Source organism: Methylobacterium sp. Leaf117, assembly GCF_001422985.1.
Taxonomy (GTDB): Bacteria; Pseudomonadota; Alphaproteobacteria; order Rhizobiales; family Beijerinckiaceae; genus Methylobacterium.
Window position 1 is genome coordinate 899,372 of sequence record NZ_LMNL01000034.1, and the last position, 57,671, is coordinate 957,042.

Annotated in this window: 45 protein-coding genes (1 of these 45 cut by a window edge); 31 read left to right on the plus strand and 14 right to left on the minus strand. The window is 69.6% G+C overall.

The window, feature by feature from the left end:
- The first annotated feature begins 149 nt into the window (after window positions 1-149).
- Together ASF57_RS18765 and phbB are read left to right on the plus strand one after the other, a co-directional pair.
- Window positions 150-1,331 (plus strand): acetyl-CoA C-acetyltransferase, encoded by a 1,182-nt coding sequence (locus ASF57_RS18765; protein ID WP_056187861.1) that lies wholly within the window; start codon window positions 150-152, stop codon window positions 1,329-1,331.
- Window positions 1,332-1,518: 187 nt separating this feature from the next.
- Window positions 1,519-2,247: an acetoacetyl-CoA reductase gene (phbB, locus tag ASF57_RS18770; RefSeq protein WP_056485848.1), complete on the plus strand. Its 729-nt coding sequence runs from the start codon at window positions 1,519-1,521 to the stop codon at window positions 2,245-2,247.
- 108 nt (window positions 2,248-2,355) lie between these two features.
- Here the strand turns inward: phbB and ASF57_RS18775 are convergent, their stop codons facing one another.
- From ASF57_RS18775 to ASF57_RS18790, 4 genes are all read right to left on the minus strand, one after another.
- On the minus strand, window positions 2,356-2,916 hold the full coding sequence (locus ASF57_RS18775) for a c-type cytochrome, methanol metabolism-related (protein WP_056485851.1): 561 nt from the start codon (window positions 2,914-2,916) through the stop codon (window positions 2,356-2,358).
- 79 nt (window positions 2,917-2,995) lie between these two features.
- A complete protein-coding gene (locus ASF57_RS18780) occupies window positions 2,996-3,496 on the minus strand; it encodes a cupin domain-containing protein (RefSeq protein ID WP_056486218.1) in 501 nt (166 codons plus the stop codon).
- Between the two features lie 22 nt (window positions 3,497-3,518).
- Window positions 3,519-4,313: a hypothetical protein gene (locus tag ASF57_RS18785; protein ID WP_156376220.1), complete on the minus strand. Its 795-nt coding sequence runs from the start codon at window positions 4,311-4,313 to the stop codon at window positions 3,519-3,521.
- Window positions 4,313-4,624 (minus strand): hypothetical protein, encoded by a 312-nt coding sequence (locus ASF57_RS18790; RefSeq protein WP_056485854.1) that lies wholly within the window; start codon window positions 4,622-4,624, stop codon window positions 4,313-4,315. The genes ASF57_RS18785 and ASF57_RS18790 overlap by 1 nt, the downstream gene beginning before the upstream one ends.
- 336 nt (window positions 4,625-4,960) lie before the next feature.
- On the opposite strand from ASF57_RS18790, the gene ASF57_RS18795 reads away from it, so the two are divergent.
- From ASF57_RS18795 to ASF57_RS18810, 4 genes are all read left to right on the plus strand, one after another.
- A complete protein-coding gene (locus tag ASF57_RS18795; RefSeq protein ID WP_082504128.1) occupies window positions 4,961-7,900 on the plus strand; it encodes a phosphoenolpyruvate carboxylase in 2,940 nt (979 codons plus the stop codon).
- Between the two features lie 235 nt (window positions 7,901-8,135).
- The gene (gene raiA / locus ASF57_RS18800; protein ID WP_056187877.1) at window positions 8,136-8,750 is read left to right on the plus strand and encodes a ribosome-associated translation inhibitor RaiA; all 615 of its coding nucleotides are present in this window, start codon (window positions 8,136-8,138) and stop codon (window positions 8,748-8,750) included.
- Window positions 8,751-8,868: 118 nt separating this feature from the next.
- Complete coding sequence (gene ptsN, locus ASF57_RS18805; protein WP_056187880.1) at window positions 8,869-9,336, plus strand: PTS IIA-like nitrogen regulatory protein PtsN; 468 nt, start codon at window positions 8,869-8,871, stop codon at window positions 9,334-9,336.
- Window positions 9,333-9,680, plus strand: a complete 348-nt coding sequence (locus ASF57_RS18810) for a hypothetical protein (protein ID WP_244477004.1) — start codon at window positions 9,333-9,335, stop codon at window positions 9,678-9,680. The genes ptsN and ASF57_RS18810 overlap by 4 nt, the downstream gene beginning before the upstream one ends.
- A gap of 102 nt (window positions 9,681-9,782) precedes the next feature.
- Here the strand turns inward: ASF57_RS18810 and ASF57_RS18815 are convergent, their stop codons facing one another.
- From ASF57_RS18815 to ftsE, 3 genes are all read right to left on the minus strand, one after another.
- Window positions 9,783-10,586, minus strand: a complete 804-nt coding sequence (locus ASF57_RS18815; RefSeq protein ID WP_244477005.1) for a YdcF family protein — start codon at window positions 10,584-10,586, stop codon at window positions 9,783-9,785.
- A 167-nt stretch (window positions 10,587-10,753) separates the two neighbouring features.
- On the minus strand, window positions 10,754-11,770 hold the full coding sequence (locus ASF57_RS18820) for an ABC transporter permease (RefSeq protein WP_244477006.1): 1,017 nt from the start codon (window positions 11,768-11,770) through the stop codon (window positions 10,754-10,756).
- A gap of 51 nt (window positions 11,771-11,821) precedes the next feature.
- Window positions 11,822-12,520 (minus strand): cell division ATP-binding protein FtsE, encoded by a 699-nt coding sequence (gene ftsE, locus ASF57_RS18825; RefSeq protein WP_200935890.1) that lies wholly within the window; start codon window positions 12,518-12,520, stop codon window positions 11,822-11,824.
- Between the two features lie 153 nt (window positions 12,521-12,673).
- On the opposite strand from ftsE, the gene ASF57_RS18830 reads away from it, so the two are divergent.
- From ASF57_RS18830 to ASF57_RS25960, 5 genes are all read left to right on the plus strand, one after another.
- On the plus strand, window positions 12,674-13,567 hold the full coding sequence (locus ASF57_RS18830; protein WP_082504129.1) for a zinc-ribbon domain-containing protein: 894 nt from the start codon (window positions 12,674-12,676) through the stop codon (window positions 13,565-13,567).
- Window positions 13,568-13,579: 12 nt separating this feature from the next.
- On the plus strand, window positions 13,580-14,149 hold the full coding sequence (hpt, locus tag ASF57_RS18835) for a hypoxanthine phosphoribosyltransferase (RefSeq protein WP_056485856.1): 570 nt from the start codon (window positions 13,580-13,582) through the stop codon (window positions 14,147-14,149).
- A gap of 137 nt (window positions 14,150-14,286) precedes the next feature.
- The gene (locus ASF57_RS18840) at window positions 14,287-14,652 is read left to right on the plus strand and encodes a response regulator (protein WP_056187890.1); all 366 of its coding nucleotides are present in this window, start codon (window positions 14,287-14,289) and stop codon (window positions 14,650-14,652) included.
- A 38-nt stretch (window positions 14,653-14,690) separates the two neighbouring features.
- Window positions 14,691-15,758 carry a cysteine synthase A gene (locus tag ASF57_RS18845; RefSeq protein ID WP_056485859.1) on the plus strand — a complete coding sequence of 356 codons (1,068 nt, stop codon included), beginning with the start codon at window positions 14,691-14,693 and terminating at the stop codon, window positions 15,756-15,758.
- 131 nt (window positions 15,759-15,889) lie between these two features.
- Window positions 15,890-16,045, plus strand: a complete 156-nt coding sequence (locus tag ASF57_RS25960) for a DUF3309 domain-containing protein (RefSeq protein ID WP_156376221.1) — start codon at window positions 15,890-15,892, stop codon at window positions 16,043-16,045.
- 9 nt (window positions 16,046-16,054) lie between these two features.
- Here ASF57_RS25960 and ASF57_RS18850 read toward each other — a convergent pair whose 3' ends face one another.
- Complete coding sequence (locus tag ASF57_RS18850; RefSeq protein WP_244477007.1) at window positions 16,055-17,485, minus strand: serine protease; 1,431 nt, start codon at window positions 17,483-17,485, stop codon at window positions 16,055-16,057.
- A 147-nt stretch (window positions 17,486-17,632) separates the two neighbouring features.
- Between ASF57_RS18850 and ASF57_RS18855 the strand changes: the two genes are divergently transcribed.
- The 4 genes from ASF57_RS18855 to ASF57_RS18870 all read left to right on the plus strand — a co-directional run bounded on the left by ASF57_RS18855 (window position 17,633) and on the right by ASF57_RS18870 (window position 28,650).
- Window positions 17,633-23,014, plus strand: a complete 5,382-nt coding sequence (locus ASF57_RS18855; RefSeq protein WP_082504131.1) for an alpha-2-macroglobulin — start codon at window positions 17,633-17,635, stop codon at window positions 23,012-23,014.
- 139 nt (window positions 23,015-23,153) lie between these two features.
- A complete protein-coding gene (gene pbpC / locus ASF57_RS18860; protein ID WP_200935896.1) occupies window positions 23,154-25,268 on the plus strand; it encodes a penicillin-binding protein 1C in 2,115 nt (704 codons plus the stop codon).
- Window positions 25,269-25,374: 106 nt separating this feature from the next.
- A complete protein-coding gene (locus ASF57_RS18865) occupies window positions 25,375-27,282 on the plus strand; it encodes a KUP/HAK/KT family potassium transporter (RefSeq protein ID WP_056486234.1) in 1,908 nt (635 codons plus the stop codon).
- Window positions 27,283-27,486: 204 nt separating this feature from the next.
- Window positions 27,487-28,650: a histidine kinase dimerization/phosphoacceptor domain -containing protein gene (locus tag ASF57_RS18870; RefSeq protein ID WP_056486237.1), complete on the plus strand. Its 1,164-nt coding sequence runs from the start codon at window positions 27,487-27,489 to the stop codon at window positions 28,648-28,650.
- Window positions 28,651-28,678: 28 nt separating this feature from the next.
- Here the strand turns inward: ASF57_RS18870 and ASF57_RS18875 are convergent, their stop codons facing one another.
- Both ASF57_RS18875 and ASF57_RS18880 read right to left on the minus strand, forming a co-directional pair.
- The gene (locus ASF57_RS18875; protein WP_056485865.1) at window positions 28,679-30,223 is read right to left on the minus strand and encodes a sodium:proton antiporter; all 1,545 of its coding nucleotides are present in this window, start codon (window positions 30,221-30,223) and stop codon (window positions 28,679-28,681) included.
- A 66-nt stretch (window positions 30,224-30,289) separates the two neighbouring features.
- Window positions 30,290-30,799: an OsmC family protein gene (locus ASF57_RS18880; RefSeq protein ID WP_056187905.1), complete on the minus strand. Its 510-nt coding sequence runs from the start codon at window positions 30,797-30,799 to the stop codon at window positions 30,290-30,292.
- Between the two features lie 227 nt (window positions 30,800-31,026).
- On the opposite strand from ASF57_RS18880, the gene ASF57_RS18885 reads away from it, so the two are divergent.
- The 3 genes from ASF57_RS18885 (at window position 31,027) to ASF57_RS18895 (ending at window position 35,549) form a co-directional block, all read left to right on the plus strand.
- Entirely contained in the window at window positions 31,027-31,902 is an 876-nt protein-coding gene (locus ASF57_RS18885; RefSeq protein WP_244477008.1) for a cell envelope integrity EipB family protein, read from the plus strand.
- Between the two features lie 243 nt (window positions 31,903-32,145).
- Window positions 32,146-32,721 (plus strand): PilZ domain-containing protein, encoded by a 576-nt coding sequence (locus ASF57_RS18890; RefSeq protein ID WP_056187908.1) that lies wholly within the window; start codon window positions 32,146-32,148, stop codon window positions 32,719-32,721.
- Between the two features lie 473 nt (window positions 32,722-33,194).
- Window positions 33,195-35,549, plus strand: a complete 2,355-nt coding sequence (locus ASF57_RS18895) for an EAL domain-containing protein (RefSeq protein WP_056485872.1) — start codon at window positions 33,195-33,197, stop codon at window positions 35,547-35,549.
- A 22-nt stretch (window positions 35,550-35,571) separates the two neighbouring features.
- Here the strand turns inward: ASF57_RS18895 and ASF57_RS18900 are convergent, their stop codons facing one another.
- Window positions 35,572-36,876, minus strand: a complete 1,305-nt coding sequence (locus ASF57_RS18900; protein ID WP_056187915.1) for an NAD(P)/FAD-dependent oxidoreductase — start codon at window positions 36,874-36,876, stop codon at window positions 35,572-35,574.
- 206 nt (window positions 36,877-37,082) lie between these two features.
- Here ASF57_RS18900 and ASF57_RS18905 point away from each other — a divergent pair, with 206 nt between their 5' ends.
- The 4 genes from ASF57_RS18905 (at window position 37,083) to ASF57_RS18920 (ending at window position 42,706) form a co-directional block, all read left to right on the plus strand.
- Window positions 37,083-37,799, plus strand: a complete 717-nt coding sequence (locus tag ASF57_RS18905; protein ID WP_056485875.1) for a sulfate transporter family protein — start codon at window positions 37,083-37,085, stop codon at window positions 37,797-37,799.
- A 242-nt stretch (window positions 37,800-38,041) separates the two neighbouring features.
- Window positions 38,042-39,181 (plus strand): complex I NDUFA9 subunit family protein, encoded by a 1,140-nt coding sequence (locus ASF57_RS18910; protein ID WP_056485878.1) that lies wholly within the window; start codon window positions 38,042-38,044, stop codon window positions 39,179-39,181.
- A 57-nt stretch (window positions 39,182-39,238) separates the two neighbouring features.
- Window positions 39,239-40,621, plus strand: coding sequence for a glutamate--tRNA ligase (gene gltX, locus ASF57_RS18915; RefSeq protein WP_056485882.1), 1,383 nt, complete (start codon window positions 39,239-39,241; stop codon window positions 40,619-40,621).
- Window positions 40,622-40,783: 162 nt separating this feature from the next.
- Window positions 40,784-42,706 carry an ABC transporter ATP-binding protein/permease gene (locus ASF57_RS18920; RefSeq protein ID WP_056485885.1) on the plus strand — a complete coding sequence of 641 codons (1,923 nt, stop codon included), beginning with the start codon at window positions 40,784-40,786 and terminating at the stop codon, window positions 42,704-42,706.
- A 24-nt stretch (window positions 42,707-42,730) separates the two neighbouring features.
- On the opposite strand, the gene ASF57_RS18925 is transcribed toward ASF57_RS18920, so the two are convergent.
- Window positions 42,731-44,311: a LysM peptidoglycan-binding domain-containing protein gene (locus ASF57_RS18925; protein ID WP_056187929.1), complete on the minus strand. Its 1,581-nt coding sequence runs from the start codon at window positions 44,309-44,311 to the stop codon at window positions 42,731-42,733.
- A gap of 221 nt (window positions 44,312-44,532) precedes the next feature.
- Here ASF57_RS18925 and ASF57_RS18930 point away from each other — a divergent pair, with 221 nt between their 5' ends.
- Window positions 44,533-45,135 carry a TIGR00730 family Rossman fold protein gene (locus ASF57_RS18930; protein WP_056187932.1) on the plus strand — a complete coding sequence of 201 codons (603 nt, stop codon included), beginning with the start codon at window positions 44,533-44,535 and terminating at the stop codon, window positions 45,133-45,135.
- 42 nt (window positions 45,136-45,177) lie between these two features.
- On the opposite strand, the gene cysS is transcribed toward ASF57_RS18930, so the two are convergent.
- Window positions 45,178-46,557 (minus strand): cysteine--tRNA ligase, encoded by a 1,380-nt coding sequence (gene cysS, locus ASF57_RS18935; protein ID WP_056187935.1) that lies wholly within the window; start codon window positions 46,555-46,557, stop codon window positions 45,178-45,180.
- 322 nt (window positions 46,558-46,879) lie between these two features.
- Between cysS and ASF57_RS18940 the strand changes: the two genes are divergently transcribed.
- Window positions 46,880-47,221 (plus strand): hypothetical protein, encoded by a 342-nt coding sequence (locus ASF57_RS18940; RefSeq protein WP_056187938.1) that lies wholly within the window; start codon window positions 46,880-46,882, stop codon window positions 47,219-47,221.
- 66 nt (window positions 47,222-47,287) lie between these two features.
- Here ASF57_RS18940 and ASF57_RS18945 read toward each other — a convergent pair whose 3' ends face one another.
- The gene (locus ASF57_RS18945) at window positions 47,288-47,806 is read right to left on the minus strand and encodes a CreA family protein (RefSeq protein WP_056485888.1); all 519 of its coding nucleotides are present in this window, start codon (window positions 47,804-47,806) and stop codon (window positions 47,288-47,290) included.
- Between the two features lie 161 nt (window positions 47,807-47,967).
- On the opposite strand from ASF57_RS18945, the gene ASF57_RS18950 reads away from it, so the two are divergent.
- The 7 genes from ASF57_RS18950 to ASF57_RS18980 form a co-directional block, all read left to right on the plus strand.
- Window positions 47,968-48,990 (plus strand): DUF2865 domain-containing protein, encoded by a 1,023-nt coding sequence (locus ASF57_RS18950; protein ID WP_082504170.1) that lies wholly within the window; start codon window positions 47,968-47,970, stop codon window positions 48,988-48,990.
- Between the two features lie 1,367 nt (window positions 48,991-50,357).
- A complete protein-coding gene (locus ASF57_RS27390; RefSeq protein WP_348528136.1) occupies window positions 50,358-51,299 on the plus strand; it encodes an OmpA family protein in 942 nt (313 codons plus the stop codon).
- A 242-nt stretch (window positions 51,300-51,541) separates the two neighbouring features.
- Complete coding sequence (locus ASF57_RS18960; RefSeq protein ID WP_056485897.1) at window positions 51,542-53,212, plus strand: methyl-accepting chemotaxis protein; 1,671 nt, start codon at window positions 51,542-51,544, stop codon at window positions 53,210-53,212.
- Window positions 53,213-53,703: 491 nt separating this feature from the next.
- Window positions 53,704-55,353: a methyl-accepting chemotaxis protein gene (locus ASF57_RS18965; RefSeq protein WP_244477025.1), complete on the plus strand. Its 1,650-nt coding sequence runs from the start codon at window positions 53,704-53,706 to the stop codon at window positions 55,351-55,353.
- Window positions 55,354-55,507: 154 nt separating this feature from the next.
- Entirely contained in the window at window positions 55,508-56,722 is a 1,215-nt protein-coding gene (locus ASF57_RS18970; RefSeq protein WP_056485903.1) for an MFS transporter, read from the plus strand.
- A 179-nt stretch (window positions 56,723-56,901) separates the two neighbouring features.
- A complete protein-coding gene (locus tag ASF57_RS18975; RefSeq protein ID WP_056187959.1) occupies window positions 56,902-57,612 on the plus strand; it encodes a phosphatidylserine decarboxylase in 711 nt (236 codons plus the stop codon).
- A gap of 8 nt (window positions 57,613-57,620) precedes the next feature.
- Window positions 57,621-57,671: the beginning of a phosphatidylcholine/phosphatidylserine synthase gene (locus tag ASF57_RS18980; RefSeq protein ID WP_056485905.1), read on the plus strand. 822 nt of this gene lie beyond the right edge of the window; the window shows 51 of its 873 coding nt (coding positions 1-51); its start codon is at window positions 57,621-57,623; its stop codon lies off the right edge, out of view.

The window sequence follows — 57,671 nt, forward strand, 5'->3', positions numbered from 1 at the left end:
TCGCTGTTACGGTAGGCCCCTGAAACAACTCCTGGATGCCTTGACTTCGCGAGGTCGACGGCTTTCATCCGAGGGAACGGCACAAAGGCGCCCACGCTCAACCCAGGAGCGTCAAGGGAGCGCCTGGCCGGGATGAGGAGAACGTCACCATGGCAGCAGAAGATATCGTCATCGTCGGCGCGGCACGCACCGCCGTCGGTTCGTTCGGCGGGGCGTTCAACACCGTGCCGGCACATGACCTCGGCGCCGTGGCGATCAAGGCCGCCCTCGAGCGCGCCGGCGTGCCGGCCGACGACGTGGACGAAGTGATCTTCGGCCAGGTGCTCACCGCCGGTGCCGGACAGAACCCGGCCCGTCAGGCGGCCATCAAGGCCGGCATCCCCGAGAAGGCTACCGCCTGGGGCGTCAATCAGGTCTGCGGTTCGGGCCTGCGCACGGTCGCCATCGGCATGCAGCAGATCGCCAACGGCGACGCCACCGTGATCGTGGCCGGCGGTCAGGAATCGATGTCGCTCTCGCCCCACGCGCAGTACCTGCGCGGCGGTCAGAAGATGGGCGACGTCAAGCTCATCGACACGATGATCAAGGACGGCCTCTGGGACGCCTTCAACGGCTACCACATGGGCCAGACCGCCGAGAACGTGGCCCAGGCCTTCCAGCTCACCCGCGAGCAGCAGGACCAGTTCGCCACCGCCTCGCAGAACAAGGCCGAAGCCGCCCGCAAGGAGGGCCGCTTCAAGGAGGAGATCGTTCCCGTGACGGTGCCGGGCCGCAAGGGCGACGTCATCGTCGACACCGACGAGTACATCCGCGACGGCGCCACCCTGGAGGCCATGGCCAAGCTCAAGCCGGCCTTCACCAAGGACGGGACCGTCACCGCCGCCAACGCCTCCGGCCTCAATGACGGCGCCGCCGCCATCGTGCTGATGTCGGCAGCGGAAGCCGAGCGCCGGGGCATCAAGCCGCTGGCCCGCATCGTCTCCTGGGCCACCGCCGGCGTCGACCCCAAGGTGATGGGCACCGGCCCGATCCCGGCCTCGCGCAAGGCTCTGGACAAGGCTGGCTGGAAGCCCTCCGACCTCGACCTGATCGAGGCCAACGAGGCGTTCGCCGCCCAGGCGCTCGCGGTGAACAAGGACATGGGCTGGGACACCGACAAGGTGAACGTCAATGGCGGCGCCATCGCCATCGGCCATCCGATCGGCGCATCCGGTGCCCGCGTCCTCGTCACCCTTCTGCACGAGCTGAAGCGCCGCGATGCCAAGAAGGGCCTCGCCACCCTCTGCATCGGCGGCGGCATGGGCGTCGCCATGTGCATCGAGCGCGTTTGAATCGATCTCCTGCGGCGGTGGTCCGGAGCGGGTGATCCAGTTTTCTTGACACCGCCGCAAATTTAAATCGGTCGCGCGACGGCCGGAACGCCAGCTAAAGCCGCGCTCGACCCACTTCGATCGTCACGCCCCGGTCGCAGGACGTTCGGTTTCGACCCAAAAAATCTTAAAATCTCTGGAGGAAATCATGGCTCAGGAACGCGTTGCACTCGTCACGGGCGGCACGCGCGGCATCGGCGCCGCCATTTCGCAGGGCCTGAAGGCAAAGGGCTACAAGGTTGCGGCCAATTACGGCGGCAACGACGAGGCCGCCAACGCCTTCAAGGCCGAGACCGGAATCCCGGTGTTCAAGTTCGATGTGGGTGATGCCGCCGCCTGTGAGGCGGGCATCAAGGCGGTCGAGGCCGAGGTCGGCCCGATCGACATCCTCGTGAACAACGCCGGCATCACCCGGGACGGTGCCTTCCACAAGATGACTTTCGACAAGTGGCAGGCGGTCATCAAGACCAACCTCGACTCGATGTTCACCTGCACGCGGCCCGTCATCGAGGGCATGCGCGCCCGCAACTTCGGCCGCATCATTCTGATCTCGTCGATCAACGGCCAGAAGGGCCAGGCCGGCCAGACCAACTACTCCGCCGCCAAGGCCGGTGTGATCGGCTTCGCCAAGGCGCTGGCCCAGGAGAGTGCCTCGAAGGGCATCACCGTCAACGTGATCGCACCGGGCTATATCGCCACCGACATGGTGATGGCGGTGCCGGAGGACATCCGCAACAAGATCATCGCGACGATCCCGGTCGGCCGCCTCGGCGAGGCCGAGGAGATCGCCCGCGCGGTGGAATATCTCGCGGCCGAGGATTCGGGTTTCATCACCGGCTCGACCCTGACGATCAACGGCGCCCAGTACATCGCCTGATCTCGAAACACAGCGAGGGCGGCCCGCGTCGCCCCCGCTGCGGCGGGAAGGGTTCCTGTGGGTCGACGCAGCTCAATCCCGAGACGCGCCCCGATCCATGGACACGCCTCAGCCCATGCAGGCGTCCTCGCGCTTCCTGAATGATTCGGATTTCGGTTCGTGCTCGGCAGGACGGCCGCGACCGATGACGCCGTCCGCCCGTGCCCGCAGGTAGACGTAGATGTCGTCGATGTAGCACATCACGTTCCGGTTATCCCCGAAGGCCGGCATCACCAGTTGCTGCGCAGAATTGACGTCCTTCTTGCCACCCGCGACGATGCCCACGAAGGTCGCGTAATCGTCGCGCTTCAGGGCCTCGACCAGGGATGGTGCATAGGTCGAACCTGCGCCGTCGGGACCGTGGCAGACGATGCAATTCGCATTGTATCGCACGTAACCGGACATGGCCGGCCAATCGACCATCTTGCCACCCTCGGTGACGTGGTAGGTCGGCGTGCCGTCCTTGTCCGTATAGCTCCCGTCGTCAACCTTGGCCGGCTGAGTCGGACCCTCGCTCTTCACGGACGAAGGGGCGGCGGACGGCGTCGGGTCTGCCCACGCGCCCGTGGTCCCGAGCAGAAGCAGGGCCGACGCGAGCGACGCGGCGACAGGGGGAGCGGGGCGACGCATCGGGAGATTCCTGGGTTGCAACCGGAGCCCTGAAAGCGCCTTATAACGCGCCCTGGCAAGGGCCATCGGCACAAAATTGCTACTTCTCGTTGAGGAAGTCGCGAGTGGCTCCAAGTCGAGGCGTTGGACGCCAATCCGGCGGCGCCATCTCGAAGCCGGCGAAGTCGAAGGCCGGGGAGACCGTGCAACCGACCAGCGTCCAGGCACCCAGACTGGTGGCGGTCTGCCAATGGCCCGCCGGAACCACGATCTGCGGCTGCTGGCCTCGGGCGAGGTCCGGACCGAGATAGGCCGCCGCCGCATCGTGCCCGTTGGGGCTGACCGTGAGCACGAGCGGAGCGCCCGCGTGCCAGTGCCAGATCTCGGCCGCGTCCACCCGATGCCACTCGGACACCTCACCGAGATCCAGAAGGTAGTAGATCGCGCTGCCGACCGAGCGCCCCTCGATCGTCCGGGGATCGCGAAACGTCTCACGATAGTGGCCACCCTCCGGATGCGGAGCGAGCCCGAGGCGCGCGATCACTTCGGCGGCGGTCGGCCCCTGTCCGTTTCCGCCTTGTCCCCGTATCCCCGCACCCATCGGCATCGTCCTGAACACAGCCTCACTCGATGGCTCCCTGCGGCAGGCTGAGGCCGGGGGGCGCCTTGGCGCCGGCATTGCCGCCGGCATCCCTGGCCACCTTGGGCCGGGGCTTCTTCGCGGGTTTGCCGGCCCCGTCCTTCGTCGCGACGGGTGGGCTTTTCACGGCGGGCGCCGTGCCGCATTCGCGGAAACCGAGTTGCGCCAGGCTCTGGCCGGCCTCGGAGACGATATTCAGCGTATCCGGCAGCGGTACCGGCGTGGCGTCCCATTGGACCGGGGCACCCAGCAGCGCGCCCAGAGCCACCGGGCTTCCGCCCCGCCGCAGGGCGAACAGGTCGGGGCCATAGGCCGTGGCGGCCTTGCCGGCGATGACCACCTCGAGCACCCGCGTTGACTCGGGCGTGAGCGGACGCAGCGGGTTCTCGACCACGATGGTCCCCGTCCGGGTGACCCAGACGGCGAAGTCCTTCGGCCCTTCGTAGAGGGCCGCCTTGGTTTCGCACAGCACGGTCAGGCCGGGAAGATTGGCCGCCGGCGTCGGCACAGCACTCGAAGCCGAAGCCGGTTCCCGAGTCGGCTCCTGAGCGGGCGGCGCGGCCGGAACGACTTCGGCGGCCGGTTTGGGCACCGGTTTCGCAGCCGGCTTGCGAGGCGGGGACCGCTTCTTCGGCGCCGCCGCCGGCGGTGCCTCGGTTTCGGGCGCCCCGTTCGGTTCCTGTGCGCGCGTCGGTCCCGCCGTCAGCACGACGGCCACCGTCAGCAGGACGGCCGCCGGCGGAAGGACCGCCCAACGGCGCGTGCGGAAGCACACCATCAGCGAAGCTCGCGATCTCGAAGAGAAGTCTGGGGCGACGGCAATGGTCCTGGTGAATCGGGGGCCAGCGTCGGAGGGGAGGGCGTCTTCACGGCCTCGACCTCGAGGATGGTCGCGGTGCGATCGATGGGACTGGCGCGCGGCGGCTCCAGGGCGCGGATCAGCAGGTCCGCGCCATCCGCTTCGTCCAGCAGATCTTCCTCCCGCGCCATGCGCAGTTCGGGCCGGCGCGCGCGCGCCAGCTGCGCGGCCACGAGGCACCCGGAGAACAGCAGGGCGGCCAGGGCCCCCAGGATCAGGAGTGTTTCCATACCGGGTCCAGCGTTAGCCCAGGACGCGACGCGTTGCACCCTTCCGGAGCCCGCTCTTGTTCCGGAGACCCCGCGACAGCCAAGCTCGCACGCACGATCGGCTTGCCCCGGAACAGTCCTTGCGTCGCCCGCACTGATGTCAGAAAGCAGTGCCTCCCGTCCGGCCCCGCGCGCCCAGATCGGTGCCCGCAGGCACCCAGTGTTCGAGGGCGGCAACCGGGTTCGCGGCTTCCGTCGACCTGTCGACGTGGCCGTGGATCCCTCGACGTTCCGACGCTCGCGTTGTCCCAGTGCCGTATGACGCTCTCGCCCGCCCCCGAACCGCAAGGTCGATCGATGCGCCCGCATGACCTCCATCCGGCCGATGCCGCCACCGAATCCGGCCTCGCATCGCGGCGGGGCGAAGGCCTGGAACAGGATCTTCCTCTGGAGCAGGAGCTTTTGAGGCTGATCGAGGAATCGCGCGAGCAGGCGGCGGAGGATCCGTTCCGCAACCCCGTGCTCGCCGTGACGCTGGCGATCACCCGCCGCTTCGATCGGGGCGAGATCGGCGAGGACGATCTCGACGCGTTGTTCCCGCTGCTGCGGGCGCAATCCCTGGCGTCCCGGGCCGAGCGTCTGCGCGCCTATGTCGGCCTCGACCGGGATGCCACCGCCGCATCCGACACCCGCATGGCCGCCCGTCTCGTGGCGGCGGTGCCGCAGCGGCAGGGAGATTTCGAGAGCTTCCGGGATCTCGTCGGACGCACCGGCTTCGCCGTGGTGTTCACCGCCCATCCGACCTTCGGCATGCCACGCGCCGTCGCGGCCCTGATCGCCCAGGCCGCCAGCGAGGTCGAGGGACCGGCCCGCGCGGCGCTGGTGGCGCGTGCGGCAGACCACTCCACCCGGCCCGATCCCAAGATCAGCCTCGACGACGAGTTCGAGCAGGCCTGCGTCGCGGCCAACCACGGACGCACCGCCCTCGACGGCTTCAACGCTGCCCTGCTGGACGCGGCCCGCGCGCGCTGGCCCGACCGCTGGACCGAACTGGTCCCGAAACCCTTCGCCATCGCGAGCTGGGTCGGCTGCGACACGGACGGGCGCACCGATATCGGCTGGTGGGATACGGTGCGCTACCGCCTCGAATCGAAGCGGATGCAGCTCGACAGGGTGATGCGCGACCTGCCCCAGGTTCCCGCGACCCGGGTGGTGCGCGACCTGACGGGCGGCGCGCTCGCCGCCGTGAACCGCCAGCTCGCGGTGGCGCCGCGCCTCGGCACGAAGCCGTCCCTCGAGGCGGTCCACCGCTTCGCCCTCGCGCTGATCATCGAGCGTGAGCGGGCACAGACCGATTCCGGCGCCATCCTGGCCGGACTGGCTGGAGCCATCGGCGGCCTCGACTCCGACGCCGACAAGCGCAGCGTCGCCCTCCTGCGCTCCGGCATCGCCACCCATGGGCTCTCGAACGCCCTGCCGCATTTCCGGCTCAATGCCAGCCAGATCCACAACGCGGTGCGCCGCGTGACCGACCTCGAGGGCGAGCCGACAGACGCGGCGCAGCGCCGTTCACATCTCGCCAGCATCCACGCGCTCCTCAACGACGTACAGGCGGTGGACGTGGATTTCGGGGCGCTGGCCGCCGAGCGCGCCTCGGCCGCCCGCCTGATGATGACGATCACCCAGATCCTCAAGCACGTGGACGGCTCGCATCCCGTGCGTTTCCTCATCGCCGAGACCGAGACGGGCTACACCCTCCTGGCCGCCCTCTGGCTCGCGCGGCACTACGGCATCGCCGACAAGGTCGAGATCACGCCGCTGTTCGAGACGGCCAGTGCCCTGGAACAGGGCGTCCGCGTTCTCGACGATGCCCTGCGCAACCCGCACTGGCGCCAGTACCTCAAGCGTATCGGGCGCCTTACCGTCCAGTTCGGCTACTCGGATTCCGGGCGCTATGTCGGCCAGCTCGCCGCCAGCTTCTGGATCGAGCGCCTGCGCCTGCGCATCACCGAATTGATGGTTCAGAACGACCTCACCGGGGTCGAACTCGCGATCTTCGACACCCATGGCGAATCGATCGGCCGAGGCGCTCACCCGACCTCCCTGCGCGATCGCCTCGCCTATCTGGCCCCCGAGGATGCGCGCCGGCGCAACCGGAACGCGAGCATCCGGGTGCGCCTCGAATCGAGCTTCCAGGGCTCGGACGGCTACCTGATGTTCGGCACCCTGCCGTTGGCCCAGGCGACGGTCGAGCGCATTGCCGAGCACGTCTTCGCCTTCGATGTCGCCGACGACGACAGCTTCGCCGACTACGTCCTGTCCGACCCGGCGAGCGGGGCGGACGAGACCGACGACCCGATCTACGCCGAGCCGGATTTCGCCGCCGAGTTCTTCACCGTGGTGCGCCAGGACATGGAGGCGCTGGTGGACGATGCGGGCTACGCCGCCCTGCTCGGCACCTTCGGCCCGAGCCTCCTCGACCGCACCGGTTCGCGGCCCGTCGCCCGCCAGACCGATGGCGGCGGCCCGACCATGATCACCCACCCGCGTCAGATGCGGGCGATCCCCAACAACGCGATCCTGCAGCAACTCGGCTTCCTGGCCAATTCGCTGCACGGGGTCGGCCGTGCGGCCGGTCGGACGCCGGACCTGTTCCGCGACATGCGGCGGGATTCCGTGCGCTTCTCCCGGGCCTTCCGCATGGTCCAGCACGCCGCCAGCGTTTCCGATCTCGATGTGCTGCGCGCCTATATCGACACCCTCGATCCGGCGGTGTGGCTGGAGCGTGCCCGGCGTACGCAGCGCGACGGACGGCGCGAGGAACTCGTCGTCATCGCCAACGCCCTCGACCGTCTGCGTCTGGCGCCCGACCTGCGCCACCTGTTCGGCCAACTCACCTGCGACTGGCTCAGCCTGCAGGTCGCGGCTCCCGACCTCGGGCGGATGTCGGCCCGCCTGACCCTGCTGCATGCGATCCGGCTCGCGCTGATCCACCGGATCTGGTTCCTGGCGGTGCATATCCCCGGCTTCCGCCCCCAATCGGGGATCAGCCGCGAGGCCCTGATCGAGCGCTTCCTGCGCCTCGATATCGATGGCTGCCTGACGCTGCTCGAGGACATCTTCCCGATCACACCGGACCCGACGCTGGGCCTCAATTTCGGCGAGCCTGCCGGCCCGCGCGACGTCGGAACCTACGAGACCGAGCACAGGACGCTGTTCGAGCCGATCCGGCGCAGCTTCCAGCGGGTGCGGGAGATCTCGGGCATGATCCAGCACGAGGTCGGGGCCTTCGGATAGGGCGCGGCCTCCGCAACCAGCCACGCCTGCACGCGGGGTGGGAGCCGACCCGGCTTGCTGCCCCGTTCCAACCCGTCTCCCGAGGACGCGCATCCCGAAGCCGAGGCGCCTCGATGACGGATCGACCGCCGACGATCGATCCGGGGCCGGCCCCGCGTTGACTTCTCCAGGCGAGGCTCCTTAACTCATGAGGCTCCTCAACCAGAGCGCGTCCACAACGAAAATCGGAGGGATCATGGGGGCATTGCGCGTGACGGGCCACGGCCTGGACCTTGGCGAAGCCCTGCGGGGGCGTGTCGAGGAGCGAATGGCTGCCACACTCGCGAAATACCTCGACAGCCATATGAGCGAGACCTGTTCGGGGCACGTCACCCTTCGGCGGGATGGGACCTCCTACCGCACCGACTGCGTGCTCCACCTCGTCTCGGGCCTGACCCTGGAAGCGTCCGGCGCGGCGCATGACGCCCATGCCAGCTTCGATCAGACGGCCGATCGGCTCGAGAAGCGTCTGCGTCGCTACAAGCACAAGCTCAAGGATCACGGCGCGGCCGCCCATGACGGTGCGACAGTGCAGGCGGCCTATGCGGTTTTCGCCGCACCCAGCGAGGCCGATGCGGTCGATCTCGACGAGGACGACCTGACGGATGGCGAGGCGGCACACCCGCCCGTGGTCGCCGAGAGCACCAAGACCCTGAAGCGCCACTCGGTAAGCGAGGCGGTCACTGCCCTCGACCTCACGGGCGCTCCGGTCATCGTGTTCGTTCACGCTGGCACCGGACGCATCAACGTCGTATACCGCCGCACTGACGGGGCTATCGGCTGGGTCGATCCGGCCGAGGCGGCGTCGTAGGCGCGGGGCGGGAACAGAGCCCGAACCCGCTCGATTGAGTCTCAGGGCCGCCCGGGCGGCCCGACCTTTCATGGAGTGGCGGCCGGGTCGGCTGCCGCCGACGGGGCGACGGTCCTTCATGCCAGTACTGGAATTCCTGTCTCCGGATTCCGTGGTGCCGTCCCTGCGTGTCCGCGCCAAGAAGTCGATGCTGCAGGAGCTGAGCGCCCATGCGGTGCGTCAGCTTCCGGCTTTGGACGAGCGGGAGGTGTTCGAGACCCTGCTGCAGCGTGAGCGCCTCGGCTCCACCGGTATCGGCGACGGCGTCGCCATCCCGCACGGCAAGCTTCCTGGCCTCGACCGCTTGTTCGGTCTCGTCGCCCGCCTCGAGAAGCCGGTGGATTTCGATGCTCTCGACGGTCAGCCCGTCGATATCGCCTTCCTGCTCCTGGCTCCCGAGGGGGCTGGCGCCGATCATCTCAAGGCTCTGGCGCAGGTCGCCCGGCTGCTGCGCGAACCCGGAATCCTGGAGCGCATCCGTGCCGCCCGGGATGCCAGCGCGCTCTACGCCCTCCTGACCCACACCTCGACCTCGCAGGCCGCATGAACATGCGCCTCGTACCGGGCTTCGTTTCCCTGGCCGTCGTTCTCGGACTCGCGGCCGGTCCCGTCGCCGCGGAGCCGCGCGGCGCGACCGACACCGCGTGTGCCCGTGACGTTCTCGTGGCGAGCTCGATGCAGCGCCAGGCGATCGACCAGCTCGAGCAGGCCGGCAGCGAGGCCGCCGACCAGTGTCGCGTCTGGCGCCGGCACGTGGAGACCATGCGCCGGGTGGCGAGCGTCTACGGCCGCTGTCTCTCGGGGGCCGAGCGTACGGAACGCCTCGCCCAGGTCCAGACCTCGGAGAAGGAGTTTTCGGGTCTGATCCGCAGCCAGTGCAAGGGACTGTGAAGGCCGGGACTGTAAAGGCTGAGACTGTGAAGGCTGGGACTGTGAAGGCCGGGACTGCCGCGTCCAGCCTCGCATTCGTCTTCCGACCGGGCTTCCGCCGGCCTATTGCTGCCCGCGCAGCAACAGGGGCTCCGCGACCATCTTGATCGGCTTGCCGCGCCCGATGAGGATGGCGGCCCGCGAGCGCTCAGGATCATGCTCGAAGCGGGTCCGAACCCAGGCCACGAGGAACTTCAGGTACTCCGAGGCCAGGAGCTTGGCCGAGGAGGGATGCGACCACCAGCGGTCGGGCTCAAAGCCTTCCGCGATCACCGGATAGGGTACGACGCGGTCGGCACCCATGAGCGCATGGTCGAGTTCCACCATGGTGCGGGGCATGTGGTAGTTCGAGGTCACCACCGTGACGGTGCTGAAGCGGTGCTGGCGCATCCAGCGCCGGGTCTCGATCGCGTTGCCGATGGTGTTGCGCGCCCGATAGTCGAGGTCGACGCAGCACTCGATCCAGTGGCGCTGGCTTGGGTTGAGCCGGGCGATCTCGTCGCGGCTCGTGCGCTCGTTGACGCCGGTGATGAGGAGGCGCCGCCCGTAGCCGTTGGCCAGAAGGTCGATGGCGTCACCGATGCGCTGAGCGCCGCCCGTCAGGGCCACGATGCCGTCGGCCCGTCCCTCCGGTACGCGCTCGTCGCGCTCCAGACAGGCCACGAAGGCCAGAAAGCCGCAGAACAGGGCCACTCCGCCCAGGCTGGCGGTGCCCAGGGCGGCCTTGGCGGTCCGGCTGAATCCAGCGTGCGCAGGCGCGCCGGCTTCCGGGAGCCGAGGCGGCGTCCGCCCCGGCGCGCGGGATGCGACGTCGGTCCAGGCCCATCCGAAAGCCTCGGGGGGCTTCATGGTGCCGCTGGCTGACATCCGCCTCGTCATGCCCCATAGGTAGCCCCGATTGGGGCGTTCACGAGGCAAGCATCTCCGCCTGGAAAGGTTCACGAAGGGTTAACGGGATCGGGCGGGCATGAGACAGCCAGGCGCCCGCTGTTTGCGAATGTGTGAATCGGGTCCGGCGCTTGCGGCCAAACTTCCTACGCCAGGAATCGCCGCACCGTGAGGCGCGAGACGATGCCGGTGACCACCGACGCGATCACGCCGATCAGGAGCACGCTGGCATAGCCGCGCCAGCCGATGTGGAAGGCTCCGAACAGGGCCTCGATCTCCTCGCCGGCAGGACCCGAGCGCCAGTTGCGTGACACCAGGCCGGCCAGGGCAAAGGCCGCGATGGCCGCACCCGATCCGATGATGCCGCCGCGCAGCCCGAGTCCGAAGAACCGGCGCTGGAAGGCGCGGGCGATGAAGTCGTCGTTGGCGCCGACGAAGTGCAGCACCTCCACCACCTCCCGGTTGCCCGCCATCGCGCCGCGCGTCGCGAAGACCACGGCGAGGCCGGTCGCCACCAGCACCAGCACGACGATGCCGATGCCCACGCCCACGAAGGTGTTGGCCGCCGTGGAGAGCCGGCGCAGCCACAGGGCATGATCGTCCAGGCTTGCGACGCCGGGCAGCGCCTCGGTGAGGGAACTCCGCAGGGGCTTCAGGTCCGGAGCCGTTTCGGCCAGCTTCAGCGTGACGAGGCGCGGGACCGGCAGATCCGAGAGGTCGAGGCCGCTGCCGAGCCAGGGCTCGAGCAGGCGCTCGGCCTCCCCCTTCGAGAAGACCCGCACGGCGGCGATGCCCGGGGTGGCCTTCGCCAGGGCCTCGGCACGGGCGACGTCCGCGTCGATGTCGCGCCCGGGGCTCGGACGCACCTGGATCGTCACCTCCTGGGCGACCGTGCCCTGCCACTGGACAGCGCTCGACGCCACGATCTCGGCGGCACCCGCGCAGAGGGCTGCCAGGAAGGTCAGGATGGCGATCACGGCGGCCAAGGCCCGGCTCGCGGCTGAATCCGTCGGAACCAGGGGGGCGTTCCGGCGCAGGGTCGCGGGCAGGGGCGCGGCCCGCGAATCCGGAGGTGCCGGCGGTTTCACCGGCGGCCGGTCCCCGGTGCGGCCAGGAATCGTCGCCGCCTGGGGGGCGGAGGGTATGCCGGGATCACCCATCATGTTTCGCCCCGTCTCGCCCGATCCGCATCACCCGACCTCCTTGACCCGACGTCATGCCTCGACCGTCAGGCGCCCGTCCCCCAGGACGAAGCGCCGGGCATCGACGAGGTCCATCAGGGCGAAGTCGTGGGTGGCGATGAGCACGGAGGTGCCCAGCCGGTTCAGTTCGATGAACAGGCGCAGCAGGCGCCGGCCGAGGCCTGGGTCGACGTTGCCGGTGGGCTCGTCGGCCAGCAGCAGTTCGGGCCGGGCGATGAGCGCGCGGGCGATGGCGGCGCGCTGCTTCTCCCCGCCCGAGAGCAGGGGCGGCAGCACGTGCATGCGCTCGCCGAGGCCAACCCAGCGCAGCAACTCGACGACCTCGGCCCGGTAGCTCGTCTCCGAGCGGCCCTGGACGCGCAGGGGCAGGGCCACATTCTCGTAGGTGGTGAGGTGGTCGAGCAGGCGGAAATCCTGGAACACCACGCCCATGCGCCGGCGGAGACCGGTCAGCGCCTCGCTGGAGATGCCGCTGACCTCCTCGCCGAACACCGAGACGAGGCCGCGCGTGGGCCGCACCGACAGGAGGATCAGGCGCAGGAGCGTGGTTTTGCCCGCGCCCGACGGCCCCGTGAGGAACTGGAACGAGCGCGGCGCGATCTGGAAGCTGACATCGCTCAGCACCTCCGGTCCGAGGCCGTAGCGCATGCCGACGCTCTCGAACTGGACCACCGGCTCCTCGGCTCCCGAGAGAAGCGACTGCGTGTTCACCCGATCCGCCACGATCCCCCCATGATCGATCCCCGTGCGCTTCGGTTCAAAGGCCGCTCGCTTCACGGACGGTTAACCGTGTTGGCCGAGAACCGTTTGAGTCTTTTTGCCCCTGGCGGCAACTGCCATCGAGATGCGAGGCGCCGGGATACCATGCTGATCGTCTGCCCGTCCTGTTCCAGTGCGTATGAGATCGACGCGGATCGCGTCGGGCCGGACGGGCGTTCGGTGCGCTGTGCGGCCTGCCGCGAGACCTGGTTCATCTCTCCCGAGGACGTCTCCGCCGCTCTGGAAGCCGAGATGACGGCGGCCATGATGGCTGCGTCCGATCTCGGCCCCGACGCGGCGCAGAGCCGCGCCACGGCTCAGGCCGACCTTGATTCCTGGGAATCGGCTCTGGGAGCGGAGCCCGAGCCCGTCTCGGTTCCGCCGGAAGAGGCGCGCTCCCGCGGCAAGGTCAAAGCGGCTGCGCCGAAGCGGGCCGGCTCGAGGCTGGCCTCGCCTGGTGCCGCCCTCGGCCTCGCGGTGGTGGTTGGGTTGGGGCTCGCCGTGGTGGGGCGCGCCACCGTCGTCCGGGCCATGCCGCAGAGTGCGGGTCTCTATGCCCGCGTCGGGTTTCCGGTCAATCTGCGCGGCATCGCGTTTCGCGACGTCGTCGCATTTCAGAACCCCGGCCACAGCCCTGGCGACGGCGCCCAGGGCCAACTCGTGGTCGAGGGTGACCTCGTCGGCATCGCCGCCGAAGCCGAGGTCCCGTCGATCGAGGTCGAGGTCCGTGACGGGCGCGACCAGCCGCTCTATCGCTGGCGCATCGCCCCGCCGCGCCCGGTGCTGGAGCGGAGCGAGACCGCCCGCTTTCGCGCGAGCCTCTCGGCACCCCCGGCCCAGGGCCGCTCGGTCCGCGTCCACTTCGCCGCCGCCGAGTCTGAGGGCGCCAAGTCCGGGGGCACCGAAACCGGGGCTGTCGGGACCGGCGCTACTGTCCCCGGCGTCGCTGTCTCTACCGAGCCGATGGCGAAGACCGGTGCCAGCGCGCCGAGCCCGTGATAAGGAGCGCGCATGACCAGTCCTTCCCGACGCGTCCGCGTCCTCTTCGACGAAACCGCCATCGCCCGGCGCACCGAGGAACTCGCGGCCGCCATCGCCGCCGCCAACCCTGAGAATCTCCTCGTGGTGGCGGTGCTCAAGGGCAGCTTCATGTTCGCCGCCGATCTCCTGCGCGCCTTGCACCGGGTCGGGCTGGAGCCGCAGGCGGAGTTCGTGCACCTGTCGAGCTACCGCACCGCCACGGTCTCCTCGGGCCAGGTCGAGATCCTGCGCGACGTCGAGAGCGAGGTACGTGGGCGCGACGTGCTGCTCGTCGACGACATTCTCGAATCCGGGCGCACCATCGTGTTCGCCAAGGACCTGCTGATGGCGCGCGGCGCCAAGCGGGTGCTGACCGCCGTGCTGCTGGAGAAGCCGGGCAAGCGCGCCGTGACCATCGATGCCGATTTCGTCGGCTTCACCTGTCCGGACGTCTTCGTCGTCGGCTACGGCATGGACGTCGCCCACGCCTACCGCCAATTGCCCTTCGTCGGGCTCGTCGACTACGACAGTCGCGAGCCCGACCTGTTCGGCGGGATGTGAGGCGCCGCGCACGCGCTCACGGTGAAACTGAAACAATTTAGCTCTTAAAGCTTTCGCTGTGTCCACGCGTCCCTTGACAGGGCGCGTCGGCCCTTGCGTGACTGACGGCCCGGACCTGAGAGAGACATAGACGCGCGATGGCCCGCATCCTCCTGGTGGATGACGAAGAGACGGTACGGGGTTTCCTCAAGCGGGGCCTCGAGATCGACGGCCATGCCGTTGTCACGGCCTCCGACGGCAGCGACGGACTCGATCGGCTGACCGAGGCGGACGGCGCGTTCGACCTTATGCTCACTGACATCCGCATGCCGCTGATGGATGGCATCGCCCTGGCCCTGGCCGCCAAGCGCGACTTTCCCGACCTGACCATCCTGCTGATGACCGGCTTTGCCGACCAGCGCGAGCGTGCGCGCGGGCTCGACGCCATCGTGACCGACGTGCTCACGAAGCCATTCTCCCTGGCCGACCTGCGCTCCACGGTGAACCGGGCGCTGGCCGCCTGAGACGCATCGGGTCCGCCTTCTTCCTCGGAGTCCCGTGCATGGCCCTGCAGTCCGACCGTTCCTCGCCCGACATCCTCTCGGCCATCGGTGCCACACCGCTGATTCGCCTCGCGCGCGCCTCCGACGAGACCGGATGCACCATCCTGGGCAAGGCCGAATTCCTCAATCCCGGCCTGTCGGTGAAGGATCGGGCAGCGCTCTCGATCGTGCGTGATGCCGAGGCACGAGGGCTCATCCGCCCGGGTGGAACCATCGTGGAGGGCACGGCCGGGAACACCGGCATCGGCCTGGCGCTGGTTGCCGCGGTGCGTGGCTACCGCACGGTCATCGTGATTCCCGAGACGCAATCGGCCGAGAAGAAGGAGACGCTGCGCCTCGCGGGTGCCCGTCTCGTCGAGGTGCCGGCGGTGCCGTTCGCGAACCCGAACAACTACGTCCATGCCGCACGCAGGCTGGCCGAGCGCTTGGCCGAGACCGAACCGGGCGGCGCTTTCTTCGCCGATCAGTTCGACAACCTCGCCAACCGGCAGGCCCACGTGGAGACGACGGGTCCGGAGATTCTCGCGGCGACCGGCGGCTCCGTTGACGGCTTCATCTGTGCGGCCGGCACCGGCGGTACCCTTGCGGGAACCGCGCAGGCCCTGCGCGCGGCCAAGGCCACGGGGAGCGGCATGCCGGGTGTGCGGATCGGTCTTGCCGATCCGGAGGGTTCTGCCCTCTACGCCCACTACACCACCGGCACCCTCAAGGCCGAGGGCTCCTCGATCACGGAGGGGATCGGCCAGGGCCGAATCACCCGCAATCTCGAAGGCTTCACGCCGGACCTGTGCTTCCGCATCCCCGACGGCGAGGCCCTCGACATCGTCTTCCGGCTGATGCGGGAGGAGGGCCTGAGTCTTGGCGGATCGTCGGGCATCAACGTCGCCGGGGCGATCCGGATGGCCCGGGCGCTCGGGCCGGGCCACACCATCGTGACGATCCTGTGCGACGGCGCCGCACGCTACGCCTCCAAGCTGTTCAATCCCGCTTTTCTGGCCGAGCGCGGTCTTCCGGTCCCGGATTGGCTGAGCGCTTCATCCGCTCCGCTCCCGGATTGGCAGGCCTGACTTCCACGCCGGCAAAAAACCGTGCGTTTCGAGGAATATGCCGCTGTGCGCGTTGAACGGAATCGCTACGGCGACGTTTGTACGGTCAAGCTCAAGCAATTCCGGTTGGGCGCGTGACGGAGTTCCCATCCATGACCCTGACCACCATTCTGCTTATCGTCCTGATCCTGATCGTTCTCGGCGGCGGCAACTTCCTCGGCGGCGGCGCTTACCGTGGACCGAGCTTCGGACTCGGCGGTCTGCTCATCATCATCTTGATCGTGCTGCTCGTGACCGGGCGACTCTGAGAATCCCGCTCACGGCTGGCACGTGATGGCCACCATCGCGCCCGCCAGGGCCGCGACGGCTTCGCCAAGCGTGCCGGCCGCCTTCGGCGCCGGTTCGGTCCGCACCCCCGCGGCGCCGAGGAAGGTCGCGAGCGCGTCGCCCCGCACGAGCCCGTAGCTTGCAGGCGGCATGATTCCGGCGATGAGGCGCGGCTGTTTCGGAACCGTCGCGACGAGCCCCGTGAGCGTGCCCGCACGATCCAGGACCGGCGCGCCCCCGGCGCCGGGCTGCAACGGCGCGGAGATCCGGCCGCCGCCCGGCCCGGAGTGGCCCGGGGCCACCAGGACGCCCCCCTCGGCATCGACCACCAGCGCCACCAACCCTTCACCGTCGGCGATGGCACCCGTGTGCACGCTCGGAGCGAGCGCCGCCCGCCCGGGGAGCGGACCCGTTTCCAGAATCATGAGATCGGCCGCGCCGCCGGGGCTCGGCCGCGTCGGCAGGCCCGCGATCATCGGCGCCCCGCAACCCTCCAGCGCCGCCGCGCTGGTGAGCACCCGTCCGGGCGCCACGACGAGGCCCGTCGCGGCCGGAACCCGCTGGCTGCCCAGCACGGGGGGCGGGCTGGGTGACGCAACGACCGCCTCGGCCGGAGCCGGTGCCGAGGCGGGAGCCGCATCCGCGAAGGGCACGAAGCTGTTGGCGATGGCGATGGAGAGGCGATCGACCTCCCCGGACAGGGCCTTGTCGTAGCCCAGAGTGAAGCCGCGCAGGCCCGCTTCGCCGGCGGCATAACGGATGTAGGATCTGCCGGTCCCGGTTTCGGCGGTCACCACCAGGAAGTCGGGCCGCAGGAGCTTGTAGGTGATCCGCCGGTCCGCACTCGGCGCAGTGATGCGGGCGAAGACCGCTTCCAGCCCGGTCTCGCCGGCCGGGTAGGACTTCGTCTCCAGCGTGATGCGCCAGTCGGCACTCTGCCAGCGGGTGCCCCCGGATTGCGGCGTCCGCTTCGGCAGGATGCGCTCGGGCACGCCGAGCACGACGCCGCTGACGGGATCCGACTTCACGACGAAGCGGACGGCCGCGCGCGCCGCAGCCCCCTCCTTGAGCAGGGCGGCGCGTCCGGTCGCATCCGGCAATCCGGTCCCGCCGCTCCGCTTCGCGTAGGCCAGGAACGCCTCGTAGCTGCGCCGCCCGAACGTGCCGTTGACCACGCTGTTGTAGTCGCCGGTCCAGACCAGCGCGTCCTGCAGACCCTTGCGCTCGGCCTCCGGCAGAGCCTCGAACGCGGTCCGCGCCGCCTCGAAGGCGGGATCGGGCGCGGGCGCGCTCGGCTTCACCCGGGCGGGCGCCGGGGCCGGCGGCGTCTGAGCCAGAGCCATCTGGACGGAGGCCAGGGCTGCCGTCAGGGTCATCACCCATCCGGTTCCGTCCCGGATGGTCGGATCGCGTCGCATCATGGCCGGGTCGCGTCTTCCCGATGAGAACCCATCCGGTGTGGCAGAGGCCGCGCTCGAATTCCAGGCCGTTGCGGCCGATGCGCGAAGTGCTACGGTTCCGCCCGGGACCGGTGCGACGTACCGGCCTCCGGCGAACGGGGTGGAAACATGGCGGGATCATCCGGATACGGGCGCTCGCCCCGATCTGTGGTCGGGATCTCGGGCCTCGTGCCGGTGCTTGCCCTTGCCGGGCTGCTGGCGCTGCCCGCCCAGGCTCAAGTCCAGGTGCAAGTCCCTGGTCAAGGGCAGGGATCGACGGCGCGCACCGCAGCCAAGGTCCTTCCCCGGGCTCCGCTGGCCAAGGGTTTTCAGCGCGACGACCTCGCCAGCGACGGCGTCCGCCTCGAATCGACCCTGACGAGCGAGGCAGGATATCCCCGGCCGGACACCAAGTCCGCGGTGAAGGCCCGCACTGAGGGCGAGACCCTGATCGAGGCCGAGAAGCCGGCGGAGGCCCTGAAGCCTCTCGCGCGCGCGGTGGCCCTCGAACCTGGTGAATCGGCAAATTGGCTCACCTATGCGCGCGCCGCGAGCGCGGTCGGCAACGACGAGCGGACCGGTGACTACGCGAGCCGCCTGCGCCTGCGCCGCAACGCGCGGGCCGCCGCCTACCAGGGCTACCTGCGGGCGAGCAGCGCGGCGGCCGAAGCCGAGGCGCTCGCGACCCTCGGCGAGGTTTACGCCGCCGAATCGGAGTGGCGCCCATCGCTCGAGGCCTACCGTGCCAGCCTGGCGCTCGCCGACGCCGCGGAGGTGCGCGAGATCTACGAGGGCCTTCGCGTCGAGCACGGCTTCCGCATCCTCAACTACACCGTCGATTCGGATGCGGCCGCGCCGCGGGTCTGCTTCCAGTTCTCGGAAGGCTTGGCGCCAAAGACCGACTTCACACCCTTCATCGCCGTCTCGGGCGCGGCCAACGCCGCCGTCACCGGCACCGGCCAGCAGGTCTGCGTCGATGGGCTCAAGCACGGCGAGCGCTATGCCTTCGTGGTGCGCTCCGGGCTCCCTTCCAGCGTTGGAGAGACCCTGCTCAAGGCCGCTGATTACGAGGTTTATGTCCGGGACCGCTCGCCTCAGGTCCGCTTCACCGGACGCAACTACGTCCTGCCCCGCACCGGTCAGGCCGGCGTGCCCCTGGTCTCGGTCAACGCGGCCAAGATCGACGTGGAGGTGCTGCGGGTCGGCGACCGGGGGCTGCTGCCGTCGTTGCGGGCCGAGGACTTCCTGTCGCAACTCAACGGGGCCACGGCGCGGACCATCGCCGACCAGAAGGGCCAGCGCGTCTGGAAAGGCGTCCTCGAGACGGCCAAGGCGGAGCTGAACCAGGAGGCCGTCACCGCTTTCCCGGTGCTGCAGGCGGTCGGCAAGCTGGAACCCGGCATCTACATCATGCTGGCCCAGCCCGCTGGCACCACGGCGTCCAACGACGAGGAGGGCGGCTACGAGCAGCAGGCGACACAATGGTTCGTGGTCTCGGATCTCGGACTCACTGCCTTCAAGGGCCGCGACGGCGTCCACGTCTTTGCCCGCTCGCTGGCCTCGGCCGACGTGGTGGCCGGCGCCGAAATCCGGCTGGTGGCACGCAACAACGAGGTCCTGGCGGTCGCCAAGACCGACCGGCAGGGGCACGTCGCCTTCGCGCCAGGCCTCGCGCGCGGGGAGGGCGGGATCAGCCCGGGCCTCGTGGTGGCGCAGATCGGCGACGATTACGGCTTCCTCGACCTCAACCAGTCGGCCTTCGACCTCACGGATCGCGGCGTGAAGGGACGCCCGCAGCCCGGCGCCGTCGAGGCCTATGTGTTTCCCGAGCGCGGGGTCTATCGCTCGGGCGAGACCGTGAACCTCACCGGTCTTCTGCGCGACGCGCAGGGAGCCGCCGTGCCGGAAATTCCGCTCACGCTGGTGATCAGGCGTCCCGATGGCGTCGAGTACCGGCGCGCCCAGGTGGCGGATGCGGGCCTGGGCGGCCGCGCCCTGGCGCTGCCCCTCCTGGCCGGCGCGCAGCACGGCACCTGGCGGGTCGCGGCCTATACCGACCCCAAGGCGCCGGCCATCGGGGAGGCGAGCTTCCTGGTGGAGGATTATGTCCCCGAACGCCTCGACGTGACGCTGTCGAGTGCGACGCCCACCCTGACCAGGGGCGCCCCCGCCACCATCGACGTAGCGGCGCGCTACCTCTACGGCGCCCCGGGCACCGGGCTGGAGGTCTCCGGCACCGTTCTGGTCCAGCAGGCGGCGACCAGCGGGATCAAGGGCCTGGAGGGCTTCTCGGTCGGCCTCGACGACGAGCGCGTGGAGGCCTCCTCGGCCGAGATCGATGCCCGTGCCACCACCGATGCAGCCGGCAAGGCCCGGCTGGTGGTGCCGGTCCAGGCCCTGGCCGCCCCGCGCCCCGTGGAGGCGAGAATCACCTTGCAGGTCGGTGAGCCGGGCGGCCGGGCCCTCAGCCGTAGCCTGACCCTGCCGATCCTGCCTGACGCGCCGGTGCTTGCCATTCGGAAGGGCTTCTCCGGCGACCTGACCGAGGGCGGCGTCGCCGGGTTCGACGTGGTCATGGCCGCTCCCGACGGGCAGCGCCTGACGCAGAAAAACGTGGCCTGGACGCTCCAGCGCGTCGAGAAGAGCTATCAATGGTACCGCGAGGGCGGGCGCTGGTCCTTCGAGCCGGTGACCAGCACCCGCCGCGTCGCCGATGGCCGCCTCGACCTCATCCCCGACGCGCCGGGCCGCGTCAGCGCCACGGTGAGCTACGGCACCTACCGGCTGGAGGCGAGCGTCCCCGGCCGGCCCGCCGCCACCGCGAGCGTGACCTTCACGGTGGGCTGGAGCGGGGGCGAGACGGCGGATGTGCCGGACCTCCTCGATCTGCGCCTCGACAAGGCGGCCTATGCCACCGGCGAGACGCTCCACGCCCGCCTGCAACCGACGTTCAGGGGACAGGCGACCCTCGCCGTCGTCAGCGACAAGCTGCACGCGCTCCTCACCGTCGACGTGCCGGCTGCCGGCACCACCGTGGACATTCCCGTCAAGGCGGAATGGGGGTCCGGCGCCTACCTCGTCGCCACCGCCTACCGGCCCCTCGACCAGGCGGCCAAGCGCCTGCCGGGCCGGGCGCTCGGCGTCGCGTGGTTCGGGGTCGACCGGGACAGCCGCACCCTCGGCGTCACCCTCGAGGCACCGGCGAAGGTGCGCCCGTGCGAGACCCTGACCCTGCCGATCCGGCTCGCAGGCCTGAACGCCGGCGAGGAGGCCCGGGTCACCGTGGCCCTCGTCGATGTCGGCATCCTCAATCTCACCCGCTACGAGGCGCCCAACCCGTTCGGCTACTTCTTCGGCCAGAAGGCTCTCGGCCCCGAGATCCGCGACCTCTACGGATACCTCATCGACGGCATGCAGGGGACGCTCGGCGCCATCCGCTTCGGCGGCGACGGGGCTGCGGCCGAACTCGCCGATGCTCCTCCGACCCAGGCGCCGCTGGCGCTCTATTCCGGGCCCCTCACGGTCGGCCCCGACGGCCGCGCCAGCGTCAGCTTCCCCCTGCCGGCCTTCAACGGCACAGGCCGGGTGATGGTGACCGCCTGGAGCCGGACCAAGGTGGGTGCCGCCCAGGCCGACGTGATCATCCGCGATCCCGTGGTCGTCACCGGCACCCTGCCGCGCTTCCTCAATGTCGGCGACCGCTCGCGCTTCCACGTCGCCATCGACAACGTCGAAGGGCAGGCCGGCGACTACACCGTCGACCTCGACCTGACCGGCTCCGTGCTGGTCGGTGCCGAGGCCATGCACAAGACCCTGCGGCTGGAGGCGGGCGCCAAGGGCTTCCTGGTGATCCCCATCACCGCCGCCGGACCGGGCCCATCGCGGATCGACCTCACGCTCTCCGGTCCCGGCCTGCCCGCCGGCGTCGGCCAGAGCTTTGCCCTGACCATCGGTCCCGGCACGGGGGCGCTCGCCCGCCGCTCCGTGCAGGTTCTCGAACCCGGCGCGTCCCTGCGCATCTCCGACGAACTCCTCGCCGACATCCTGCCCGGCACCGGGACGGTCTCGCTCTCCGCCTCGAACCTCGCCGGCATCGACGTGCCGGCCCTGCTCCAGGCGCTCGACCGCTATCCCTACGGCTGCTCCGAGCAGACCGTCAGCCGGGCGATGCCGCTGCTCTACGTCAACCGCCTCGCGGCTCAAGATCCGCTCGGTCAGGATCAACTCGGCCTCGACAAGGCCGACGAGCGCGTGCGCCAGGCGATCGAGCGCGTGCTGTCCCGCCAAAACGCGGCCGGTGATTTCGGCCTGTGGTCCACGGATGGCGCCAGCGACACCTGGCTCAACGCCTACGTCACCGACTTCCTGACCCGGGCCCGGGAGCGCGGTTTCGCCGTGCCCCAGATCGCCTTCGCCAGCGCCCTCGACCGTCTGCGCAACGCGGTCGCCAACACCACTGAGGTCGGGGACGGCGGCATGGACATCGCTTATGCGGCCTACGTGCTGGCGCGCAACGGCCGCCCGGTGATGGGCGACCTGCGCTACCTCGCCGACACCAAGCTGGCCGCGTTCGCGACCCCCCTGGCGCGCGGACAGATCGCGGCGGCCCTGGCATTGCTGGGCGATCGGGGCCGGGCCACCAAAGCCTTCGCTTCGGCGATGGCCGGCTTCCGCGAGACGGCGTCCACGATTTCGGCCTACCGGCCGGATTACGGCTCGCGCCTGCGCGACAGCGCCGGTCTGCTGGCGCTGGCCGCCGAGACGGGCTTCGCTCGCGACAGCGTCCAGCCGCTCGGTGCCATCATCTCGGCCGAGCGGGCGACCGGACGACCGACCAGCACGCAGGAGGATGCCTGGATGGTGCTGGCCGCCGAGGGCTTGAGCGCGGACTCGGACAACCTCCGCTTCACCCTGGACGGCAAGCCGGCGAGCGGTGCCCTGGCGCGCAGCTACCGCGCCGCCGCCCTGGAGGGAAAGCCCGTCACCCTCGTCAATGCGGGCACCCAGGCGGTGCAGGCGGTGATCGGCGTCAGCGGAAATCCGATCGCACCGGAAGTGGCCGAGGCGCGGGGTTACACCATCGAGCGGCGCTACCACCGCCTCGACGGGTCCCTGGTGGATCTCGCGCAGGGAATTCACCAGAACGACCGCCTCGTGGTGGTGCTCACCGTGACCGAGGCCAAAGCCAGCGCCGGACGCCTCCTCCTGGTCGACCGGCTGCCCGCCGGCCTGGAGATCGACAACCCGAAGCTCCTCGATGCCGACGCCCTCACCGGTCTCGCCTTCGCCAAGTCGGATGTGGCTCCGGTCCACACCGAGTTCCGCGACGACCGCTTCGTGGCCGCCTACGAGCGGACTTCCGAGCAATCGGCTTTCTTCCGGGTCGCCTACACCGTGCGGGCGGTCTCGCCCGGCACCTACGTCCACCCCGTCGCCACCATCGAGGACATGTACCGGCCGGAGCGCTTCGGGCGCACCGGGTTCGGTTCGATGACGGTGAGCACGAAGTAGGGCTGTGCGAAGTCCGTCTGTCCCGAAGGCCCGCATCGACCCTTCCCCCTCTGCGGGGAGAGGTCACCCTCGAGGCGGGTCGAGAGAGGGGAGCGCCGGATCGGGCGAGGTCGCTCCCTCTTCCGCAAGCTCCGCAGACATCCTCCCCCGCAGAGGGGGGAGGGGACTTCTGATCGTCGCGCTCGGGGCATGTGCGGTCATCGCCCTCTGTGCGATCGCTTTCTGGCGCTTCATCGAAACCCTCCCGCCCCTCGACCTGACGCAGGCCGAGCTCCGCTCCACGGTGGTGCTCGACCGGGAGGGACGCCTGCTGCGCCCCTTCGCCACCGCCGATGGGCGCTGGCGCCTGCCGGTCACGGCACCCCAGATCGATCCGCGCTACCTCGCCATGCTCACCGCCTACGAGGACCGGCGCTTCGCCTCGCATCCCGGCATCGATCCGGCCGCCACGCTCCGGGCGGCATGGCAATGGGTCACGGCGGGGCGCATCGTCTCGGGAGGCTCGACCCTGTCGATGCAGGTGGCCCGCCTCGTCGAGCCGCGTTCCGAGCGATCGCTTCGCGCCAAGCTGCGCCAGATGGTGCGGGCGGTTCAGCTGGAGCGGCGCTTCGGCAAGGACGGGGTGCTCGATCTCTACTTGGCGCTCGCCCCCTATGGCGGTCCGGTCGAGGGCCTGCGGGCGGCGAGCCTGGCGTATTTCGGGCGCGAGCCGGCGCGGCTGTCCTTCGCCGAAAGCGCGCTCCTCGTTGCCCTGCCGCAGGCGCCGGAGGCGCGACGGCCGGACCGCTTTCCCCAGGCGGCCCGACGTGCCCGCGACCGGGTCCTCGCCATCGCGGCGGCGCAGGGCGTGATCACGGCGGCGGAGGCGCAGGCCGCCCGCGCCGAGCCGGTGCCGGCCTCGCGAAAATCCTTTCCGATGCTGGCGGCCCACGCGGCCGAGGCGGCGCATGCCGCCGATCCGGCGGCGCGGGTCCTCCGCCTCACTCTGGACGGACGCCTTCAGGCCAGCCTGGAAACCCTGGCGACCGAGCGCGCCGCAGCCGTCGGGCCGGGAATCTCGGCGGCGATCCTGGCCCTCGACAACCGCACCGGCGCGGTGCTGGCCCAGGTCGGCAGCCCCGGCTACCTCGACGCCAGCCGGTCCGGCGCCATCGACATGACCGGCGCGATCCGCTCGCCGGGGTCGGCTCTCAAGCCCTTCATCTACGCACTCGCCTTCGAGACGGGACTTGCTCACCCGGAAACCCAGCTGGACGACCGCCCGGTGCGCTTCACCGGCTACGCCCCCGAGAACTTCGATCTCGGCTACCAGGGCACCGTGACGGCGCGGCGCGCCCTCCAGCTCTCCCTGAACGTACCGGCGGTGGATCTGCTGGAGGTAGTCGGTCCGGCCCGCTTCATCGCGCGGCTGCGGGCGGCGGGCGCCCGCATCGAGCTGCCCCGCGACACCGCGCCGGGCCTGCCGGTGGCGCTCGGCGGCCTCGGCATCACGCTCACAGACCTCGCCCGCCTGTTCTCCGGCCTCGCCCGGCAGGGACTGGTGCCGAACCTAACCCGTCGCCTCGGCGAAGCGCCGGTCGAGGTGACGGCCGAAGCCCGCATCACGGAAGGCGTCGCCGCCTGGTACGTCGCCGACAGCCTGCGGGGGGCGCCGCCGCCCGAGAACGCTCTCCCGAACTGGATCGCCTACAAGACCGGCACCTCCTACGGCTACCGCGACGCCCTGGCGGTGGGCTTCGACCGGCGCGTGACCATCGCGGTCTGGGTTGGACGGCCCGACGGCAACGCCGTGCCGGGCCTCGTCGGCCGGGTGGCGGCGGCCCCCATCCTGTTCGACGCCTTCGCGCGCTTCGGCGGTGAACCCGACCCGGTGCCGATGCCGCGCGAGGCGCTGGTGACCACCACCGCCGGCCTGCCGCCGCCCCTGCGTCACATCCGGCGCGACATTCCCAAGACCCTGTCGGCCGCGTGGGGCGCCACCCTCAAGATCGCCTACCCGCCGGACGGCGCCCGCATCGATCTCGGCCTGTCGGAGCCGGATCCCGTTCCGTTCGCGAGTCCCGACCAGAAAGCCAGCCTCGCCCTGAAGGCGCTCGGCGGCGTGCCGCCCCTGACCTGGATGGTCGACGGCCTGCCGGTGGCGGGCGGCCCCCGGCGCCAATCGGCTTGGGAGCCGGAGGGGGCGGGCTTCGCGCGGATCTCGGTGATGGATGCCACGGGTGCGAGCGACAGCGTGATGGTGCGGATCGAGTGACGCGCCCGTCCCCACTTCAAGCCGGAGACCGATCGGGCCCCTGGTCGTACGGAAACCTGCCCCTACCTGCGAGCGACGGCGCGAACCTTCGCCGTTGTCGGAGACCATGCCCGTGGCCCACGAGGAATCCCCGACGGGACGACCGGCCCTGCGCCCGGCGGTGATGCTGGGGGCGCTCGGCATCGTCTACGGGGATATCGGCACGTCTCCCCTCTACGCCTTCAAGGAGGCGGTCCGTGCCGCGAGTGCCGGGGCGCCCCCGACCCCGATCGCGGTGACGGGGGCCGTCTCGCTGATTCTGTGGTCGCTGATCCTCATCGTGTCGATCAAGTACGCGGTTCTGATCCTGCGCGCCGACAATCGCGGCGAGGGCGGCATCGTCGCCATGCTGGCGCTGCTCGGAGCCCGGAACGCCAAGCCCGGCTCCTGGGCCGGTGTGCTCCTGGTGGTCGGCCTCATCGGCGCGGCGCTGCTCTACGGCGACGGCGCGATCACGCCCGCGATCTCGGTGCTCAGCGCGGTGGAGGGCCTCAAGGTCGAGGCGCCGGCCCTGTCGCGCTTCGTCGTGCCGATCACGGTTCTGATCCTGGTCGGCCTGTTCCTGGTCCAGAGCCGGGGCGTGGCCTTCATCGGGCGCATCTTCGGGCCGGTGATGCTCGTGTGGTTTGTCGTGCTGGCGCTGCTGGGTCTGGGGGGCATCTGGCACGCGCCGCAGATTCTGGCCGCGCTCAACCCTTTGAAGGCCGTCGAGTTCCTGACGCATGCGGGCTGGCACGTCAGCTTCGCCATGCTGGGTGCCGCCTTCCTGGCCGTCACCGGCGGCGAGGCGATGTATGCCGATCTCGGGCATTTCGGAGCCGGCCCGATCCGCGCCTCCTGGTTCGGCCTCGTTCTGCCGGCCCTCGTGATCCATTATTTCGGGCAGGGTGCGCTCCTGCTCGTCGAGCCCGACGCCATCGAGAACCCGTTCTATCGTCTGAGCCCGGACTGGGCGCATTACCCGCTGATCGGCCTCGCGACCCTGGCGACCGTGATCGCCTCGCAATCGATCATCTCGGGGGCCTTCTCGCTGACCCAGCAATCGATCCAGCTCGGCTTCCTGCCGCCGATGCGGGTGGTCCACACCGCCCGGCTCGAGCGCGGGCAGATCTACGTACCGATGGTGAACTGGCTGCTGGCCGCCGCCACCCTGAGCGCTGTCCTGATCTTCGGCTCGTCGGATGCGCTCGCCGGGGCCTACGGCATCGCGGTGGCCTCCCTGATGGCGATCACCACGCTGCTGGCCGCTCTCGTCGCCCTGAAATGGGGCTACAACCCCGTGGCGGTCCTGGCGGTGAACGGGTTCTTCTTCGCCATCGACCTTGTGTTCCTCGGCGCCAACAGCGTGAAGCTGTTCGAGGGCGGCTGGTTTCCCCTCATGCTGGCCGGGCTCGTGGCGTTCCTGATGCTGACTTGGCGCAAGGGCAACCAGCTCGTCGAGGCCGCGCGGGTCGCGCTGCGCCAGCCCGAGGCCGAGTTCCTGGAACAGCTCCGGCGCGACCCGCCGATCGTGCTGCCGGGCAATGCCGCCTTCCTGTCCTCGGCCACAAGCGCCATCCCGCTGCATCTGTCCCGCTTCGTCGCCCGCAGTCACGCCCTGCACAAGCGCGTCCTCATCGTCACCGCCCGTTACGAGGAGGAGCCTACGGTGGCCCGCGACCGGCGCGCCGAGGTCATCGCGATCACGCCCGACATCACCCGGGTGATCCTGCGCTACGGCTTCATGGAGGACGCCTCGGTTCCCGACGGCCTGCGCTGCGCGGTCGAGTCGAAGCGCCTGCCGCCCGAGTGTATCGACGACCTGACGATCTTCATCGGCCACGAGACCATCATCCCGAAGAGCGACCAGCGCGGCATGGCGACCTGGCGCGAGGAAATCTATGCCTTCCTGCTGCGCAACGCCGAGCGCACGGGGGCGCATTTCTGCGTGCCGACCCGCCAACTCGTGGAGGTCGGCACCGAGATCGAAATCTGAGTGGCGTTCGGTTGAGCCCAGCGGCGCGGGGTATCAACTCTGCGTCGGGACTTGCTGCATGCCCTTGCGGGCCTCAGGCGGTGTGTCGCACAAGGGGGCGACCAACCTGACCGTGCCGAACCCGAGAAGCGTATCATTGCGATGACCGAGCCGGCGAAGACCGCCCTGGCGGAGACCGATCTGGCAAGTGCGGATTCGGCAGGTATGGATTCGGCAGGTGCGGATCTGGCGCCCAAGGCCCTGGCGTTCCGGTTGCGGCAGCAGGCGATTCTCTCCGATTTCGGCGTGGAGGCCCTGCGCGCCACGGAATTGCTGCCGCTGCTCCAGCGCGCCACCGAACTCTGCGCCGAGGGGATGGAGGCGCAGTTCTGCAAGGCCCTGGAATACAAGCCGCATCAGGATTGCCTCCTCGTCTGCGCCGGAATCGGCTGGGCGGCGGATGCGGTCGGCACCACCATCATCGGGGCGGATCTCGCCTCGCCCGCGGGCTACGCCCTCAAGACGGGCCGTCCCGTGATCTCGAACCACCTCGAGAACGAAACCCGCTTCCGCACTCCGAAGCTGATGGCCGACCACGGCATCCGCCGGGCCATCAACGTGCTGATCGCCAACCGCGACGGCAATTACGGTGTGCTGGAGGTGGACGACACCCGCGAGGGCCAGTTCGAGGAGGCGGACATCGCCTTCATGCAGGGCTTCGCCAACCTCGTCGGCGGTGCCATCGAGCGCCAGCGGGCCGAGGCGCGGCTGAAGGCGGCCCTGGAGCGGCAGGAGCTGCTGTCCCGCGAGATGAGCCACCGGGTCAAGAACAGCCTCGCGGTGGTGGCGGGTTTCCTCGGGCTCCAGGCCCGCGGCTCCGACAATGCCGACGTGAAGAACGCCCTGGCCGATGCCCGGACCCGCGTCGAGGCGGTAGCCCAGGTCCACGATCAGCTCTGGCGCCAGCCGAGCCTGGAGGCGATCGACGTCGCGGGCTTCCTCGAAGCGCTCTGCGCCAAGCTGCAGGAGAGCGCCCCGCGCCATCGCCTGGTCTGTCGCGCCGCCCGGATCAACATTCCCGCCGATCTCGCGATCCCGCTCGGGCTCTTCGTCAATGAGCTCGTCACGAACGCGATCAAGTATGCCTACCCGGATGGCGAGGGCGAGATTCGGGTAGAGGCCCGGCCCGACGCGGCCGGCACCCTGATCCTCGCCGTCGAGGACGACGGCGCCGGGCTGCCGGAGGGGTTCGATCCGGCGGCCGCGCGCAGCGCCAGCCTCGGCATGCGCATCATCAACAGTCTGGCCCGCCAGCTGGGTGGCACCCTCGCGGTCGCCCCCGACGTGCAGGGCGCGCATTTCTCCCTCCGGATGGCGCCCCTGGCCTGAGCTTGCCGCGGGAAATCGGTCTTGGGTTTCAGGTCTCGGCCCTGGGCGTCGCGTTCAGCTCGGCCCAGTCGAACTCCTCCTCCAGCACATAATAGGCGTCGTCGCCGATCTCGCCGGTGCGGCGCAGGGCCAGAACCCGGTCGCGGGCGGCCTCGATGGCGCGGCGTCGGGCGGCATCGGCCGGCAGGGCTTCGGCGGCGAAGCCCGTATCGCGCGCCTCGGCCTGCTCCAGCGCGATGCGGAACTCCTCGCACAGAGCCCGCGAGGGCGCATCCTCCGCATCCTCCAGGGTCTTCAGGGCGGCCCGGAAGGCCTCCGTGCGGCCGTGCCCGACCTCGCGGCCGACGGGATCGTTGTCCTCGAGCCCGAGGCGGCCGAGCAGGAGACGCAGGGTCAGGCCCTGGATCGTCAGGGTGCCGATGATCACGCAGAAGGCGGTCAGCACGATCAGGTCGCGATAGGGGAAGGCCGGCGCGCCCTCGGGCAGGGCCAGCGCCGTCGCGATGGTGACGATGCCGCGCATGCCCGCCCAGGACACGGCGATCCCGGCCGAGAGGCCGCGGTCGCGGGTCTCGGCCTCGTCGGCACCGAGACGGGCGAGATGGGCCGCTGGCAGGACCCAGGCCAGGCGGACAACCACAACCGTGAGGAACACCGCCGCACCGACCAGGGCATAGGAGATCTGCTGCGCCCGGGTCAGGCGTTCGAGGATCGGCCCGATCTGCAGTCCGATCAGCACGAAGGCGAGGACGTTGAGCACGAACACGGCCGTGTCCCAGACCGCGTACGAGACGATGCGGGTGCGCGGCGGGGTGCGGCCGGGCGCGATCCGGGCGGCCGTGATCGCGAAGGTGACCACCGTGAGCACGCCGGAGAGATGGAAGGCCTCCGCGCCCATCCAGATCGCGAAGGCGGCCACGAATTGCAGCACGATGATGCTCGGCGTGTCGGCAACCGGGCGCATGGCGGCACTGTAGATCAGCGCCAGCACCGGGCCGATGACGAGGCTGCCGAGGATCTCGCCGATGAGGATCGGCACCGTCTCCGTCAGCGAGAAGCTGCCGGTGACGGCCGCCATGACGCCGAGCCGGTAGATCAGCAGCGAGCCGGCGTCGTTGAGCAGGCTCTCGCCGCGCAGGATCGTGGTGAGGCGGTGCGGCAGGGAGACCTGGCGCAGCACCGAGAGAGCCGCCACCGCGTCCGGCGGCGCCACCACCGCGCCGAGCACGATGCAGGCGGCCCAGGGCATGTCGGGCACAAGCCCCTTCACCACCACGGCCACGGCCGCCGTCGTCGCCACCACGGCTCCGAAGGCGAGGCCGGCGATCGGCCGCCAGTGGGTGCGCAGGTCCCGGACCGACGTGTCGTAGCCGGCATCCAGCAGGACGGGAGCGAGGAACAGGGCCAAAGCCAGTTCCGGATCGAGCACGAGGTTCGGCACCGCCGGAACGAAGGCGAGGCCAATTCCGCCGAGTGCCAGGAACACCGGGTAGGGGGCACCCAGCCGGCGGGCGAGGCCCGCCAGGAGCACGGCGCCGAACAGGACGCCGACGATCCACTCGAAAATCATCATACTGTGGGGAACACATCATTACGGCGCCGGGATCACGCATCCGGGCACGAAAACGTCACGCGCGGCTCAGCCCTGCGCGAGGACCACCGCCAGATCCGGCTTGTGGTTCAGGGTCTGGAACACGACGCAGTAGCGCTCGGTCAGCTTGAGCAACTGGTCGAGTTTGTCCTGGGGGGCGTCGGTGTCGAGGGCGAAGGCGAGCCGGATCGCCCGGAAGCCCACGGGCGCCTCCCGGTCGACCCCCAGGGTGCCGCGGAAGTCGAGGTCGCCCTCGGCGCTGACGGTGCCGGATCGAAGCTCCACGCCGATCGCGGTGGCCACCGCCTTCAGGGTGACGCCGGCGCAGGCCACCAGCGCCTCCAGCAGCATGTCCCCGGAGCAGAGTTCGGCGCCGGAACCGCCGGTGGCCGGGTGCAGGCCCGCCACCGCGAGGGCGCGTCCGGTCTCGACCTTGCAGGCGATCGACGTATCGTCGAGGCTGCCGCGGGCGCGCAGGGTGACGACGGCGGAACCGGGGGCGTTGCGGTAGCGGTCCTTGATCGGGGCCTGGAGCGAGCGCAGGGTATCGGCGTCCATGGGCGTATCCTCTCTCCCGTCCGGTGTTTCTCCCGTCCGGTGTTGGTTCCGTCCCGGATGCGCGTCGGGCTCCGGGGTTCTTCTTCACCGGGGATAGGTAGGGCGCGCGTTGCGGCGCGGCGAATGCAGCGGTGCCCGAACGAACCTCGCTCGCGCGGGCGGGATGCCCTATCTCAGGGGCTCCGGCGGGTGTCCGCACCCCCGGCCCGACCCTGTCAGGAGAGTTCATGCGTCGTTCCAGCGTGAGTGCAGAAGCCGTGATGGCGCGCGTCGCGAGTCCCGGTCTCGCGGCCGGCCTTGTCCTGTTCGCCACTGCGGCGGGGGCCGCCTCGCCGATCACCCTCGCCAATCACCGCGCCGTCTACGATCTCTCGCTCGCCGAGAGCAGCGGCACCCGGGCGGTGGAGAGCGCGCGCGGGCGCATCGTCATCGAATTCACCGGTGATGCCTGCAAGGGCTACACGATGCAGACCCGGCAGGTGACGGTGCTGGAGAGCGGCGAGACCGGCAGCCGGACCTCCGATCTGCGCAACACCACCTTCGAGAGCGGGGATGGCCACAGCTACCGCTTCAAGACCAGCACGGTGCTCAACGGAACGCCGGGCCAGACCGTGGATGGCACCGCTGAATCGACGCCTGACAGCCTGAAGGTGAAGCTCAAGGAACCCAAGCGCGACCAGTTCCAGGACTCCGGCGAGGTCCTGTTTCCCACGTTGCACATGCGCCGTCTGATCCAGGCCGGGCGCGACGGGCAGACCACCGTCTCGGTCAAGGTCTTCGACGGCTCCGATGACGGGCGCAAGGTCTACGACACCCTCGCGGTCATCGGCCGGCCGGGTCTGGCCCCGGCGGCCACCGACAAGGCGGCGGAGCGCGACAAGCCGCTCAAGGACGGTCCCATGGCAGCCCTGCCCCACTGGCCCGTGACCCTGAGCTATTATGTTCCGGGCCAGGGCGAGCGCACGCCGATCTACGTCCTCAACTTCGATCTCTACGAGAACGGTGTCAGTGGCGCGCTGCGCCTCAACTATGGCGAGTTCGCCGTGGTCGGAGACCTGACGCGCCTCGACACCCTGCCGTCCAGCACCGATTGCCAGCGCTGAGGCGGGGCGGATCGTCCGGTAGAGCCCGTCTCCAGGGTGCGGGCCAACGCTTGCGGAGCAAGGCTCGTAGGCGAAGGGTCGCGGGTCGCCTGCTCTTGCACCGGTTCGCGCTTGGCCCGCGGGGCTGCCGCGACGGTCCTGATTTCCTCTGCAAGAAACCGTTATTCCGTCAAATTCTCAGCGTTGCCGTAAAGGTTTATCGGATGGCGGGTGTCTTAGTGATCCTGCAACCGCAGGACGGTCATGGGCGAAGCTATCACATCATCATCGACACGTCTGATCCTGCCCGCCCTCTGTTGGAACCGTCAGCGCTCGGATTTTTACGCGGTCACGGCCGACGTGTCGGTGCTCGGCCTGCGTTTTCGCTCCTCGGTCGTGCCGGATCCGGGTGAAACCCTGTCGTGCAGCATTCGCCACGCGGGCTCCCTCGAAGCCCAGGTCATCGAATGCGGCAAGGAGCACTTCGTGACCCGGGTGCTCCGGGCCGAGGCACCGCTCCCGGTTATCGTTCGACGGCTTCTTGAGCTCGCCGCCGACCAGAACGGTGACGACGTGCCCCAGCGCGCGCATCCGCGTTTCGTGCCCGATCATCCGGACATCCTCGTGACCATGGCGTGCGGCACGCAGATCCCCGGTCGCCTGATCAACGTCTCGGCCTCGGGCGCTGCCGTGAGGATCGACGTTCCCCTGGAGCCGGGCACGCAGATCACGCTCGGCCGGACGCCTGCGACGGTCGCCCGCTGCTTCGGAGAGGGCATCGGTGCGGCGTTCCTGCAGCCGCTGCCGGCAGCGGAACTCGGCCCCCATATCCTGCTGTGAGCGAGGATGGTCCTGGCTGGGACTGTCGAAGGCCTCTGTGCTGAACCAAATCAGTTCTCATCTAAGACGGGCACCATTATGGACCAGATAGGGTGGGTCCTGATCTTTGTTGGTGCAATCTAGGCGTTGTCAAAGCCCGGACTGTAATTAAGCTTTTATCAAATGATGGGGAATAGCCTTCGGTCTCGCCTTCCCGTTGGAGGCCGGACGATGTGATGTGCGGACGAAGCACGCATCCGAGGGCCGCCGACCTCCGTTCGGACAGCCCGATCCGGTAAGCCTTCGCTGCCGGCGGATCGCCGAAGATCGTGAGTCTGATGCCACGCGCGCCTGACCTTTTTCGCGCCAGACCCGTCCTGCCCACCGCACCGCTTGCGGCCTCCGCCGGCGGTCCGCGTTTGCCGGATGTGGCCCGGGGACGCTCGGTGAGCGATCGTATCCGATCCCCGGCCCCTGCCGGCGCGGAGCCGGCAGTGAGACCCGCCGTGTTCCGGGGGAGGACCGGCCTTACGAATCGCTACGACCTGGAGGCGCGGGCCGGCCATCTCGACGAGGTGCTACAATTCGCTCCTTATCTCGCCCTCACCCATACGGTGATCGCCGGCGCCGTCCTGGTGCTGTTCTGGAGTGGGACTCACCAGGTCTATCTGACGACCCTGTTCTTCAGCGTCGTCCTCACCGTCACCCTCGCGACGATCGGAGCCTGGCGCTACCGCCTGCAGCGTCTCAAAGTGGCCGACATCGTCGCCGGACATCGGATCGCCGTCCTGTTCGCGCTGATTCTCGGGCTATCCTGGGGCAGCATGCCGCTGGCCCTCTTCCCGGCTCCGGGCACCACCGACCGGATCTTCGTGGTGGCTCTCTGCGCCGGCCTGATGGCCACCACCTATACCTTCGGCTCGCTGCCTCACCTCGGCCTCGTCTATTGCGTTCCGCTCGCCTTGGGGAGTCTCGCAGCCCTGATCCTGGACGGAGCCGTGTCCAGCTGGTGGCTGGCGATGCTGATGGGGATCTATTCGGTCTTCGTCGCCTTCACCGCCGGGCGGATGGGCCGCCTCTCCGAACAGCGGATCATCGATCGCGTCCGGGTCAGCGAGCAGAACGAGACGATCAGCCTGCTGCTTCACGATTTCGAGGCGAGCACCAGCGACTGGCTCTGGGAGACCGATGCCGAGGGCCGGCTTCAGCACGTGTCCGAACGCATCGGCGAAGTGGCCGGGGAGCCGCCGCAACTCCTGCGGGAAACGCCGCTGGAGGCCCTGTTCCTCGGCGTGCGTGATCCACGCCCGATGACTCAGGAGATCGCCGATGTTCTCACCCTCGTGGCCGAGCGCAGGGCGTTCCGCGAGCGCGTGGTCGAGGTCACGATCGGGGGCCTGACGCGCTGGTGGCGCATCAGCGGCCGTCCCATCCTCGACGACGGCGACACCTTCCTGGGATTTCGGGGCGTCGGCTCGGACGTTACGGATACGCATCAGTCGGAAGCACGCATCGCCTACCTGGCGAGCTATGATCCACTCACGGGCCTTGCCAACCGGACCCTGTTCCAGGACATGGCGGCTCAACTTTGTGCCCGCGCGCGCACCACAGGCGAAGCCTGTGCGCTGCTCTATGTTGATCTCGACGGCTTCAAGTTCGTCAACGACACGTTCGGCCATGTCCTCGGCGATACCCTGCTTGCCCAGGTGGGGCAGCGCCTGACCGGGACAGTCGCGCCCGGGGCGCAGGTCTCACGGCTCGGGGGCGACGAGTTCGCCATCCTCCTCGCCGGCGTGGACGAGGATGCCCTGATCACCCTGGGGAAGCGAATCATCGGGGCGCTGAGCATGCCCTATACCCTCAATGGCGTTCAGGTGGAGATCGGTGCCAGTATCGGCCTCGCCCAGGCGCCGCGCGATGCGCACAATCCGGAGGGACTGCTCAGCAAGGCCGATCTCGCGCTCTACCGCGCCAAGGCCACGGGGCGGGGCAATGTCTGCGTGTTCTCGACCGACCTGGAAGCCTCGATGCGCCGGCGGCACGAGATCGAGGTGGATCTCAAGCGCGCGGTGGCCCAAGGCGAGTTCACCCTGCACTACCAGCCGCTCGTCAGCCTCGATGGCGGCCGGATTCACACCTTCGAGGCCCTGCTGCGCTGGACGCGCAGCTCCGGCGAGTCGGTATCGCCGGCCGATTTTCTTCCCGTCGCCGAAGCCTCGGGCCTGATCAGCCAGATCGGCCGCTGGGTTCTGATGCAGGCCTGCCGGGAGGCTGCTCACTGGCCGGAGGACATCCGGCTCGCGGTCAACCTCTCGCCGATCCAGTTCCGGAACGGCGACCTCATCGCGGAGGTGAGACAGGCGCTCGAAGCGAGCGGGTTGCCACCGAAGCGCCTGGAGATCGAGGTTACCGAGTCCGTGTTCTTCGAGATGAACGCAACCACCATCGCCAATCTGAACGCCCTGCGCGCCCTCGATATCCGCGTGGCGCTCGACGATTTCGGCACCGGCTACTCGTCGTTGAGCTATCTGATCCGGTTCCCCGTCGACAAGATCAAGATCGATCGCTCCTTCATCAAGGACATGGACAGCCGGCCCGAATGTCTGGCGATCATCGAAGCGATCCTCGCGCTTGCGCGCAAGCTCTCGATCACCGTCACCGCCGAGGGGGTCGAGACGGCGGAGCAGGCGCAGATGCTGAAGGCGAGCGGCTGCGACGACATCCAGGGCTTCCTCTTCAGTCGCGCCCGGCCGGCGGCCGAAATCCCGCACCTCATCACCGCCCTGCCGATGCGGTTCTGCGAGGTCTTCCCGCGCCTTCCGGTGCCGTTCCAGCGTGCCGTCGCGTGACGGGCACTCGCTTGAGCCGCGCCTATCTCCGCACGGCGTCGGCGACGGCCTCGGCCGTCCGCATGCCCTCGGCATAGGCGCCTCCCGCCGTGCCCCATTGCAGGCGCGACAGAGCCTCGCCGGCGAACCACACCCGGTCGGCCACGGGCGCCTGCAGCAGCGCCCGTGCGCCGGCATGGCCCGGCGGCACCACCGCCCAGGAGCCGCGCGCCCAGGGATCGTGACGCCACTCGCTCACGGCCGGGATGGTCAGGTCGTGCAGGGCGCGAGCGCCGAAATGCGCCATCAAGGTCGCGCGCACCAGCCTGCGGACGCCATCCGGCCCGGCCCGGCGCGCGTCGAGGGCGGCGGCCATGGGCGCGTCGAGTTCGAAGAAGTGGAACGGCGTGCCGTCGATGCGGGTGAGAAGGCCTGGACTGGCCTCGCGTCCGCCGACAAGGGATGCGAGCCGGTCCGCCCCCCGGAACGGACAGGACGGCCAGTGCAGCACCGCGTGCTCGTAGATGCCGGTGGTGAAGCCCGCGATCGCGTTCGCGACCTCCGGAGGGAGTGCCGGGGTGAAGAGCGGGGCCGCCCGCAGCACCATGGTGGGAATCGTGACGATGACGGCCTTCGCCGTGACGGGCCCGGACCCCGTCTCCACCCGCACGCCCGGGCCGGACCAGTCGATGCCAGTCACCGGTGTCTCCAGGGCGACCGGCAGCCCGTTCGCAAGGCGGGCGAGATAGCCGCCGTAGCCGCCGGCGATGAAGTGGTTGTCGCCGTACTCCATGCTGGGGAAGTCCTGGAGCGAGACGCGGCTCAGCGCTTGTCCGGAGACGAGGCCGTGGACCCGCTCCACCCGCCGGCCCCAGGGCCCGAGCCCGGGCGGCAGGGCGGTGGCGGCCGGCCGGTCCGGCTCCTGCCAGGCGGCCTGGGTGCTCATGGCCCGGTCGGCCACCGCGAAGGCCCGGCCGAGCGCCGCTGCCTCGGCCGGGCGCCCGCGTCGGCGCCCGACCCAGAGATGGCTCGCCTGCGCGGCCACCCGCAGGGGCTCGCCCCGTGCGGTCCCGAGCTGCACCAGCGGGTTGATCGGTCCCGCATGCAGCCAGTGCCCTCCGAGATCGACCGCGTGCCCCCGCAGCGGCACGGTGAGCAGCCGGCCGCCGACCCGGTCTCGCGCCTCCAGCACCGCCACCGAAACCCCGCGCGCCAGCAGGCTCCGGGCCGCCGCGACGCCGGCGGCTCCCGCGCCGATGACGATCACCTCCGGGTCCTGTGGCAGGGGCGCCAGGCGCGGGGCGAGGCTCGGGCGGCGACCTTCATGCGCGGGGCGTGACGTCCTCATGGATGACGGTCTCGTTCCTGTCTCGGCGATGCGCGAGGGCCTACCAGAGGACGCGGCGGCGGGACACTGCGCGGTTCGCTCCTGCGTGGCGCGCCCTTGCGTCGAGGGGCGTCGATCGCCAGAACCGGGCGGAGACGGCGCGCGCGGGGGCGACGCAGCCCGGACCAGACCAACCTGACGGACACGAGACCACAGGATATCCCGGCATGCTCTTCCGCGCCGCCCTCGCCGCCATCCGGCAGGTGTTCTCACCCCCCTTACGCGCGATCCTGTGGAAGTCTCTCGCGCTCACCCTGGGCATCCTCGTCCTGGTCTGGTTCGGGCTGACGCGGGCGATCAACTGGTTCCTGTCGCAGCACCACCTCTCGGTGGATTATCCCTTCCTCGACACCCTGGCGGTGTTCTTTGCCGGGGCGGGGCTGTTCGTGGGCCTCGCCTACATCATGCCGGCGGTCTCGATCCTGGTGGCGGGCTACTTCCTCGACGACGCGGCCGAGATCGTCGAGCGCACGGACTTCCCCGCCGACCCGCCCGGGATCGCCCTGCCGCTCGGGACCGCGATGCTCTACGCCCTGCGCTTCGCCGGCCTCGCCCTGTTGGTGAACCTCGTGGCGCTGATCCTGTTCTTCGTGCCCGGCGTCAATCTCGTGGCGTTCTTCGGCGCCAACGCCTACCTGCTGTCGCGCGAGTATTTCGAGCTGGCCGCCGGGCGCTTCCGGCCCATGACGGAGGCCGGAGCCATGCGCCGGCACTACGGCGGCACCACGCTCCTGGCCGGCGCGCTGCTCGCCGGTCTCATGGTGGTGCCGGTGCTCAACCTGCTCACGCCGCTCTTCGGCATCGCCCTGATGGTGCATGTCCACAAGGGTTTGAGCCGGCGCATGCCGCTGGCCGGTCCGCAGGTCCAGCCTCGCCTGCGCTGAGGTTTCACGGCCGGACGGTTTTGGTTTTTCCAGGCAAACCCCGCAGGACAAGCCTCCCAGGAACAGTCGCGTAGGGCCAGCCCTGCGAAAACACCCCGGGGCGAAATTCACCGGGCGATCTCCCGTCCGCGATGGAAGTGTTCTAGATACGCTGCAACAGGCTAAGGACCGGCGCCGGTCCGCCGCCCCGCTCAGGGGTGCGGCACGGCGCGCAGGGGCCGCTTTTCGAGACCCAGAGAGCGATGACCGGCTTCGAGACCCTTCCCCTGACCCGCCCCGCCTCGCAGCTCGTCACCGTGTTCGGCGGATCGGGCTTCCTCGGGCGCCACGTGGTGCGGGCGCTCGCCAAGCGCGGCTACCGTATCCGGGTGGCCGTGCGCCGGCCCGATCTCGCCCTGTTCCTGCAGCCGCTCGGCAAGGTCGGCCAGATCGTCGCCGTCCAGGCCAATCTGCGTTACCCCGAGTCGATCGCCCGGGCGGTCCACGGGGCCGATATCGTCGTCAACCTCGTGGGCATCCTGCAGGAGACCGGCAAGCAGAGCTTTTCGCAGTTGCAGGCGGAAGGAGCGGGCGAGATCGCCCGGGCGGCCGCGGCCGTCGGTGCGCCCCTGGTCCACGTCTCGGCCATCGGCGCCGACGCGCACTCGTCCTCGCACTATGCCCGCACCAAGGCTCTCGGCGAGGCCAAGGTGGCCGAGGCCGGTGGTCCCTTCGTGATCCTGCGGCCCTCCCTGGTGTTCGGGCCCGGCGACAGCTTCTTCAATCGCTTCGCCTCGCTGGCCCGGGCGCTGCCGGTGCTGCCCCTGGCCGGGGCCGGGTCCCGCTTCCAGCCTGTCTACGTGGCCGACGTCGCGGAAGCCGTGACCCGGGCCGTCGAGGGCCACGTGCCCGCCGGCAAGGTCTACGAACTCGGCGGCCCCGAGGTCGAGACCCTGGAATCGCTGGTGCGCTACATGCTCAAGGTCACGCTGCGCAAGCGGGTGGTTCTCGGCCTGCCGCAGCCGGCCGCGATGCTCCAGGCCCGCGCTCTCGAGGTGGTCGACACCCTGACCCTCGGCCTCTTGCCGGACAGTCTCAAGCTCACCCGCGACCAGGTCATTCTGCTCCAGAGCGACAACGTCGTGTCGGACGCCGCCAAGGCCGAGGGCCGCACCCTGGAGGGCATCGGCCTCCAGCCCACCGCCATGGAGGCGGTGGTGCCGGGCTACCTCTGGCGCTTCCGCAAGGCCGGCCAGTTCGCCAAGGTGCAGGAGTTCGAGAGCGCCATCCCCGAGACCCTGACGCCCAAGCCCTTCGTGCCGCGCAGCGGCAGCGGCCCGGCTCTGGGACCGGATTCGAACGCGCCGAGCCGGATGGGCGTGAGATGGGGCACCCGGGGCTGAGGCTTTCGCCCGCCGCCGGAGTCCTCAGGGCCGGCGAAATGGTCTAGAGGGCGCCTCATGACTCACGCCACCTCGCCCCAGGCCGACACGCTCCCAGCCGGCGCACCCCTCGTGCGCTTCGCGCCATCCCCCACCGGCTACCTGCATATCGGCAACGCCCGGCCGGCCCTGCTCAACGCCCTGTTCGCGCGGGCGCGGCACGGCCGCTTCCTGCTGCGGCTCGACGACACCGACCGGGAGCGCTCGACGCAAGACTTCGCCGACGCCGTGGCCGAGGATCTCGCCTGGCTCGGGATCGTGCCCGACCTGTTCGCGAAGCAATCCGACCGGGTCGCGATCCACGACGCGGCCGCCGAACGCCTGAAGGCGTTGGGCCGGCTCTATCCCTGCTACGAGACGCAGGAAGAGCTGGAACGCCGGCGCCGGCGCCAGCTCGGGCGTGGCCAGCCGCCGATCTACGACCGGGCCGCCCTCTCTCTCTCGGAGGCCGAGCGCGCCGCCCTGGAGGCAGAGGGGCGCACGCCGCACTGGCGCTTCAAACTCGATGCCCGCACCGTGGCCTGGGACGATCTCGTGCGCGGCCCCGCCCATGTCGATTGCGCCTCGCTCTCCGATCCGGTGCTGATCCGCGCCGACGGCAGCTACCTCTACACCCTGCCCTCCGTGGTCGACGATGCCGAGATGGGCGTCACCCACGTGATCCGGGGTGAGGACCACGTCACCAACACGGGCGTGCAGGTGCAGATCTTCGAGGCTTTGGGCAGCGCGATCCCGATTTTCGGGCACCACAACCTGCTGACCACGGCGGACGGGGAGGGGCTCTCCAAGCGCCTCGGCCATCTCTCGCTGCGCGGCCTGCGCGCGGCCGGCTACGAGCCCGGCGCCGTGCGCTCGCTGGCAGTGCTCACCGGATCGGCCGAATCGGTCCGTGCCGTGGCGAGCCTCGACGAGCTTGCCGGGTTGGTGGACCTCGCCCAGATCTCGCGGGCGCCGGCGAAGTTCGATCCGCATGAACTCGACGGGCTCAACGCCCGCCTCGTCCATGCCATGCCCTACACGGAGGTGGCCGACCGGCTCGCGGATCTCGGTATCCCGGCGGAGCGCGCCGAAGCATTCTGGGAGGCGGTGCAGCCGAACCTGGCCAAGGTCTCGGAGGCGGGCGACTGGTGGCGCGTGGTCGCCGGCCCGGTCGCTCCCGTCATCGCCGACCCGGCCTTCATCGGGGCCGCCGCCGCGCTGCTGCCGGACGAGCCCTGGAACGGGGAGACCTGGAAAGCCTGGACGGGGGCGGTGAAGGCAACCACGGGGGCCAAGGGCAAGGCGCTGTTCATGCCGCTGCGCCTCGCGATCACCGGGCTGGAGCACGGGCCGGATCTCGCCGGCCTGTTGCCGCTGATCGGACGGGACGCGGTGGCACGGCGCCTCTCGGGCGAGGGGTGATCGGGCGCGCCTCTGCGGCGCACGCACACCCGCTCCGCTCGGCCAGCTGCCCGCTCCGCTCGACCGGGTGCATGCTCCCGCTCGACCAGGTGACTGTCACCGGCGGCCCGGGGCGCCTATATGCGGGCTCGACGCCATCTTCATCCCGAGCCCCTGATCCGTATGAGCACCGACCCCGCCCCGGCGGCCCCGGTTCGGCCTGAGCCGTCCGCGCGGCCCGGCCTCGTGGCCACCTATCGTCGCCTTTGGCCCTATCTGTGGCCCTATGGTCGGCCCGATCTGCAGCGGCGCGTCTTCCTCGCCTTCGGCCTGCTGATCGTCGCCAAGTTCGTCACCATGGTGACGCCCTTCACCTTCAAATGGGCCACCGACGCCCTGGTGGCGCTGACCGACCCCAAGCCGGGTGCGGCCATCCCCGTCGGGCTGTTCGCCGCTCCGATGCTGCTGATCGGCCTCTACGGCCTGTCCCGCATCCTCATGGCCGGGCTGACGCAGGTGCGCGACGGGCTCTTCGCCAAGGTGGCGATGCACGCCGTGCGCCGCCTCGCCCTGCAGACCTTCGAGCACATGCACCGGCTCTCCCTGCGCTTTCACCTGGAGCGCAAGACCGGCGGCCTCACCCGCGTGCTGGAGCGTGGGCGCGGCGGCATCGAGGAGCTGTCGCGCCTGATGGTGCTGACGCTGGTGCCCACCATCGTCGAGTTCCTGCTGGTCATCGGCGTGCTCGCCTACGAGTTCGACTGGATCTACTCGGTGGTGGTGTTCGTGATGGTGGCAGCCTACCTCGCCTTCACCTGGAAGGCGACGCAGTGGCGCATCGAGATCCGGCGCCGGATGAACAATTCCGACACCGACGCCAACACCAAGGCCGTCGATTCGCTGCTGAACTTCGAAACCGTGAAGTATTTCGGGGCCGAGCAGCGCGAGGCGGAGCGCTACGACGCCTCGATGGCGAAGTACGAAAAGGCCTCGACGCAGACCTACGTCTCGCTGGCGGTGCTCAACGCCGGACAGGCGGTGATTTTCACCATCGGCATGACCATCGTGATGTGGCTGGCCGCGCGCGACATCATGGCCGGGCGCACCACGCTCGGCGGCTTCGTGCTCGTCAACACCATGCTGGTGCAGCTCTCGATGCCGCTCAATTTCATGGGCATGATCTACCGCGAGATCAAACAGGCCCTGATCGACATCGACGACATGTTCCAGATCCTGCACCGCAACCCGGAGATCGCCGATCGGGCGGGCGCGTTGCCGCTCGCGATCTCGGACGGCGTGGTGCGGTTCGAGGACGTGCGCTTCGCCTACGATCCCGCCCGGCCGATCCTCAAGGGCGTCAGCTTCGAGGTGCCCGCCGGCCGTACGGTGGCGATCGTCGGCCCCTCCGGTGCGGGCAAGTCGACCCTGTCGCGCCTCCTGTTCCGGTTCTACGAGCCGCAGATGGGCCGCATCCTCGTCGACGGTCAGGACATCGCCCAGGTGCGCCAGGCGAGCCTGCGGGCGGCGATCGGCATGGTCCCGCAGGACACGGTGCTGTTCAACGACACCATCGGCTACAACATCCGCTACGGCCGGTGGGACGCCACCGACGCGGAGGTCCGGGCCGCCGCCTCGCTGGCGCAGATCGACCGCTTCATCTCCGCCCTGCCGGAGGGCTACGACACGCCCGTGGGCGAGCGCGGGCTCAAGCTCTCGGGCGGCGAGAAGCAGCGCGTCGCCATCGCGCGCACCATCCTCAAAGGGCCGCCGATCCTCGTCCTCGACGAGGCGACCTCGGCCCTCGACTCCTTCACCGAGCGGGAGATCCAGGATGCGCTGGACACCGTGAGCCAGGGCCGCACCACCCTGGTCATCGCCCACCGTCTCTCCACCGTGGTCAATGCCGACGAGATCATCGTCCTCGACAAGGGCGTCATCGTCGAGCGCGGCGACCACGGCACGCTTCTGGAGCGGGACGGCGTCTACGCCTCGATGTGGAGCCGTCAGCGCGAAGCGGACGCCGCCCTGGAGGTGCTCCAGCGCAGCGAGGACGTGCTGCCGGTCCCGAAGGCCCGCCCGGTGCTGGCGTCGGAACCGGCGGAATAGGGGCTCGAACCGGGGCTTGGCGCTTCAGCCCCGCGGGTCGGTCTGCGGCACCGCCGCGGTCCCGTCGCCGGGCAGGACGAAGATCTGCCCGGGATAGATCAGGTCCGGGTTGCGGATCTGCGGCTGGTTGGCGTCGTAGATCACCGTGTAGCGGGTGCCCGTGCCGTAGATGCGCCGGCTGATCTGCCACAGGCTGTCGCCCCGGATGATCCGTGCCGTCCCGACCTCCGGCACGAAGACCGAGGGGCTTCGTTCCGTGGCGGCCCGGGCCGGCGTATCCGGCGCCTCCGCGCGGCCGGCAGGGGCCTGCGAGGCGGGCGTTGCCGATTCGGGAGGAGCGGGCGGTTTGGCCACGGCCATTCGGGGCATCGCTGCCGGAAGGGCTGCTGGCGTCCCCGGCGTTCCCGGGGCCGGAACCGCCGGCCCCTGCGCCAGCTTCGCACCGGGGGACCGTGCGGGCGAGGCCGAAGCGGTCGGTGTTCCGGGCTTCGCGGCGACCGGGACGGTGAAGGGCACCTCGGAACGGGTCTTCACCTTGCCGGAGACAGGGTCGACCTGATCCACCCGGATCGTGTACGCGCCGGGCTGGACGCCGCGCCCGATCGTGAACGCTACGCGACCGTCGGCGCCGACGCTGCCCGGCGCCACCAGGGCGTCGTTCAGGTAGAGCCGCACGGTCGCGCCCGGCGGGGCCTGACTGGTCACGTAGAGGCGGCCGCCATCCTCCGCCTCGACGCTGACGATCTTGAGCGGGGCCGTGGGGTCCGGCGCGGCCGCGCCCGGCTGGCCCGACCTGGCTTCGGTGCCCGTGTCCGCCCTTTGCTGCAGGCCCGGGACATTCTGGCCCCCGGGACCGGGCATGGTCATTGCGAGCCGGTTGTCCGCAGCGGCGCTTCGGGCTTCGGCCTGGCGGGACTCCGCCGCGCCGGAGCCTGGCGCTGCGGCCGTCGCGACCGGATCCGGCTGGGAGAGCACGATGGTGGGTTTATCGGGGGAGGTGAGGGCGATGAGGGGCTTGGTCCGACGATCGGGGGCCACCACCACTGCCACGCTGTCTCGCGAGACGCGCTCCTGCCCATCGGCGCTGGAGGCCCGCAGGGTGATCTCACTGTTGCCCACGGGAAGCGCCGGGGGAACGATGGCGAACTGGCCGGAGGGATCGACGAGCGCACGGGCAATCGGCGCGTTGTCGCGCAGCAACTCCACGGTGGTGTTGGGCGCGGCGCGCCCCGCGATCACTGTCTCGCCGTTGGGCTCGACCCGGATGATGTCGAAGGTCGGCGCCTCTGTCCCGGCGGACGCGCCCAGTCCCGGCGCCGGGGGCTGCCGGACCGCCCGCGCCGCCGGGGGCTTTCCCGCCGGCGACGCCCCCTCCCCGGGGCGCGGGTCCGGCTCGGCCTGGGCGCTCGAGCCCGGGACCGCTCCCGGCCGGGCTTCCTCCGTCGGGGCGGTGGGCGCCGCCGCCAGGGCTGCACGGTCCCGGTCGGTGCCCTCGACACTGCGCTTGAACAAGGTGCTCGCGCCATAGAGGGTGACCACGAGGGCGAAGCCCGCCAGAAGCCCCACGCAGGCCAGGAAGATGCTCCGTCGCAACTCCGCCCTCATGACACCCCACTCCCTTGTCGACCGGCGCGGCGGCCGAAACACCGTCGTCGCCGGATCGAGCCCGTCGACAAACCGGCGATTGATGGCGACATATTAGCGAACATGATCGGAACACCAAATCACATCCGCCGTCGCATGGCCGGATCTTCCGTAAAATCAGCAGTTTGGCTCGTGGACAGGGACGGGTCCGTCCTGGTTGCGACGCATCAGAGAGGCCCGGCATGGCTCGGTTGAGGACGGTCTGCGTCTATTGCGGCTCGGGGTTCGGGGGCGATCCGGCCTTCACCACGGCGGCCGTGACCCTGGGCAAGGCCTTGGCGGAGGCGGGGATCGGCCTCGTCTATGGCGGGGGCAATGTCGGCCTGATGGGCACCGTCGCCCGCGCGGTCCTCGACCATGGCGGCCACGTCACCGGCATCATTCCGGATTTCCTGAAATCGCGCGAGCGCATGCTCGAAGAGATTCAGGAGACCATCGTGGTGGAAGACATGCACACCCGCAAGCGGCTGATGTTCGAGCGTTCCGACGCCTTCGTGGCCCTGCCGGGCGGCATCGGCACCCTGGAAGAGCTGGTGGAGCAGCTCACCTGGGCCCAGCTCGGCCAGCACAACAAGCCGATCCTGCTGCTCTCGGTGGCGGATTTCTGGACCCCGTTGCTGACCCTCCTCGATCACATGCGAACGCAGGGCTTCATCCGGGAAGGGCTCGACCTGAGCTACCTCGTGGCGACCGAGGCGGCCGACGTGGTCGGCCTCCTGCGCGACGCGGCCGGGTCCGTCGAACCCGCCCCGGCCGCCGAGGCCCTGGTGGCCGAGCGGTTCTGACCGAAGGGCGTCGCGGCGACCGATCAGGTCACGGTGACCTGATCAGGTCACGACGCTCCAGGTCGTGCCGTCCTTGCCGTCCTTGACGGCGATGCCCAGCGCGAGGAGTTCGTCGCGAACACGATCCGACGCAGCCCAGTCCTTGGCGGCCCGGGCCGCGCGTCTGGCCTCGATCAGGGCCTCGACGCGGGCGACGTCGATCCCAGCCGCCTGGATCGTTCCCTGGTCGCGGGCGGATTTGGTCTGCGTGAGTAGCCCGAGAAGGTTCGCACCGGCCTTGAGTGCCGCCGGATCGTCGAGGCGGTGCAACTCGGCGAGCGCGGCGGCCGTATTGAGGTCGTCGAGTAGCGGCTCCAGCACCGTCTCGGGGAGCGCCGGCGCCGGCGCGCCATCGCCCACGAGTCCGTACCAGCGCTCAAGCATCCGCGCGGCCTCTTCGAGGCCACGCAGGGTCCAGTCGATCGGCTGGCGGTAATGGGTCTTCAGCATGGCGAGCCGGGCGACCTCGCCAGGCCAGTCCTTCAGCACGTCGCGGATGGTGATGAAGTTGCCGAGCGACTTCGACATCTTCTCCCCCTCGACCTGGAGGAAGCCGTTGTGAAGCCAGACATGGGCCATCACGTCGGTGCCGAAGCAGCAGCGGGACTGTGCCACCTCGTTCTCGTGGTGGGGAAAGATCAGGTCGATGCCGCCCGCATGGATGTCGAAGCGCTCGCCGAGGTGCCGCCATGACATCGCCGAGCACTCGATGTGCCAGCCCGGCCGGCCCGGCGCCGCGATCCCGCATGGTGAGGGCCAGGACGGCTCGCCGGGCTTCGAGGGTTTCCACAGCACGAAGTCGAGGGGGGAGCGCTTGTAGGGCGCGACCTCGACGCGGGCGCCGGCCTCCATCTCGTCCAGCGGGCGCTTCGAGAGCGCGCCGTAATCCGGCATCGAGGGCACGTCGAACAGCACGTGCTCCGCCGCCACATAGGCATGTCCGGCCTGCACCAGCCCGGTGATGATGGTGTGCATCTCGGCGATGTGGTCGGTGGCGCGCGGCTCGATGAAGCGCGGGCGCTGACCCGCCACGTTCACATCCTCCGACATCAGCACGCCGAGTTCGCGGATGTCGGCGTGGAAGGTCTTCAGCGTCCCGTCGGTGAGTTCGCGGATGGTGATGCCGCGCTCGGCCGCCCGCGCGTTGATCTTGTCGTCCACATCCGTGACGTTGCGCGCGTAGGTGACGTGCGCCTCACCGTAGAGGTGGCGCAGCAGGCGGAACAGCAGGTCGAAGACGATGATCGGCCGGGCATTGCCGATATGAGCGGCATCGTAGACCGTCGGGCCGCAGGCATACATCCGCACGTTCGTCGGATCGATCGGCGTGAAGACGGCCTTCTCGCGGGTCAGCGTGTTGTAGAGCCGCAACATCGAGGCCATGAATCTTCCCTTGAATCGTCCCTTGCGTCCCGGACCCCCACCCGGCCCGTCCGAGCGTGAGACCCGCACCGCGTTGGTATCTCGCAGCTTTTGCCGCGACAGGCCAAGCCGGCGCCACATCGTCGCCGCCTTCCGCCCGGCGACCTGTTGCGCTGAGGCGACGGCCTGACGGCACGTCCTGCGCTACCTCAAATCCATGAGCAATTCGAGAACGACGCCGAACCGGCATTCGTCGAAAACCCTGTCGCGGAGAAAGGGTTTGTTAACCCCGTGCCGTGAAGTTTTCGCCTCAGACGCTTCCGACATCAGCAAGGTTCTGCCCATGCGCCGCGTGACCGCCCATCTCGGCGCTCTCCTCGCCTTCGCCCTGACCGCACACGTCGCTCTGGCTGCCGGCGACGGCGAGAGCCCCGCCAAGGTGCCGGCCACCGTCGAGAAGACGTTCCTGATCCCGTCGAGCGAGGGATACGGTGTCGGCGACTGCCTCACCAACGGCGACAGCGCCTGCGGGCAGGTGGTGGCCAATGCCTGGTGCGAGGCCCAGGGCTTCGCTTCGGCCGGTTCCTTCGGCGTCGCTGCCCAGGACGAGTATACCGGCGCGATCCCGGCCGCCCCGGTGGTGAAGCCCGCCGAGCGCCCGATCCGGATCACGTGCCAGGATTGATCGCCTCCACCGACGCTCTTGCGCCTGGTCGCCGACCCCGCCACGGGGCCGGCTTCCACAGGCGGTCTACTTCTCCATGAAGGCGTCGCAGCGCGGCGGCGGTTCGGTGCCCCAGGGCATCAGCGGCACGGCCGAGGTCGAGTTCTTGGGTGACCCCTGGATGACCTTGTCCGAATAGACCATGTAGATCAGCGTATTGCGCTTGGCGTCGCAGCCCCGCACGATCTGCATCGACTTGAAGATCAGCGAACGCCGCTCGCTGAACACCACTGCACCCTGCTTGAACTTCTCCTTGAACTGCACCGGGCCGACCTGTCGACAGGCCAGCGAAATGTCGGAGACATCCTCGGCGAGGCCGAGCGTGCCCTTGATGCCGCCCTTCTCCGGCTGCGTATACCAGCAGGCGACGCCGGCTACGGACGGATCGTCGATCCCGTAGACCACCAGCTTGTCGTTGGGCGTGAGCGGGCGCCACACGGTCGACTTGTCGAAGATGCGATCCGCATCGTCCGCCCGCACCGGATGTGCGACGAGGCCGAGCCCCAACGCCAGCGCGCAGCCTGTGAGACCCCGAAGCCACATCATCGTATCATTCCCCTCGGTTTGTTCGGGGCGCATGTGGGAAGGGTGTCGCCGCCGTGCGAGGGTCGCTAAGTAACGTGTGTTGTCCTCGTTCGCCATCGCTTCGCCGAGATCCGCCGTCGGATTCCGTGCGGCGGCGTCCCGCCATCCTTCGCAATCAGGCCATGCCGCTGATCCCTCTCCAGATCCGCACGCTCGTCCGGGTGCTCGCCGGCGTCCTTGCCGCCCTTCCTGTCGCCCTGGCGATGACGGGGGCCGCCGAGGCGCAGAATGCGGCCTGCCTGCGCTACCGCTCCGAACTCGCGAGCCTCAGCGACGGAGCCAGCACCGCGCGGGCGCTGCAGAATGAGATCGGGCGACTGAACGCCTATTACCGCACGCTCAGCTGCGAGGGTGGCAAGTTCCTGTTCTTCGATTCCCGCCCCCCGCAATGCGGCGCGGTCGAGCAGCGCATCCGCGCCCTCAATGCCGGTTACGGCGCCGAGAACGGCGAGGTCACGGCCGCGCGCCGCCGGCAGCTGACCGAGGCCATCGCCGCCACCTGCACCGATGCGGCGAGCCGCACCCTCCTCAAGGCCGACGGGCCGGCCGGGGAGGCGCGTGCGCGGGGTGGCTCGCAGGTGGTCTGCGTCCGCACCTGTGACGGCGCCTACTTTCCGATGAACAATCTTCCGGACGGGCGCGAGGGCGCGGACGAGCTGTGCCAGGCGCTCTGCCCCGGGGCCGAGGCCGCCGCCTACTCGATGCCCCACGGGGACGAGGCCCTCAAGCAGGCCGCAACCCTGAAGGGGAGCCGTGCCTACACGGCCCTGCCGAACGCCTTCAAGTTCCGCACGTCCTTCACGCCGAACTGCTCGTGCAAGCGCGAGGGACAGACCTGGGCGCAGTCGCTGGTCAAGGCCGAGAGCATGCTGGTGCGGCACAAGGGCGACATCTTCGTCACGCCGATGCAGGCCGAGGCCCTGTCGCGTCCGCCCAAGGTGCGCCTCACCCTGGTGGGCCGGGCCGACAAGACCGCCGCGGAACTCGCGGCCGACGTCGCCAGCCGCCGTGCCGCCGGGGCGACGGACAGTGCGGCTGCGCCGGTACCAGCCGCCACGAGCCCGGCCGCCGGCGAGGAGCGCCAGCCGGTGCGGATCATCGCCCCGAACCTCTTCTCGACGGCGACGCGCCAGGGCGTGCAATAACGCCAGGATATCGGAGGTCAGAAGATCCGGTTCGAGGAGTTCCGGTTCCAAGAGTTCCGGTTCCAAGAGCTCCGGGGCTGGGAGATCCGGGGCCGAGTGCCCTGACGCCAAGCCGTCCGGAGAGGCGGACGGCCATGCTCGGTATCGGGAACCATCCGGCTCGCATTCTGTTCCGAAGGCCACATCAACGACGTGAGTGACCTTCGATGCGGCGCATCCGCCACCTCCTGCTGACCGGCACGGTTCTCCCTGCGCTCCTGCTGTCCGGACCCAGCTCTGCTCGGCCGGATACCGTCCCGGGCGGGGCGATCCTGCTGGCCCAAGGCGGGCCGGGTGAAGGACCTCGGGGGGGTGAAGGACCTCGCGGGGGTGAAGGGCCGCGCGGAGGCCAACCGCCGGGCGGTCGAGAACGACCCGAGCCGCGCCAGGAGCGTCCCGAACCCCGCCCCGAGCGTTCGGCACCCCGTCCCGAGCCGCGCCAGGAGCGCCCTGAACCGCGCCAGGAACGCCCGGAGCCGCGCCAAGAGCGTCCCGAACCTCGCCAAGAGCGTCCCGAACCTCGCCCCGAGCGTTCGGCACCCCGTCCTGAGCCTCGCCAGGAACGCCCGGAACCCCGCCAAGAGCGCCCGGAGCCGCGCCAGGAGCGCCCGGAACGGCCGACGCGTGAAGATCGCCCGGCGCGGGAGGAGCGCGGCGGGGCACCCGATCGCGATCCGACGCAGAATCGTCGCGCGCCCGGTTCCGAAGCGCCGGGCGAGCGCTCCGGTGCGCCGCCGGCCGCACGCGAGCGGTCTCCCGAGCGGCCGAATGCACCCGAGCGTCCCACCGCATCCGAACCTGCCCGCCCCGCGCAACCCCAGCTTCGCCAAGCCCCGGCTCCGACACCGACCGCGCCCGAGATCCGCAATCCGGCGAACCCCGCCAGCCCGACCGTCCCGGGAGCCACGCAGCCCGCGCGCCCGAACCCGCCCGCAGAGCCGCGTGCACCCGCCCCGGACGCCAATCCGCCGGCACCGGTCGCCCCGAATGCCCGGCCGGGCGTACCCGGCCGTCCGTTCACGCCGCCGGGTGCTCCGAACCCGGACCCGCAGCGTCCGGACGGGCGTCCCGGTGCGGGTGCGAATCCCGTCGAATCCCGCCCTGACCGGGACGGTCCCGCCCAGGGATCCCGCGAGCTGAATCGCGACGATGCGGTTCGGTCCGATTCCCGGCCGGCCGAGACCCGGCGCGACGGTGTCGATCGCCGTGATTCCGGTGATCCACGCGCCGGAGGCATCGACGATCGTCGAGAGGACCGCGAGCGGCGGGACGCCTTCGAACGGCGCGAGCCTCGCACCGGCTTCAACGCGCCGGGGCGCCCGGGCTACGTGCCGGGCGGGTTCCGGGATGACGACGATGTCCGCGACTACGATCAGGTCCGCCGCGACCGGCGCGAGTTCTCGGAAGGCGGGCGGACCTACATCCGCGAGCCCGGCCGCATCATCGTGCGTGATCGCGACACCTACTTCATCCGTCACGACGAGAACGAGCGTTTCCGCGATCTGGACCGGCGGGCCTATCGCAGCGAACGGCGCGGCGGCGACACCATCACGTATCTCGGCCGCCCCGGCGGCGAGCAGATCGTCACCATCGTGGATGATGACGGCCGTCTCGTACGCCGCTCCCGCCGCTTCCGGGACGGGCGCGAGGTCGTGATCATCGACAACAGCTTCGGCGGGGGCGTGCGCCGGCCGATCTACGACGACGTGGTCGAACTGCCGCCGCCGGACATCCGCATCCCCCGCAATCGCTACGTTGTCGATTACGACGGAGCGGATGAGGGTGCCGTCTACGAGGCCCTGTCGGCCCCACCGGTGGTGGCGGTCGACCGGCGCTACACCCTCGATCAGGTGCGCTACAGCCCGCAGCTGCGCGCCCGTATGCGCAGCGTGGACATCGATACCATCAACTTCGACACCGGCTCGTTCACGGTGACGCCGGATCAGGCCGCGCGCCTCGCCACCATCGCGGCGGCGATGAACCGGGCGATCAAGGCCAATTCGCAGGAGGTGTTCCTCATCGAGGGATACACCGACGCGGTGGGGGCCGACGTCGACAACCTCTCGCTCTCCGACCGCCGCGCGCAGTCGGTGGCCACCGTGCTGACGCAGACCTTCCAGGTGCCGCCCGAGAACCTGACCACGCAGGGTTATGGCGAGCAGAACCTGAAGGTGAACACGCAGAACGCCGCGCGCGAGAACCGGCGGGTGACCGTCCGCCGTATCACGCCGCTGATCCAGCAGCAGGGCGAGGCGGCGCCTCCACGCTGAAACCAGGATGCGGCGACCGGGGTCCGAAAGCCTCCGGTCGCCCGCTCCGCGCCCGCATCGGCCAGTCTTCGATGGATTGGAGAAAGGGGAGGGCTATCGGCACGACCCGGCGGGAAGAATTGGAAAAGCCGGCTCTATTCATCAAATGTTTAGTTCGGCGCCATAGGGAATAGTGGTCTTCGCCGACCTGTCCCTCCTGTGCGCCGCAGGCCGGATAGCATTTCCAACGCGCCCCTCCGTCGATGCGACTGTCTCTCAAGTCAACACTGATCACGATCCTGTCAGTCATGATGCTGGGTCTTGGTGCGCAGGGGTGGTTTGCTGTTGCAAACATTCGTACTGTTAATTCTGGAGTAGTGGATATTGCGGCTAACTGGCTTCCGAGCGTGCGCGCCTTAGGTGAATTCAAGTACAGTTTGACGCGGCTGCGCCTGCTCGACGCCCGGTATATGCATGGGAAGGAAGCGCCGGCCGAGCTGTTGCAGGTCGAGGCCACGCGCAGGCAGGCCGTCGCCACCGCGATGCGCACCTACGAGACTCTCATCAGCAGCCCCGAGGAAAAGGCGCTGTGGACCGACATCGTCGGTACCTTCGCACGGTATGAGGACCTTCGTCGCGGCTTTCCCGCTCTCCTGCGGAGCGGTGACATCCCGAGTGCCGAGAGCCTGTTCGCGCGCTCGCGGACCGTCTTCGACCAACTCATCACGACGGTCGATCGCGATGCGGATTTGAACAATCAGGGCGCCCTGACTGCGCAGGCAACCGCAGAGCGGACCTATGCGACCGCGATCTGGATGACGCTGGTGGTCTGCGGCGGCTCCGTCCTGCTCGGCCTCGGCGGCATCCTCTTCGTACTCCTGGGCGTCACCCGTCCGATCACCCGCATCACCGGCGCCATGCGGACCATCGCCGTGGGCCGGCTCACCATCGAAATCCCCCATGCGACGAACCGCAACGAGATCGGTGAGATGGCGGCGTGCCTCGCGATCTTCCGCGACGGTCTCGTCGAGGCGGAGCACATGCGGGGTGAGCAGGCGAACCTCGAGGCCGCCAACGCGGCACGACGCAAGGCGACGATGCACGAGCTGGCGGACGGTTTCGAGCAGGCGGTCAGCGGCATCGTCGGCATGGTGACGTCGGCGGCCACCGAGCTGCAGGCGACGGCGGGCATGATGTCGGGGACCGCCGGTGAGACCGCGCAGCAATCGGGCGGCGTCGCGGCGGCGGCGGAAGCGGCGGCCTCGAACGTCAACACCGTAGCGGCGGCGGCCGAGCAACTCGGCTCATCCGTGCAGGAGATCGGACGCCAGGTCGACGGCTCCGCCACCTTGGCGCAGATCGCGGTCGGCGAGGCGGACCAGACGGCTGCGCTGATCGGCGATCTCAGCATGGCCGCGACCAAGATCGGCGACGTGGTGGCGATGATCTCGACCATTGCCGGGCAGACCAACCTGCTGGCGCTCAACGCCACGATCGAGGCGGCCCGGGCCGGCGAGGCGGGCCGCGGTTTCGCCGTGGTGGCGGCCGAGGTGAAGGAGCTCGCCAACCAGACCGCCCGGGCCACCGAAGAGATCGGCGATCAGATCACGCGCATCCAGGCCTCGACCGGCCAGGCCGTATCGGCCATCGGCGACATCCGGACCCGGATTCAGGAGATCAGCGGCGTGGCCAATTCCATCGCGGCGGCCGTCGAGGAGCAGGGGGCGGCCACCCAGGAGATCGTCCGCAACGTGGCCCAGGCAGCCGTGGGCACCGGTCAGGTGACGGACAAGATCTCGACCGTGGCCCGCGCCGCGGAGGAGACCGGCGCTGCCTCGTCCCAGGTCCTGGCCTCGGCTTCGGAGCTGTCGCGACAGTCCGAGCGGCTCAGCGGTGAGGTCGCTCGCTTCCTCGCCACCACCCGGGCGGCCTGAGCGCTGCACGCCGGCTCGTCTCTCCGACCCCGTTTCGCCGGTTGATCGGCCGGACGCGACGAATCCGAACGAACCTGTGAAGGTGCGTCTCGGACGGGGCACGCAGGCCATCTCGACGGAACTTCCAGGCCGGCTCCCTTCGCGAGCCGGCCTGTTCCGTTCTGGGGCCTGCCCGCGAGAGGTCCATTGTGCCTGGGTGTTGATCCGTTCGAATCGCTCCCGCGCTGCCCTCATCCTGCCGACCGTCCCGCAGGATCGCTCCCCCCGGAAACCGCAGGCCGCGAACCGACGGACTGGGGACGCGGATCACCACGACCCAGGGGGCGTAATAAAACCGCGATCTTTGTCGTGGCTCTCGTCCGGATTATCGATTTTTTAATTGATAAAGTTTCACTTTAGATGGTCTTTAAGGACCTGCTATGTTCTGGAAAACGCAGACATGACAGAATATTAGAAGGTGATAAAAGATCATGGCTATCAAGCTGAAGTGGATGTTGATCTCGATCATCGGTTCCGTCATCGCCGCCTTGGTCATTCAGGGAGGGATTGCCATCACAAGCCTGGAGAGAATCCGGGCAAGTTCGATGAAACTTTCTGGGGAATTGATGCCGAGCGTTCGAAGCTTGGGCGAAATCAAATTCGCCGTCACGAATCTACGGATTGTCGATGCTCGGTATGTCATGGGGCGCGAATCGGCGCCGTCGCTCGAAAAGCTCAATGCGGAACGCGAGAAGGCCGTCGAAACGGCTCTGAAGACGTATCAGCCCTTCATCGCCAGCCCTGAGGAGCGGGCGATCGCCGACGACATCGCCAAGCGCTACGCCGAGTATGACGAGCGGCGCGCCGCGTTTCTCGCCTCGTTCCGGGCCGGTGACCAGAACGCCATGGTCGACGCGTTCGAGATGACGCGGCCGGCTTACCAGGAGCTGATGAAGGTCATCGACGACGATGTCACCCACAACGACCGCGGGGCCGTCGAGGCGGACGCCGCCTCGAAGATCAACTACCACAACGCCTATTGGCTCACGGTCGCGGTGGGCGGTATCTCGCTCCTGATGGGCGTCTGCGGTGCGGTGTTCGTCCTTTACGGCGTGACACGTCCGATCGCCCGGATCACCGGCGCGATGGCGGCGGTCGCGGGCGGCGATCTGGCGAGGGAGATACCCTACTCGTCCAGCCGCAACGAGATCGGCGCGATGGCCGCGGCCCTGGCGGTCTTCCGCGACAACCTGCTGGAGACGGAGACCCTGCGGCAGCAACAGGAGGCGCGCGAGTTGGCCGTGAAGGAGGAGCGCCGGCTCGGGATGCAGCGGATGGCCGATCATTTCGAGAGCGCCGTGAGCGGCATCATCACCCAGGTGACGTCGGCGGCGACCGAACTGGAGGCAACGGCCCAGAGCATGTCCGGCACCGCGACCGAGACCGCCAGCCAATCCACCACGGTGGCCGCCGCCGCCGAGGAGGCTGCCTCGAACGTCAGCACCGTGGCGGCGGCGGCCGAGGAACTCGGTTCGTCCGTGCAGGAGATCGGGCGTCAGGTCGTCGGCTCCGCCAACCTCGCGCAGGCGGCGGTCGGCGAGGCGGAGCGGACGGCCACCTTGGTGCAGGATCTCAGCACGGCCGCAACCAGGATCGGCGACGTGGTGGCGATGATTTCGACGATCGCCGGCCAGACCAACCTGCTGGCGCTCAACGCCACCATCGAGGCAGCCCGCGCCGGCGAGGCGGGCCGGGGCTTTGCCGTGGTGGCGGCGGAGGTGAAGGAACTCGCCAACCAGACCGCCCGGGCCACCGAGGAAATCGGAACCCAGATCGGGCAGATCCAGGACTCGACCGGACAGGCGGTCACGGCCATCGGCGGCATCACCGACCGGATCCGCGAGATCAGCGGAGTGTCGACCACCATCGCGGCGGCGGTGGAGGAGCAGGGGGCGGCCACCCAGGAGATCGTCCGCAACGTCTCGCAGGCGGCGGTCGGCACCGAACTGGTGACGTCCAATATCGCGAGCGTGGCGGGGGCCGCCGAGGAGACCGGCGCCGCGGCCGCCCAGGTGCTGTCCTCCGCCAGCGAACTCTCGCGCCAGTCCGAGCATCTCGGCGCCGAGGTCGCCCGCTTCCTCGCCACGGTCCGGGCGGCCTAGGACGCCGCATCCGGGCGGCGGTTTCCCGATCGCCGCACCGGCCTATATAGCCGGGGCGGCTGCGGAGGATTGAGGAGCCTGCCTTCTGCCGGCGGGACCCTCTGCGCCGAGAACGTGGTGTCCGGGTCTCCGGGCCGACCCCGCAGGAGCGTGCATGGACGAGGCGAGCGAGCGGTTGATCGAGGCAGGAACGCCCGCCTTCCGTCGCACCGCCGTCGCCCTGGGCGCCGCCGGGTTTTCCACCTTCGCAGTGCTCTACGGGGTGCAGCCGCTGCTCCCGGTCTTCGCCGATGATTTTTCCGTCTCGCCGGCCGAGAGCAGCCTCGCCCTGTCGCTGCCCTGCGCCATGCTGGCGATCGCGCTCCTGGTGGTCAGTCCGCTCTCGGAGGTGTGGGGGCGCAAGCCCATCATGGTGGCGTCGCTGTTCGCCTCGGCCCTTCTCACGATCGTGGCCGTCCTGGTGCCGAGCTGGCACGGCTTCCTGGCTCTGCGCGCCCTTACGGGGCTCGCGGCGTCCGGCCTGCCCGCGGTGGCGATGGCCTATCTCGGCGAGGAAATGCACGGGCGCGCCATCGGCCTGTCGATGGGCCTGCTCATCGGCGGCAATGCGGCGGGCGGCATGGTCGGGCGGCTGCTGGCCGGCATCATCGCCGACCATGCCTCCTGGCGCTGGGGCCTTGGCACCATCGGGCTGCTGGCGCTCCTGGCCGCCATCGCCTTCGTCTACCTGCTGCCGGATTCGCGCCGCTTCCGGGCCAACCGGATGCGCTGGCGCGACGTGCCCGGCACCTTCACCCACCACTTCCGCGATCCCGGCCTGCCCTGGCTCTTCGCCGAAGCCTTCCTGCTGATGGGCGGCTTTGTGTGCATCTACAACTACATCGGCTTCCGGCTGCTGGAGCCGCCGTTCTCCCTGAGCCAGAGCGCCATCGGGGCGATCTTCGTGGTCTACCTGTTCGGAACCGTCTCCTCGGCCCTCACCGGCGAAATCGCCAGCCGGCTCGGGCGGCGCAAGGTGCTGTGGCTCGCCATCCTGCTCGGGCTCGTCGGCGTCGGGCTGACCCTGTCGAGCCATCTCGCCCTGATCATCGTCGGCATCGTCCTGGTCACGGTGGCGTTCTTCGGGGCGCATTCGGTGGCGAGCAGTTGGGTCGGCCGGCGAGCCCTGCGCGACCGGGCCCAGGCCTCGTCGATCTATCTGTGCCTGTACTATCTCGGCTCCTCGGTGCTTGGCACGGCCGGCGGCTGGTTCTTCGACCATTCCGGCTGGGTCGGCGTGGTGGCGTTCTTCGCGACCCTCTACGGGCTCGCCCTCGTCATCGCCCTGCGGCTGACGCGCCTGGCGCCCCTGGTGCAGGCCGAGGGCTGACGGGTTCGCCATTTCGGTCCGCAGGCGCCTCGCGCGTCCCGGATCGAAGACCGCGTCGGGACGCCTCGCGCGTCCCTGATCGGAAAGCGTATGACGGATCAGCCCGCGTGCCTTATGAGAAGGCCCCGGCCGGGGCGGCTTCGGCCCGCCCATCAGACGAGAGCGCTCCGAAAACACCCATGACCGACCTCCTCGAGACGATTCGCCGGACGCTCGTGCCAATTCACAAAGAGGGCTATCCCTTCATCGTCATCGGCATCGTGCTGACGGTGATCGGAGCCTACTTCGCGCAGTTCCTCGGCTGGATCTTCCTGATCCTGACCCTGTGGGTATGCTACTTCTTTCGCGATCCCGAGCGGATCACCCCGGTGGGCGACGGCCTCGTGGTCTCCCCCGCCGACGGCCGGGTGAATCTGATCTCGACGGTGCTGCCTCCGCCGGAACTCGACCTGCCGCAGGAGCCGATGCTGCGCATCTCGGTGTTCATGAACGTGTTCGACTGTCACGTGAACCGGGTGCCGGTCACCGGCCGCATCGGCCAGATCCACTACACCCCGGGCCTGTTTCTCAACGCCGAGCTCGACAAGGCCAGCGACGACAACGAGCGCAACGGCCTCGTGATGGAAACGACGCACAAGGGCGAGCCGCTCCGCATCGGCGTGGTGCAGATCGCCGGTCTGGTTGCCCGCCGCATCGTCGGCTGGGTCCACGCCAATGACAGCCTGAACGTCGGCGAGCGCTTCGGCCTCATCCGCTTCGGCTCGCGCGTCGACGTTTATCTGCCGGTCGGCACCCGTGTGCTCGTCGGGCTCGGCCAGAAGGCGGTGGCCGGCGAGACCGTGCTGGCCGATCTCGCCGGCGGCCCCGAGCGCGTCTTCCGCCGCATCTGAGGCATCCCATGGACGATCTGTTTCCGCCCTTCGCGCCCGACGCCAACGAGCCCCGCCCG

Bases quoted from the DNA above. Each gene is read 5' to 3' on its own strand.
- raiA (WP_056187877.1), top strand. From the start codon at position 8,136: ATGGGGGCATTGCGCGTGACGGGCCACGGCCTGGACCTTGGCGAAGCC.
- ASF57_RS18795 (WP_082504128.1), top strand. From the start codon at position 4,961: ATGCGCCCGCATGACCTCCATCCGGCCGATGCCGCCACCGAATCCGGC.
- ASF57_RS18905 (WP_056485875.1), top strand. From the start codon at position 37,083: ATGCTCTTCCGCGCCGCCCTCGCCGCCATCCGGCAGGTGTTCTCACCC.
- ASF57_RS18765 (WP_056187861.1), top strand. From the start codon at position 150: ATGGCAGCAGAAGATATCGTCATCGTCGGCGCGGCACGCACCGCCGTC.
- ASF57_RS18815 (WP_244477005.1), bottom strand. From the start codon at position 10,586: ATGTCAGCCAGCGGCACCATGAAGCCCCCCGAGGCTTTCGGATGGGCC.
- ASF57_RS18930 (WP_056187932.1), top strand. From the start codon at position 44,533: ATGGCTCGGTTGAGGACGGTCTGCGTCTATTGCGGCTCGGGGTTCGGG.
- ASF57_RS18830 (WP_082504129.1), top strand. From the start codon at position 12,674: ATGCTGATCGTCTGCCCGTCCTGTTCCAGTGCGTATGAGATCGACGCG.
- cysS (WP_056187935.1), bottom strand. From the start codon at position 46,557: ATGGCCTCGATGTTGCGGCTCTACAACACGCTGACCCGCGAGAAGGCC.
- ASF57_RS18780 (WP_056486218.1), bottom strand. From the start codon at position 3,496: ATGGGTGCGGGGATACGGGGACAAGGCGGAAACGGACAGGGGCCGACC.
- ASF57_RS18965 (WP_244477025.1), top strand. From the start codon at position 53,704: ATGTTGATCTCGATCATCGGTTCCGTCATCGCCGCCTTGGTCATTCAG.
- ASF57_RS18790 (WP_056485854.1), bottom strand. From the start codon at position 4,624: ATGGAAACACTCCTGATCCTGGGGGCCCTGGCCGCCCTGCTGTTCTCC.
- ASF57_RS18775 (WP_056485851.1), bottom strand. From the start codon at position 2,916: ATGCGTCGCCCCGCTCCCCCTGTCGCCGCGTCGCTCGCGTCGGCCCTG.
- ASF57_RS18885 (WP_244477008.1), top strand. From the start codon at position 31,027: ATGCGTCGTTCCAGCGTGAGTGCAGAAGCCGTGATGGCGCGCGTCGCG.
- ASF57_RS18910 (WP_056485878.1), top strand. From the start codon at position 38,042: ATGACCGGCTTCGAGACCCTTCCCCTGACCCGCCCCGCCTCGCAGCTC.
- ASF57_RS18850 (WP_244477007.1), bottom strand. From the start codon at position 17,485: ATGATGCGACGCGATCCGACCATCCGGGACGGAACCGGATGGGTGATG.
- ASF57_RS18970 (WP_056485903.1), top strand. From the start codon at position 55,508: ATGGACGAGGCGAGCGAGCGGTTGATCGAGGCAGGAACGCCCGCCTTC.
- ASF57_RS18920 (WP_056485885.1), top strand. From the start codon at position 40,784: ATGAGCACCGACCCCGCCCCGGCGGCCCCGGTTCGGCCTGAGCCGTCC.
- ASF57_RS18875 (WP_056485865.1), bottom strand. From the start codon at position 30,223: ATGATGATTTTCGAGTGGATCGTCGGCGTCCTGTTCGGCGCCGTGCTC.
- ASF57_RS18890 (WP_056187908.1), top strand. From the start codon at position 32,146: ATGGGCGAAGCTATCACATCATCATCGACACGTCTGATCCTGCCCGCC.
- ASF57_RS18975 (WP_056187959.1), top strand. From the start codon at position 56,902: ATGACCGACCTCCTCGAGACGATTCGCCGGACGCTCGTGCCAATTCAC.
- ASF57_RS18785 (WP_156376220.1), bottom strand. From the start codon at position 4,313: ATGGTGTGCTTCCGCACGCGCCGTTGGGCGGTCCTTCCGCCGGCGGCC.
- gltX (WP_056485882.1), top strand. From the start codon at position 39,239: ATGACTCACGCCACCTCGCCCCAGGCCGACACGCTCCCAGCCGGCGCA.
- ASF57_RS18820 (WP_244477006.1), bottom strand. From the start codon at position 11,770: ATGATGGGTGATCCCGGCATACCCTCCGCCCCCCAGGCGGCGACGATT.
- ASF57_RS18870 (WP_056486237.1), top strand. From the start codon at position 27,487: ATGGATTCGGCAGGTGCGGATCTGGCGCCCAAGGCCCTGGCGTTCCGG.
- ASF57_RS18960 (WP_056485897.1), top strand. From the start codon at position 51,542: ATGCGACTGTCTCTCAAGTCAACACTGATCACGATCCTGTCAGTCATG.
- ASF57_RS18940 (WP_056187938.1), top strand. From the start codon at position 46,880: ATGCGCCGCGTGACCGCCCATCTCGGCGCTCTCCTCGCCTTCGCCCTG.
- ASF57_RS18810 (WP_244477004.1), top strand. From the start codon at position 9,333: ATGAACATGCGCCTCGTACCGGGCTTCGTTTCCCTGGCCGTCGTTCTC.
- ASF57_RS18865 (WP_056486234.1), top strand. From the start codon at position 25,375: ATGCCCGTGGCCCACGAGGAATCCCCGACGGGACGACCGGCCCTGCGC.
- ASF57_RS18880 (WP_056187905.1), bottom strand. From the start codon at position 30,799: ATGGACGCCGATACCCTGCGCTCGCTCCAGGCCCCGATCAAGGACCGC.
- phbB (WP_056485848.1), top strand. From the start codon at position 1,519: ATGGCTCAGGAACGCGTTGCACTCGTCACGGGCGGCACGCGCGGCATC.
- hpt (WP_056485856.1), top strand. From the start codon at position 13,580: ATGACCAGTCCTTCCCGACGCGTCCGCGTCCTCTTCGACGAAACCGCC.
- ptsN (WP_056187880.1), top strand. From the start codon at position 8,869: ATGCCAGTACTGGAATTCCTGTCTCCGGATTCCGTGGTGCCGTCCCTG.
- ASF57_RS18925 (WP_056187929.1), bottom strand. From the start codon at position 44,311: ATGAGGGCGGAGTTGCGACGGAGCATCTTCCTGGCCTGCGTGGGGCTT.
- ASF57_RS18950 (WP_082504170.1), top strand. From the start codon at position 47,968: ATGCCGCTGATCCCTCTCCAGATCCGCACGCTCGTCCGGGTGCTCGCC.
- ASF57_RS18855 (WP_082504131.1), top strand. From the start codon at position 17,633: ATGGCGGGATCATCCGGATACGGGCGCTCGCCCCGATCTGTGGTCGGG.
- ASF57_RS25960 (WP_156376221.1), top strand. From the start codon at position 15,890: ATGACCCTGACCACCATTCTGCTTATCGTCCTGATCCTGATCGTTCTC.
- ASF57_RS18845 (WP_056485859.1), top strand. From the start codon at position 14,691: ATGGCCCTGCAGTCCGACCGTTCCTCGCCCGACATCCTCTCGGCCATC.
- ASF57_RS18840 (WP_056187890.1), top strand. From the start codon at position 14,287: ATGGCCCGCATCCTCCTGGTGGATGACGAAGAGACGGTACGGGGTTTC.
- ASF57_RS18945 (WP_056485888.1), bottom strand. From the start codon at position 47,806: ATGATGTGGCTTCGGGGTCTCACAGGCTGCGCGCTGGCGTTGGGGCTC.
- ASF57_RS18900 (WP_056187915.1), bottom strand. From the start codon at position 36,876: ATGAGGACGTCACGCCCCGCGCATGAAGGTCGCCGCCCGAGCCTCGCC.